The organism is Streptomyces azureus (genome assembly GCF_001270025.1).
Lineage (GTDB): Bacteria > Actinomycetota > Actinomycetes > Streptomycetales > Streptomycetaceae > Streptomyces > Streptomyces azureus.
Genome location: NZ_DF968220.1, coordinates 1 through 56764 on the forward strand (window position 1 = coordinate 1; position 56764 = coordinate 56764).

At 70.6% G+C, this 56764-nt stretch carries 50 protein-coding genes and 1 tRNA gene (1 of these 51 cut by a window edge); 28 read left to right on the plus strand and 23 right to left on the minus strand.

Annotated features, from left to right (window positions below; translation table 11 throughout):
- A partial coding sequence (locus AOQ53_RS06810) for an MFS transporter (protein ID WP_148640297.1) occupies positions 1-420 on the minus strand: 420 nt, incomplete at its 3' end.
- A 125-nt stretch (positions 421-545) separates the two neighbouring features.
- The gene (locus tag AOQ53_RS06815) at positions 546-1322 is read right to left on the minus strand and encodes an HNH endonuclease family protein (RefSeq protein ID WP_078945186.1); all 777 of its coding nucleotides are present in this window, start codon (positions 1320-1322) and stop codon (positions 546-548) included.
- 274 nt (positions 1323-1596) lie between these two features.
- Between AOQ53_RS06815 and AOQ53_RS06820 the strand changes: the two genes are divergently transcribed.
- Entirely contained in the window at positions 1597-1782 is a 186-nt protein-coding gene (locus AOQ53_RS06820) for an antitoxin (RefSeq protein WP_059415867.1), read from the plus strand.
- Between the two features lie 134 nt (positions 1783-1916).
- Here the strand turns inward: AOQ53_RS06820 and AOQ53_RS06825 are convergent, their stop codons facing one another.
- Positions 1917-2831, minus strand: a complete 915-nt coding sequence (locus tag AOQ53_RS06825; RefSeq protein ID WP_059415868.1) for an SCO6745 family protein — start codon at positions 2829-2831, stop codon at positions 1917-1919.
- Between the two features lie 156 nt (positions 2832-2987).
- On the opposite strand from AOQ53_RS06825, the gene AOQ53_RS06830 reads away from it, so the two are divergent.
- From AOQ53_RS06830 to AOQ53_RS06840, 3 genes are all read left to right on the plus strand, one after another.
- Positions 2988-3590, plus strand: a complete 603-nt coding sequence (locus AOQ53_RS06830; protein WP_059416009.1) for a TetR/AcrR family transcriptional regulator — start codon at positions 2988-2990, stop codon at positions 3588-3590.
- Positions 3591-3679: 89 nt separating this feature from the next.
- Complete coding sequence (locus AOQ53_RS06835) at positions 3680-4489, plus strand: SDR family NAD(P)-dependent oxidoreductase (protein ID WP_059415869.1); 810 nt, start codon at positions 3680-3682, stop codon at positions 4487-4489.
- A 26-nt stretch (positions 4490-4515) separates the two neighbouring features.
- The gene (locus AOQ53_RS06840) at positions 4516-4887 is read left to right on the plus strand and encodes a MerR family transcriptional regulator (RefSeq protein ID WP_059415871.1); all 372 of its coding nucleotides are present in this window, start codon (positions 4516-4518) and stop codon (positions 4885-4887) included.
- Between the two features lie 24 nt (positions 4888-4911).
- Here AOQ53_RS06840 and mfd read toward each other — a convergent pair whose 3' ends face one another.
- Entirely contained in the window at positions 4912-8445 is a 3534-nt protein-coding gene (gene mfd / locus AOQ53_RS06845) for a transcription-repair coupling factor (protein WP_059415873.1), read from the minus strand.
- Positions 8446-8739: 294 nt separating this feature from the next.
- Here mfd and AOQ53_RS06850 point away from each other — a divergent pair, with 294 nt between their 5' ends.
- The gene (locus tag AOQ53_RS06850) at positions 8740-10173 is read left to right on the plus strand and encodes a DUF2079 domain-containing protein (RefSeq protein WP_059415875.1); all 1434 of its coding nucleotides are present in this window, start codon (positions 8740-8742) and stop codon (positions 10171-10173) included.
- Between the two features lie 103 nt (positions 10174-10276).
- Here AOQ53_RS06850 and AOQ53_RS06855 read toward each other — a convergent pair whose 3' ends face one another.
- Both AOQ53_RS06855 and AOQ53_RS06860 read right to left on the minus strand, forming a co-directional pair.
- The gene (locus AOQ53_RS06855; RefSeq protein ID WP_059415876.1) at positions 10277-12856 is read right to left on the minus strand and encodes an ABC transporter permease; all 2580 of its coding nucleotides are present in this window, start codon (positions 12854-12856) and stop codon (positions 10277-10279) included.
- A complete protein-coding gene (locus tag AOQ53_RS06860) occupies positions 12853-13641 on the minus strand; it encodes an ABC transporter ATP-binding protein (RefSeq protein ID WP_059415878.1) in 789 nt (262 codons plus the stop codon). Before AOQ53_RS06860 ends, AOQ53_RS06855 begins: the two co-directional genes overlap by 4 nt.
- A 474-nt stretch (positions 13642-14115) precedes the next feature.
- Between AOQ53_RS06860 and AOQ53_RS06865 the strand changes: the two genes are divergently transcribed.
- From AOQ53_RS06865 to AOQ53_RS06880, 4 genes are all read left to right on the plus strand, one after another.
- Positions 14116-15609 carry an MFS transporter gene (locus tag AOQ53_RS06865; protein WP_059415880.1) on the plus strand — a complete coding sequence of 498 codons (1494 nt, stop codon included), beginning with the start codon at positions 14116-14118 and terminating at the stop codon, positions 15607-15609.
- 20 nt (positions 15610-15629) lie between these two features.
- Complete coding sequence (locus AOQ53_RS06870) at positions 15630-16172, plus strand: GNAT family N-acetyltransferase (RefSeq protein WP_063888869.1); 543 nt, start codon at positions 15630-15632, stop codon at positions 16170-16172.
- 159 nt (positions 16173-16331) lie between these two features.
- Positions 16332-16769: a DUF485 domain-containing protein gene (locus AOQ53_RS06875; RefSeq protein WP_059415881.1), complete on the plus strand. Its 438-nt coding sequence runs from the start codon at positions 16332-16334 to the stop codon at positions 16767-16769.
- Positions 16766-18379, plus strand: a complete 1614-nt coding sequence (locus AOQ53_RS06880) for a sodium/solute symporter (protein ID WP_059415882.1) — start codon at positions 16766-16768, stop codon at positions 18377-18379. Before AOQ53_RS06875 ends, AOQ53_RS06880 begins: the two co-directional genes overlap by 4 nt.
- Positions 18380-18532: 153 nt before the next feature.
- Here the strand turns inward: AOQ53_RS06880 and AOQ53_RS06885 are convergent, their stop codons facing one another.
- Together AOQ53_RS06885 and AOQ53_RS06890 are read right to left on the minus strand one after the other, a co-directional pair.
- Positions 18533-19420, minus strand: a complete 888-nt coding sequence (locus tag AOQ53_RS06885; RefSeq protein ID WP_059415884.1) for a coiled-coil domain-containing protein — start codon at positions 19418-19420, stop codon at positions 18533-18535.
- Positions 19421-19714: 294 nt separating this feature from the next.
- Positions 19715-22327 (minus strand): SUKH-4 family immunity protein, encoded by a 2613-nt coding sequence (locus AOQ53_RS06890; protein WP_423587481.1) that lies wholly within the window; start codon positions 22325-22327, stop codon positions 19715-19717.
- Here AOQ53_RS06890 and AOQ53_RS48350 point away from each other — a divergent pair.
- The gene (locus AOQ53_RS48350; RefSeq protein ID WP_236711620.1) at positions 22263-22619 is read left to right on the plus strand and encodes a hypothetical protein; all 357 of its coding nucleotides are present in this window, start codon (positions 22263-22265) and stop codon (positions 22617-22619) included. The genes AOQ53_RS06890 and AOQ53_RS48350 overlap by 65 nt on opposite strands.
- A 16-nt stretch (positions 22620-22635) precedes the next feature.
- On the opposite strand, the gene AOQ53_RS06895 is transcribed toward AOQ53_RS48350, so the two are convergent.
- On the minus strand, positions 22636-23640 hold the full coding sequence (locus AOQ53_RS06895) for an SMI1/KNR4 family protein (RefSeq protein WP_059415887.1): 1005 nt from the start codon (positions 23638-23640) through the stop codon (positions 22636-22638).
- Between the two features lie 377 nt (positions 23641-24017).
- On the opposite strand from AOQ53_RS06895, the gene AOQ53_RS06900 reads away from it, so the two are divergent.
- Together AOQ53_RS06900 and AOQ53_RS06905 are read left to right on the plus strand one after the other, a co-directional pair.
- Positions 24018-24593, plus strand: a complete 576-nt coding sequence (locus AOQ53_RS06900; RefSeq protein ID WP_059415889.1) for a YwqJ-related putative deaminase — start codon at positions 24018-24020, stop codon at positions 24591-24593.
- Between the two features lie 90 nt (positions 24594-24683).
- The gene (locus tag AOQ53_RS06905; protein ID WP_059415891.1) at positions 24684-25178 is read left to right on the plus strand and encodes an SUKH-3 domain-containing protein; all 495 of its coding nucleotides are present in this window, start codon (positions 24684-24686) and stop codon (positions 25176-25178) included.
- Positions 25179-25220: 42 nt separating this feature from the next.
- Here the strand turns inward: AOQ53_RS06905 and AOQ53_RS06910 are convergent, their stop codons facing one another.
- Positions 25221-26519, minus strand: coding sequence for a sensor histidine kinase (locus AOQ53_RS06910; protein ID WP_059415892.1), 1299 nt, complete (start codon positions 26517-26519; stop codon positions 25221-25223).
- Positions 26520-26686: 167 nt separating this feature from the next.
- Between AOQ53_RS06910 and AOQ53_RS06915 the strand changes: the two genes are divergently transcribed.
- The 8 genes from AOQ53_RS06915 to AOQ53_RS06950 all read left to right on the plus strand — a co-directional run bounded on the left by AOQ53_RS06915 (position 26687) and on the right by AOQ53_RS06950 (position 33157).
- A complete protein-coding gene (locus tag AOQ53_RS06915) occupies positions 26687-27559 on the plus strand; it encodes a hypothetical protein (protein WP_059415894.1) in 873 nt (290 codons plus the stop codon).
- Between the two features lie 6 nt (positions 27560-27565).
- Positions 27566-27636, plus strand: a tRNA-Gln gene (locus AOQ53_RS06920).
- A 123-nt stretch (positions 27637-27759) separates the two neighbouring features.
- Positions 27760-29205 carry a bifunctional UDP-N-acetylglucosamine diphosphorylase/glucosamine-1-phosphate N-acetyltransferase GlmU gene (gene glmU, locus AOQ53_RS06925; protein WP_078945187.1) on the plus strand — a complete coding sequence of 482 codons (1446 nt, stop codon included), beginning with the start codon at positions 27760-27762 and terminating at the stop codon, positions 29203-29205.
- Between the two features lie 135 nt (positions 29206-29340).
- On the plus strand, positions 29341-30321 hold the full coding sequence (locus AOQ53_RS06930) for a ribose-phosphate diphosphokinase (protein ID WP_059415896.1): 981 nt from the start codon (positions 29341-29343) through the stop codon (positions 30319-30321).
- 195 nt (positions 30322-30516) lie between these two features.
- Positions 30517-31110, plus strand: a complete 594-nt coding sequence (locus AOQ53_RS06935; protein WP_059415897.1) for a 50S ribosomal protein L25/general stress protein Ctc — start codon at positions 30517-30519, stop codon at positions 31108-31110.
- A 67-nt stretch (positions 31111-31177) separates the two neighbouring features.
- Complete coding sequence (gene pth, locus AOQ53_RS06940; protein ID WP_059415898.1) at positions 31178-31780, plus strand: aminoacyl-tRNA hydrolase; 603 nt, start codon at positions 31178-31180, stop codon at positions 31778-31780.
- A gap of 42 nt (positions 31781-31822) precedes the next feature.
- Positions 31823-32326, plus strand: a complete 504-nt coding sequence (locus tag AOQ53_RS06945) for a hypothetical protein (RefSeq protein WP_099054539.1) — start codon at positions 31823-31825, stop codon at positions 32324-32326.
- Positions 32327-32464: 138 nt separating this feature from the next.
- Complete coding sequence (locus AOQ53_RS06950; RefSeq protein ID WP_059415899.1) at positions 32465-33157, plus strand: LPXTG cell wall anchor domain-containing protein; 693 nt, start codon at positions 32465-32467, stop codon at positions 33155-33157.
- Positions 33158-33223: 66 nt separating this feature from the next.
- Here AOQ53_RS06950 and ppc read toward each other — a convergent pair whose 3' ends face one another.
- Positions 33224-35956, minus strand: coding sequence for a phosphoenolpyruvate carboxylase (gene ppc / locus AOQ53_RS06955; RefSeq protein ID WP_059415901.1), 2733 nt, complete (start codon positions 35954-35956; stop codon positions 33224-33226).
- Between the two features lie 293 nt (positions 35957-36249).
- Between ppc and AOQ53_RS06960 the strand changes: the two genes are divergently transcribed.
- Both AOQ53_RS06960 and AOQ53_RS06965 read left to right on the plus strand, forming a co-directional pair.
- Entirely contained in the window at positions 36250-37266 is a 1017-nt protein-coding gene (locus AOQ53_RS06960; RefSeq protein ID WP_059415903.1) for an acyl-CoA desaturase, read from the plus strand.
- Positions 37263-37940 carry a TetR/AcrR family transcriptional regulator gene (locus AOQ53_RS06965; protein ID WP_037668217.1) on the plus strand — a complete coding sequence of 226 codons (678 nt, stop codon included), beginning with the start codon at positions 37263-37265 and terminating at the stop codon, positions 37938-37940. The genes AOQ53_RS06960 and AOQ53_RS06965 overlap by 4 nt, the downstream gene beginning before the upstream one ends.
- On the opposite strand, the gene AOQ53_RS06970 is transcribed toward AOQ53_RS06965, so the two are convergent.
- Together AOQ53_RS06970 and AOQ53_RS06975 are read right to left on the minus strand one after the other, a co-directional pair.
- Positions 37937-38296, minus strand: a complete 360-nt coding sequence (locus AOQ53_RS06970) for a VOC family protein (protein ID WP_059415904.1) — start codon at positions 38294-38296, stop codon at positions 37937-37939. The two genes, AOQ53_RS06965 and AOQ53_RS06970, sit on opposite strands and share 4 nt — an antisense overlap.
- A complete protein-coding gene (locus tag AOQ53_RS06975; protein ID WP_059415905.1) occupies positions 38296-39114 on the minus strand; it encodes a trans-aconitate 2-methyltransferase in 819 nt (272 codons plus the stop codon). The genes AOQ53_RS06970 and AOQ53_RS06975 overlap by 1 nt, the downstream gene beginning before the upstream one ends.
- 149 nt (positions 39115-39263) lie before the next feature.
- Between AOQ53_RS06975 and tamR the strand changes: the two genes are divergently transcribed.
- Positions 39264-39761 carry a MarR family transcriptional regulator TamR gene (tamR, locus tag AOQ53_RS06980; RefSeq protein WP_059416014.1) on the plus strand — a complete coding sequence of 166 codons (498 nt, stop codon included), beginning with the start codon at positions 39264-39266 and terminating at the stop codon, positions 39759-39761.
- Here tamR and AOQ53_RS06985 read toward each other — a convergent pair.
- Positions 39720-40487 carry a LuxR C-terminal-related transcriptional regulator gene (locus AOQ53_RS06985; RefSeq protein ID WP_031117914.1) on the minus strand — a complete coding sequence of 256 codons (768 nt, stop codon included), beginning with the start codon at positions 40485-40487 and terminating at the stop codon, positions 39720-39722. The two genes, tamR and AOQ53_RS06985, sit on opposite strands and share 42 nt — an antisense overlap.
- Positions 40488-40792: 305 nt before the next feature.
- Here AOQ53_RS06985 and AOQ53_RS06990 point away from each other — a divergent pair, with 305 nt between their 5' ends.
- From AOQ53_RS06990 to AOQ53_RS07000, 3 genes are all read left to right on the plus strand, one after another.
- Positions 40793-41251, plus strand: coding sequence for a GNAT family N-acetyltransferase (locus tag AOQ53_RS06990; RefSeq protein WP_059415907.1), 459 nt, complete (start codon positions 40793-40795; stop codon positions 41249-41251).
- An 83-nt stretch (positions 41252-41334) separates the two neighbouring features.
- A complete protein-coding gene (locus AOQ53_RS06995) occupies positions 41335-41991 on the plus strand; it encodes a hypothetical protein (protein WP_059415908.1) in 657 nt (218 codons plus the stop codon).
- Positions 41979-43004, plus strand: a complete 1026-nt coding sequence (locus AOQ53_RS07000) for a hypothetical protein (protein WP_059415909.1) — start codon at positions 41979-41981, stop codon at positions 43002-43004. Before AOQ53_RS06995 ends, AOQ53_RS07000 begins: the two co-directional genes overlap by 13 nt.
- 62 nt (positions 43005-43066) lie before the next feature.
- Here the strand turns inward: AOQ53_RS07000 and galK are convergent, their stop codons facing one another.
- From galK to galT, 3 genes are read right to left on the minus strand one after another with little or no spacing between them, the layout of a single operon-like run.
- A complete protein-coding gene (gene galK, locus AOQ53_RS07005) occupies positions 43067-44242 on the minus strand; it encodes a galactokinase (protein WP_059415910.1) in 1176 nt (391 codons plus the stop codon).
- A 28-nt stretch (positions 44243-44270) separates the two neighbouring features.
- A complete protein-coding gene (gene galE, locus AOQ53_RS07010) occupies positions 44271-45233 on the minus strand; it encodes a UDP-glucose 4-epimerase GalE (RefSeq protein WP_059415912.1) in 963 nt (320 codons plus the stop codon).
- On the minus strand, positions 45230-46291 hold the full coding sequence (gene galT / locus AOQ53_RS07015; RefSeq protein ID WP_059415914.1) for a galactose-1-phosphate uridylyltransferase: 1062 nt from the start codon (positions 46289-46291) through the stop codon (positions 45230-45232). Before galT ends, galE begins: the two co-directional genes overlap by 4 nt.
- Positions 46292-46473: 182 nt before the next feature.
- Between galT and AOQ53_RS07020 the strand changes: the two genes are divergently transcribed.
- The gene (locus tag AOQ53_RS07020; protein ID WP_099054540.1) at positions 46474-48153 is read left to right on the plus strand and encodes a sodium:solute symporter family protein; all 1680 of its coding nucleotides are present in this window, start codon (positions 46474-46476) and stop codon (positions 48151-48153) included.
- 18 nt (positions 48154-48171) lie between these two features.
- A complete protein-coding gene (locus AOQ53_RS07025; protein ID WP_059415917.1) occupies positions 48172-48486 on the plus strand; it encodes a hypothetical protein in 315 nt (104 codons plus the stop codon).
- A gap of 371 nt (positions 48487-48857) precedes the next feature.
- Here AOQ53_RS07025 and AOQ53_RS07030 read toward each other — a convergent pair whose 3' ends face one another.
- The 6 genes from AOQ53_RS07030 to rsmA form a co-directional block, all read right to left on the minus strand.
- A complete protein-coding gene (locus tag AOQ53_RS07030) occupies positions 48858-49568 on the minus strand; it encodes a response regulator transcription factor (protein WP_078945190.1) in 711 nt (236 codons plus the stop codon).
- A 240-nt stretch (positions 49569-49808) separates the two neighbouring features.
- Positions 49809-51704: an outer membrane protein assembly factor BamB family protein gene (locus AOQ53_RS07035; protein ID WP_059415921.1), complete on the minus strand. Its 1896-nt coding sequence runs from the start codon at positions 51702-51704 to the stop codon at positions 49809-49811.
- 64 nt (positions 51705-51768) lie between these two features.
- Positions 51769-53547 carry an outer membrane protein assembly factor BamB family protein gene (locus tag AOQ53_RS07040; RefSeq protein ID WP_059415923.1) on the minus strand — a complete coding sequence of 593 codons (1779 nt, stop codon included), beginning with the start codon at positions 53545-53547 and terminating at the stop codon, positions 51769-51771.
- A 191-nt stretch (positions 53548-53738) separates the two neighbouring features.
- Positions 53739-55547, minus strand: a complete 1809-nt coding sequence (locus AOQ53_RS07045; RefSeq protein ID WP_059415925.1) for an ABC-F family ATP-binding cassette domain-containing protein — start codon at positions 55545-55547, stop codon at positions 53739-53741.
- A gap of 190 nt (positions 55548-55737) precedes the next feature.
- A complete protein-coding gene (locus AOQ53_RS07050) occupies positions 55738-56637 on the minus strand; it encodes a 4-(cytidine 5'-diphospho)-2-C-methyl-D-erythritol kinase (RefSeq protein ID WP_059415926.1) in 900 nt (299 codons plus the stop codon).
- Positions 56634-56764 carry the end of a 16S rRNA (adenine(1518)-N(6)/adenine(1519)-N(6))-dimethyltransferase RsmA gene (rsmA, locus tag AOQ53_RS07055; protein WP_059415928.1) on the minus strand. 757 nt of this gene lie beyond the right edge of the window, so the window shows 131 of its 888 coding nt (coding positions 758-888); its start codon lies off the right edge, out of view; it ends in the stop codon at positions 56634-56636. Before rsmA ends, AOQ53_RS07050 begins: the two co-directional genes overlap by 4 nt.

The following is a 56764-nucleotide window of genomic DNA, read 5'->3' on the forward strand; positions in this document are numbered from 1 at the left end:
GTTCGCGACCGTCAGCCCGGCGAACATGATCGCCACGGCCTGGGACTTCTTCTCCGGCGCGACCAGACCGCGCGCGACCAGCGAGCCGATACCGAAGAAGGAACCGTGGCACAGCGCCGCGACGATCCGCCCGAGCAGCATCACCGGGTAGTTCGGCGCGATGGCGGAGAGCAGGTTGCCGACGACGAACAACGCCACCAGGCCGACCAGGACCTGCTTGCGGGGCAGCCGTGCAGTCGCCGCGGTCAGCGCGATCGCTCCCACCGCGACACTCAGCGCGTACCCGGAGATCAACCAGCCCGCGGCCGCCTCGGACACCGCGAAACTGGACGCCACCTGCGGCAGCAGCCCGGCGATGAGGAACTCGGTCAGACCGATACCGAAGCCGCCCAGCGCCAGCGCGAGGAGTCCACTCGGCATCCGTCACTCTCCGATCGAGCCCCGGTCACTCGTCCAGTGACATCACCCGTCACCTCAGCACATCGAATAGGAGTGGGAAAGTGCTTTCTGGCCGAGCGGCAGCCGCACCGGCAGCCCGTGCCGTTTCAGTCGCCGCACTGCTCCAGCATCATCCGCTTGTCCGCCGCCGTGACGGGAAGCTCGTACTTCAGCGACACCTGGGCGAAGCGCACCGAATAGGCGCAGCGGATCCGCTTGTTCGGCGGCAACCAGGACGCCGGACCGGAGTCGCCCTTCGAGCTGTTGGTCCGCCCGTCCACCGGGACGAGGTTGAGCGGGTCGTTCGCGATGGCCTCGCGCTTGTCCTCCGTCCAGCGCGAGGCGCCCATCTGCCAGTCGTAGGACAGCGGCATGACGTGGTCTATCTGGACCTCCGTCGCGCGGGACTTGGTCCACTCGATGACCTTGCCCGTGTACGGGTCGTGCAACGTCAGTGCCATGACGACGCAGTCCGAGCCCGACCGGAAGCGAAGGTCTTCCCCGTCACGCTTCAGGAGGTCGTTGCGCGAGTCGCACCCGTTGCGGGCGAAGGGGACGTCGGCCGGAGCCGAGTCCATCCAGGCGTAGCCGAACTTGTCCCGTTCGTAGCCCGTCCTGGGCCCGCGTCCCTTCGTCTCCACCTTCTCGATGAGGGCACGGGCCCTCGCCTTGTCCTCGGTGGACGTGATCGCCGCCAGGCCCGGCTTCGTGCCGTCCGGGTTGTCCAGTGGATTCGCGGCTCGTCCGTCGCCGGCCGTAGGGACGCCGGAACCCGAGGGTCCACCGCCGTCCGCGGGCGGGGCCAGGCCTTCACAGCCGGCCAGCGCCGAACCGGCGACCATCATCGCGACAGCCAGTGCCGCCCCACCCCTCAGACGCCTCACCGTGCGCCCCTCCCCTGCTCGACTGTTCCGCCACCGCACGGGCGGTCCGTTCCTGGTCCCAGATTGACTTGTATATCCGCTCCACAGGCGGATACCGCCAGTCCGGCGGCCTTTTTGCTGTGCCGCCACTGGCCGGTCGTCGTGACAAGGCCCGGCGCAGCGTGTTCAGGGCGATCACCTGAGGGACAGGTACAGACCTCACTGGAACTAAATGGGCATACCTTGCATGTCACGCGTATCGTCTGTTTTGAGTCATCTCGGGAAGGAGTTCTGGATGGGCATCTTCGACAAGTTCAAGAGCCATGCGCGGAACAAGGGCAAGCAAGGCTCCGACACCGCGGAACAGCAGATGAACGAGAGGACCGGCGGCAAGTACGAGGACCAGGTCGACACCGGGCAGCAGCGGGTCGAGGGCTCGCTCGGTATGGACCGCGACCGCGACCGGCCCGACCAGCAGTAAGGCCTCCGAACATCAGAGGCCGTCCGCGGGGAGGCAACCAAGACGCGCCTCCTGCGGGCGGCTTCCCATTCCCTACGGCACGTGGGGGGATGCGGATGAGCCGGCGGCCCGAGCGGGCCCTCACACCCGCCCGATCAGACCTTGCCTATCCCCAACGTCGTCTCCTGGGGCAGCAGGCCCGACGCCAGAACGGCGACCCAGAAGTCGCCCAGCAGTCCGGCGAGACGGCCGACGCCATCCGGGCCGAGCAACTTCCAGGGGCCGGCGGCAAGTTGGTCGGTGTGCCGCTCCACTCGGTCACGCAGCGCGCGGCCCGCTTCCGTGGCCTCGCCGTCCGCGCCGACCAGGCCCTTGCCGGCCAGGCGGTCGCGTGCGGCAGCCCATTCCTCCGAGTTCCACCCACGGCTCTCGAAGCGCTCCACCGACGCGGCGCCTATCGCGGCGAAGGAGACGAGCGCCTCCACCGGATCCAGGCCGGCCACGAGCAGGGCCGCGAGGTGGCCGTCGCCACGGTGCTCGCGCAGGATCGTCGCCGCGTGCCACAACTGAAGGTGCGGGGCCCGCGGCCAGTCGAGCGCGGCGTTGGCCGCGGCGAGCGGGCGGCCGGCCGGGTCCGCCGCCTCGGCCGCACGCCGGGCGAGCGCGGCGGCTTCCGCCAGTGCGGGACTGTCCACCTGGTCGCCGAACAGGGCGCGGTAGGCCCGGTCGACCGCCCGCGTCCTCGCTTCGAGGACCGTGTCCGGGCTCGCGACCCTCCACGCCGGCTCGACGTACTCGGCGACCATGCGAGGACTGAAGCTGTAGAAGGCCGAGGTCACCCGCTCCGGGCCGGCCTCCCCCAACGGGGCGGCGCGGTAGGCGAAGTAGCTCGGCCAGCGCTCCCGGGTGCCGTACCCGAGGGCGGCCGCCTCCTCGAAGGCCTCCGGCGCGTAATACAGCACCGCGTGCAGGGGCTCCAGCAGGTGCCACATCTGTCGCACGCGAGTCGGCTCCACGCTGCCGTCCCACGTCACCGCGCCTCCGTCGATCTCGCCGACCTGTTCCGCCATGGCATACCTCCACGCACTCGCGTCCGGTCCCGTCGCACTTGGCCGCCGCCCCTCCCGCCGCGCCGCGTTCGGTCCAAGCACCTAACTTGACAGTGACAAGATTGCTCCGGTGGCCCCGAACTTGTCAATGCCTAGATGCGGCGTACGCTCCTGACCATGAGCTCAAGCAAGGCATCAGCGACCGAGAAGGGCCCCGGCGGCCGCTCGTACCACCACGGCGACCTGCGCCGTGCCATCCTCACCGCCGCCCTCGAAGCCATCGCGGCGGACGGTCCGTCCGGGCTGAGTCTGCGCGACCTGGCCCGCCGCGCAGGCGTCTCGCACGCCGCGCCCGCCCACCACTTCAAAGACCGCGCCGGACTGCTCACGGCGATCGCCGCCGAGGGCTTCGGGCTGCTCGCGACCACGCTCAGGGCGGCGGCGGACCTGGAGGAGGCGGGTGTGCGCTACGTACGTTTCGCGCGGGAGCATCCGGCGCACTTCCAGGTGATGTTCGCGCCCGAACTGCTGCGCACCGGCGACCTGGAACTGACCGCGGCACGCGCCCTCGCCTCGGACGCGCTGCGCGAGGCCGTCACGGCGGTGCCCCCGGAAGGCCGCGGCACGGACGCCCGACTCGCCGGCGTCGCCGCCTGGTCCCTGGCCCACGGCTTCGCCACGCTGCTGCTCAGTCACAACCTGGACGACCCGGTGGGCGACCAGGACCCGGAGGAGGTGTTCCGCAAGCTGGCGGGGATGCTCTTCCGCCACGCCGAGTAGCCGTCGCCCGCCGCCCTCGTGCCACACGGGCGTGACCTCGGCACTCGCGCTTGACCTTGACACTGACGTCAGGGTCCGAGGATCCCCGCATGGCATCCCGATTCCCGTCCCCGTCCCCGTCCCCGTATGCGAAGGCCGCGCGAGAGCCCCGGCGAGAGACCTCTCGAACCGTGCTCGTCACCGGCGCCGGTTCCGGCATCGGCCGTGCCACCGCCCACGCGTTCGCCGACGCGGGCGCACAGGTCGTGGCGGTGGGCCGCCGCGAGGCGCCCCTCGCCGAGACCGCCGCTCACGACCCGGCCCGCATCAGTCCGCTCGTCGCCGACATCACGGCCGACGACGGCCCCGAGAGCATCGCCCGTACGGCACTCGACCGGCACGGTCGCATCGACGTGCTCGTGAACAACGCGGGCATCGTCGACACCCAGTCCCTGCGCACCTACACGCGTGCCGCCGTGGAGCCCCAGCTCGCGACGAACCTCCTCGCTCCCGTCCTGCTCGTGCAGGCCGCGCTCCCGGCTCTCGAGGACAGCCGGGGCGTGATCGTGAACGTGACGACGTCCGTCGGGCAGCGCGCCTGGCCGGGCAACTCCCTGTACGCGGCCGGGAAGGCGGCCCTGGAGGTGCTCACGCGCAGTTGGGCGGTGGAGCTCGCCCCGCTGGGAATCCGGGTCGCCGCCGTGGCGCCGGGCGCGATCGACACACCGATCGGCGAGCACTCGGGCCACACCCCCGAGCAGCAGGCCGCGATCCGCGCCTGGCAGCTCGCGCACACGCCGCTCGGCCGGGTCGGACGCCCCGAGGAGGTGGCGTGGGCGATCACGCAACTGGCCTCGCCACAGGCCTCGTTCGTCACCGGCGTGGTCCTTCCGGTGGACGGCGGCGCGGTCGTGGCATGAGACTGACGCGCATGGCGGAACCACGTATGCGGATCGGTGAACTCGCCGAGGCGACCGGCACGACGCCGCGCGCCCTGCGCCACTACGAGCAGGCGGGGCTCATCACCTCCGTACGCGCCGCGAACGGCTATCGCCTGTACGACGCCGGCACGGCCGTCCGCGTCCGCAACGTCCGTCGTCTGCTGGACGTGGGCCTGACGCTCGACGACGTACGGGTGTTCCTGCCGTGCCTGGACGGCGACGTCACGGCCGGGCCCGCCTCCGAGGAGGCGCTCCGGGTCGCCGCCGGCCGTCTCGCGGTGCTGGACGCGCGCATCGCCGCGCAGGTCGCGGTCCGCGACCGGCTGGCGGCGGCACTGCGCGAGGCCACCGGGGCGCACGTACGACCGGTGGCCTGACGGGGTCTCGGCGGGCCCGGGCCGTCAGGACCCCAGCACCGACGTCAGGAACTCCCCGACCCACGCCAGCAGATCCCGCCCGACCAGCGGCTTCCCGCCGACCTTCGCGGTCTTCGGGCGCGGCACCAGCACCTGGTGCACGGCCGGCTTGATGACGACCCCGGGGTACAGCCGCTTGACCCGCAGCTCCTGCGACTCGCGCAACTCCACGGGCGCGAAGCGGACGTTGGTGCCCTGGAGCACGATCTCGCCGACGCCGCACGCCCGCGCCAGCATCCGCAGACCGGCCACGAGCAGCAGGTTCTCCACGGGTTCGGGCAGCTTGCCGTACCGGTCGACCAGTTCCTCGCGTACGGCCTTGATGTCCTCCTCCGTGTTGGCGGAGGCGATGGCGCGGTACGCCTGGAGCCTGAGCCGCTCGCCCGGCGCGTAGTCGTGCGGGACGTGCGCGTCGACGGGCAGCTCGATCTTGACCTCGAGCGGCGGCTCCTCCTCGATCTCGCCGGTCTCCAACTGGCGGCGGTAGTCGGCGACGGCCTCGCCGACCATCCGTACGTACAGGTCGAAGCCGACGCCCGCGATGTGGCCGGACTGCTCGCCGCCGAGCAGGTTGCCCGCGCCGCGGATCTCCAGGTCCTTCATCGCCACGTACATGCCGGCGCCCATCTCCGTGTGCTGGGCGATGGTCGCGAGCCGCTCGTGCGCGGTCTCGGTCAGCGGCTTCTCCGGCGGGTAGAGGAAGTACGCGTACCCGCGTTCCCGTCCCCGGCCCACGCGGCCGCGCAGCTGGTGGAGCTGGGACAGGCCGAAGGTGTCGCCGCGCTCCACGATGAGGGTGTTGGCGTTGGAGATGTCGATGCCGGATTCGACGATGGTCGTGGACACCAGCACGTCGAACTTCTTCTCCCAGAAGTCGACGACGACCTGTTCCAGCGCCTGTTCGGACATCTGGCCGTGGGCGGTGGCGATGCGCGCCTCGGGGACGATCTCGCGCAGCCGGGCGGCGGCCCGGTCGATCGACTCGACGCGGTTGTGGATGTAGAAGACCTGGCCCTCGCGCAGCAGTTCGCGGCGGATGGCGGCGCCGATCTGCCTCTCCTCGTAGGGGCCGACGAAGGTCAGCACCGGGTGCCGTTCCTCCGGAGGCGTCGTGATCGTGGACATCTCGCGGATGCCGGTCACCGCCATCTCCAGCGTCCTGGGGATCGGGGTGGCGGACATCGTCAGCACGTCGACGTTCGCGCGGAGCTTCTTCAGCTGCTCCTTGTGCTCGACGCCGAAGCGCTGCTCCTCGTCGACGATGACCAGGCCCAGGTCCTTGAACTTGGTCTCCGACGAGAACAGGCGGTGGGTGCCGATGACGATGTCCACCGAGCCCTCGCGCAGGCCCTCCAGGACCGCCTTGGCCTCGGTGTCGGTCTGGAAGCGGGACAGCGCCTTCACGCTCACGGGGAACTGCGCGTACCGCTCGCTGAACGTCCCGAAGTGCTGCTGCACCAGCAGCGTCGTGGGCACCAGGACGGCCACCTGCTTGCCGTCCTGGACGGCCTTGAAGGCGGCCCGGACCGCGATCTCGGTCTTGCCGTAGCCGACGTCGCCGCAGATCAGGCGGTCCATCGGGACCGACTTCTCCATGTCCTCCTTGACCTCGGCGATGGTGGTGAGCTGGTCGGGCGTCTCCGCGTAGGGGAAGGCGTCCTCCAGTTCGCGCTGCCAGGGGGTGTCCGCGCCGAAGGTGTGGCCGGGGGCCGCCATGCGGGCGCTGTAGAGCTTGATCAGGTCGGCCGCGATCTCCTTGACGGCCTTCTTCGCGCGGGCCTTCGTCTTCGTCCAGTCGGCGCCGCCGAGGCGGTGCAGGGTGGGGGCCTCGCCGCCGACGTACTTGGTGATCTGCTCCAGCTGGTCGGTGGGGATGTACAGGCGGTCGCCGGGCTGGCCGCGCTTGGCGGGCGCGTACTCGACGACCAGGTACTCGCGGGTGGCGCCCTGCACGGTGCGCTGCACCATCTCGATGTAGCGGCCGACGCCGTGCTGCTCGTGGACGATGTAGTCGCCCGGCTCCAGGGTGAGCGGGTCGATGGTCTTGCGGCGGCGAGCCGGCATCCGGGCGCCGTCGCGGCCCGCCGCCCGCTGGCCCGTCAGGTCCGTCTCGGTCAGTACGGCGAGTCTGAGGGCCGGGTCGACGAAGCCGTGCTCGATCGAGCCGCACGCCACGTGCACGACCGACGGGGAGATCTCGGCGAGGTCGGCGTCGAGGCGGGCCGCGATGCCCTCGCCGCCCAGCACCTCGACGGTACGGGCCGCCGGGCCGTGGGCCTCGGTGACGAACACCGCGCGCCAGCCGTCGGCGAGCCAGCCCTTGGTGTCGGCGAGGGCCTTGGCGGTGTCCCCGCGGTAGGTCTCCGGGGCGTGCATGCCGAGCTTGAGCGTGTCCGCGTCCAGCTCTTCGTCCGCGGCGAAGGGCGACACCGACCACCACATCATGTCCAGCTCGCGGGCCCGGTCCCGGACGTCGGCGATGGACCACAGGGAGGCCGCGCCGACGTCGATGGGCGCCTCGCCGCCGCCGGCGGTGGCCGCCCAGGAGGCCTGGAGGAACTCCTGCGACGTAGCCACCAGGTCCGACGCGCGCGTGCGGACCCGCTCCGGGTCGCACACGACGGCCATGGCGCCCTTGGGCAGCACGTCGAGCAGCAGCTCCATCTCGTCGACGAGGACCGGAGCGAGGGATTCCATGCCCTCTACCGCGATCCCCTCGGCGATCTTGCCGAGCAGTTCGCCGAGCTCGGGGTGCTCCTCGGCCAGGGCACGCGCACGCGCGCGGACGTCCTCGGTGAGCAGCAGCTCGCGGCACGGCGGCGCCCACAGGCCGTGCTCGGCGACTTCCAGGGAGCGCTGGTCGGCGACCTTGAAGTAGCGGATCTCCTCGACGTCGTCGCCCCAGAACTCGATGCGCAGGGGGTGTTCCTCGGTGGGCGGGAACACGTCGAGGATGCCGCCGCGGACGGCGAACTCGCCGCGCTTCTCCACGAGCTCCACGCGCGCGTACGCGGCGGCCGCGAGGGCCTCGACGATTTCGCCGAGGTCGGCGGTCTGCCCCGTCCTCAGGGAGACCGGCTCCAGGTCTCCGAGGCCCTTGACCTGCGGCTGGAGCACCGACCGCACGGGCGCCACGACGACGGAGACCGGACCGGTCTCGGGGTCGTCGGGGCGGGGGTGGGCCAGGCGGCGCAGCACGGCCAGGCGGCGGCCGACCGTGTCGCTGCGGGGGCTGAGCCGCTCATGCGGGAGCGTCTCCCAGGACGGGTACTCCACGACCCCCTCCGGCGGGAGGAGAGAGCGCAGCGCCGCGGCCAGGTCCTCCGCCTCGCGGCCGGTCGCCGTCACCGCCAGCACCGGACGGCCCGTGTCGCGGGCCAGGGCGGCGACCGCGAAGGGGCGGGCCGCCGGGGGGCCGACGAGGTCGACGTGCATGCGGTTGCCGTCTGCGGCCGCGTTGATCGCTTCCGCGAGAGCGGCGTCCTTACTTACGGCGTCGAGCAGACCGTGCAGGCTCATTCGGGGTGTTTTCCGTCCAGGGTGGGCAACACGACGGGCCCGACGCGCGTCGCGAGCCGGGGGTCTCCAGCGTACGACGGCGCGCGCCCGCGCGGCGGGGCTGTGGATGACGCCCGTTCTCGCGAGGACCGCCCGGCCGCCTTCCCCCCGTATGCAGCTGGGCAAGAGAACTGTGCAGCTGGACGAGAACGGAACCAGCCGCCCAATCTTCACAACTTCACCTCCACCCGTTGATTTCGCCACGGCATGATCGGTCCGGTCCCCCGAGCGGTACCCCCACCCGTAAGGCCCGGCATGCCTGCCCCCGCCCTCCAGGCCCCAGAGGCCCACATACCGACGCCGGTCGCTCCTTCCCGTGGCGACCGGCACCCGGATCGCGCGCGGTGGGACCCCTGGGTCCTCGCCGCCGTCCTCTTCGCCGCCTACACGGCCGTCTCCGTAGGCCGCTACCGGCACATGACGACCCTCTCCTGGGACCTGGGCATCTTCGAGCAGGCCGTGCGGGCGTACGCACATCTGCGGGCGCCGGTGTCCGACCTCAAGGGGCCGGGGTTCGACATCCTGGGTGACCACTTCAGCCCGGTGACGGCCCTGCTCGCGCCGGCGTACCGGGTGTTTCCCTCACCTGTCACGCTGCTGGTCGCCCAGGCCGCGCTCTTCGCCCTGTCCGCCGTACCCGTCACCCGCGCCGCCGCCCGGCTCCTCGGCCGTCGTCGCGGTCTGGCGCTCGGCCTCGCCTACGGGCTGTCCTGGGGCGTCCAGCGCGCTGTCGACTTCGACTTCCACGAGATCTGCTTCGCCGTCCCGCTGATCGCCTTCTCCCTGGAGGCGCTGCTCGCGGACCGCCGGCGCGCGGCCCTGTGCTGGGCGCTTCCCCTGGTGCTGGTGAAGGAGGACCTGGGGCTGACGCTGGCCGCGATCGCGCTCGTCGTCGCCTGGCGGGCGCGCGACTCGTCGCCCCGGACGGTTCCGTACGCGCTCGGTGCCGCGGCCTTCGGCATGGCGGCGACACTGCTCGTCCTCACGGTGGTCATCCCGTCGTTCAACACCTCCGGGACCTACGCCTACTGGGACAAGGTCAGCGAGTCGGTCAGCCCCGTCGACGGCCTGGGCACCAAGCTCCGCACCCTCGCCTGGCTCCTGATCCCCACCACCGGACTGCTCGCCCTGCGTTCCCCGCTGCTGCTGGTGGCCCTGCCGACGCTCGGCTGGCGCTTCCTGTCCGGCGACGAGCACTACTGGGGCACCGACTGGCACTACAGCGCGGTTCTGATGCCGGTCGTGTTCCTCGCCCTCGCCGACGCCCTCACGACCGCGCGCCACAGTCCGCGCCCGTGGCTGAGCTCGTACGCCGCCCAGCTGCCGGCCGCCGTCGCCGCCGCGGCCCTGGCGCTGACCACCTCGCTGCCGCTGGCGCAGCTCACGGAGTCCGGGATCTACCGCGAGCCCGCCGCGGTGTCCGGCGTCGAACGGCTCCTGGCGCGGATCCCCGACGGCGCCACCGTCGAGGCCAACATCGGCCCGATCAGCCGCCTGACCTCGCGCTGCCGGGTTTTCTGGCTCGGCAACACCCAGGGCGTCACTCCCGAGTACATCGCCCTGGAGAACATCGACGGCACGTACCGCGACCCCGTGGGCTACGCCGGGGATCTGCACCCCGGCGCCGCGTACGGCGTCGCGGGCAAGGCCAACGGGTACGTGGTCCTGGAGCGGCTCACGGCGAGCTGATGCCGAACGCGCGGCCCCTGCCGCAAAGGGCCCGCCCCGGAGGCGGAAACCTCCGGGGCGGGCCCGTCCTCCGCAACCCCCGTGTGCGGTGGTCCTTGCCCGGCTACTCGGTCGCGATGGCGTTCAGGACGTTCATCCGGCCCGCCCGGAACGCCGGGATGAGGGCGGCGAACAGACCCACGAACGCCGAGGCGATGAAGACGCCGGTGATCGTCGGCCAGGGGATCTCCAGGACCTCCAGACCCTCCAGGGCGAGGAGCTGCTGTGCGGTGGCGCCCCAGCCCATGCCCAGTCCGAGGCCCAGGAGGGCGCCGAAGAGGGCGATGACGACCGACTCCATGCGGATCATGCGGCGCAGCTGACGGCGGGAGAGGCCGATCGCCCGCATCAGGCCGATCTCCCGGGTGCGCTCCACCACCGACAGGGCCAGGGTGTTCACCACGCCCAGGATGGCGACGATGATCGCCAGGGCCAGCAGGCCGTAGATCATGTTGAGCAGCTGGCCGATCTGGTCCTTCAGGGCCTCCTTGTAGTCGGTCTGGTCGCGCACGGTGTACTGGGGGTAGTCGTGCAGCGCCGACTTCAGGGACTTGTAGGCGGCGTCCTGCTGACCGTCCTTGGCGCTGGCGAAGAGCAGCGAGTCCAGCGGCATCTTGTCGGCGGGGACGTACTTGGCCATCGTGGCGATGGACGTGTACATCGCGCCCGCGTCGATCACGACGTCACTGCTGGTGATCGCCCGGACCGTCAGGTCGGCCGTGGCGCCGTCCTTGAAGGCGACCTTGATCTTGGAGCCGAGGCTGATGCCGTGGTCCTTGGCGAACTTCTCGTGCACCGACATCGAGTCGGGCTTGTAGGCGTCGGGGAGCTTGCCGGCGACCGTCTCGGTGCGCAGGTCGGTCGCGTACGACGGGTCGGCCGCCGTGATCGCCGTGCCCTTGAGCGTCTTGCCGTCGGGGGTGGTGAAGTCGGCCTTGGTCCACTTGTACTCGGTGACCCGCTCCACGTCCGGCGCCGACTTCGCGGCCTTGACCGCCTGCGGGGTGATCAGCTGGCCGCTGTCGGACTGGACGATGAAGTCCGTGCCGACGGTCTTGTCGAGCTGGTCGGTGGCGGACGCCACCATGGAGGAGCCGACCACGGACAGGCACGCCACCAGCGCGAGGCCGATCATCAGCGCGGCGCCCGTCGCGCCGGTGCGGCGCGGGTTGCGCAGGGCGTTGCGCTCGGCCATGCGGCCGACGGGGCCGAACATGCGCAGCAGGAGGGCGCCGAGGACGCGGACCACACCGCCGGCGAGCAGCGGGCCGATGACGACGAAGCCGATCAGCGACAGCACCACGCCGAGGCCGAGCCACAGCGAGCCCTGCTGGGCCTTGTCGGCCTCCGCCGCCAGGTAGAGGCCGCAGACGCCGGCGCCGGTGAGGACCGTGCCGATGACGCCGCGGATCCAGCCGGCCCTGGCGTCCGCGGGGGCTCCCGCGTCGCGCAGTGCGGCCATCGGAGAGATCTTGCCGGCGCGCCGGGCGGGCAGGTAGGCGGCCAGGACGGTGACGACCACGCCGAGGACGAGGCCGACCACCGGGGTCGTCCAGGCCACCGTCAGGTCGTCGGTGGACAGCTCCATGCCCATCTGGCCCATGAGCTTCATCAGGCCGACCGCGAGGCCGACGCCGCCGGCCACGCCGAGAACCGATCCGACGACGCCGAGCAGCAGCGCCTCGGCCAGCACGGAGCGGTTGACCTGCTTGCGGGAGGAGCCGATCGCCCGCATCAGGCCGATCTCCCGGGTGCGCTGGGCGACCAGCATGGAGAAGGTGTTGATGATCAGGAAGATGCCGACGAGGAAGGCGATCCCGGCGAAGCCGAGCATCGCGTACTTCATGACGTTCATGAAGCCCGCGACATCCTTCTGGTTGGCGTCGGCGGTCTCCTTCGCGGTCTTCACCTGGACGTCGCCGCCGAGTTCGGCCGCGACGTTCTTCTTCAGCTGCGCGTCGCTAACGCCGGAGGCCGCCGTGACGTTGACGTTGGTGTAGACGTCGGTCTCGCCGACCAGGGCCTGCTGGGCGGTCTTGGTGTCGAGGTAGAAGATCGCGGCACCGGGGTTGGTGACCGTGAAGTCGGCGATGCCGGAGACCTGCGCCTTGTGGGTGCCGACCGCGCTGATCACGCCGATCTCGTCACCGAGCTTCAGGTCGTGCTTGTCGGCGGTGTCGGCGTCGACCATGATCTGGTCGGGGCTCTCGGGTGCCGCACCGGAGGTGATCTTCATGGTGCGGGCTTCGTTGGCGTTCCAGCTGCCGACGACGGTCGGGGCGCCGCTGGAGGGCGACAGGTTGTCCTTGTCGGCGTCGACGACGGTCACCGACGTCGAGAACACCGTGCCCTCGGCGGACTTGACCCCGTCGGCCTTGCGGACCTCGCCCAGCACGGAGGCCGGCATGACCGGCGGCCTGCCGTTGTCGGCGGTCGTCTCGCCGCTGTCGGAGGCGCCCTTGGCGCTCACCGTCACATCCGAGGAGGTGGCCGCGAAGAGCTTGTCGAACGTCGTGGACATGGTGTCCGTGAAGACGAGCGTCCCGCAGACGAAGCCCACCGACAGCAGGACGGCGATCGCCGACAGCGCCATGCGTCCCTTGTGCGCGACGAAGTTGCGCAGGGAGGTCTTCATGACGGTCATGACGTGCGCCCCCGGGCGTCGAAGTCCTTCATGCGGTCCAGGACGGCCTCCGCGGTCGGCTTGAACATCTCGTCGACGATGCGGCCGTCGGCGAGGTACAGCACACGGTCCGCGTAGCTGGCGGCGACCGGGTCGTGGGTGACCATCACGATGGTCTGGCCCAGCTCGTCCACGGACCGGCGCAGGAAGCCGAGGACCTCGGCGCCGGCGCGCGAGTCGAGGTTTCCGGTCGGCTCGTCCCCGAAGATGATCTCGGGCTGGGCGGCGAGCGCCCGCGCCACGGCGACGCGCTGCTGCTGGCCGCCGGACAGCTGGGTGGGCCGGTGCTTGAGGCGGTCGGCGAGCCCGACGGTCTCCACGACGCGCGTCAGCCACTGCTTGTCCGGCTTGCGGCCCGCGATGTCCATGGGCAGCGTGATGTTCTCTATGGCGTTGAGCGTCGGCAGCAGGTTGAACGCCTGGAAGATGAACCCGATCCGGTCCCGGCGCAGCTGCGTGAGCTTCTTGTCCTTCAGGCCGGTGATCTCGGTCTCGTCGAGGTAGATCTGCCCGCTGGTGACGGTGTCGAGCCCGGCGAGGCAGTGCATGAGCGTGGACTTGCCGGACCCCGAGGGGCCCATGATCGCGGTGAACTGGCCGCGTGCGATGTCCACGTCGACGTGGTCGAGGGCGACGACGCGGGTCTCACCGGTCCCGTAGGCCTTCACGACCTGCCGCGCCCGCGCGGCAACGGCCGTACGCCCTCCAGTGCCCCCGTGCCTGGGAATGGTCACAGCCGAAGTCACGGTATGTCTCCTATTTCGGTCAGCAGATGGTGAAGGCGGTCGCCTGGTCGACAGCCGCTGTACGCGAGGCCGGACGACGAACTCGTCCGACGCGTTTCAGTCTCGCGGCGGGGAGGGGTCCCGCGCTCTGGTGCTCAGCGCAGTCTTTTCCTGTGGAAAACCCCACCCCCGCCGGTGTGCAGAACCGCCCCCCGGCGGCGTAAAGCCAGGTTAAGGACCGACCCCTGCGCGTCTCGTCCTCCGTCGGTACGAACCCTCCCCAGGTCGTAGTACGGAGGTACCCCTAGGGGCAGTCCACCGAAGGGTGGAGACCGTCTCAGGGTTCGCTCCACCCGTCGGCCCGTTCAGGCTCCACCCTCCCGCTGCGTCAGGGTCAAGTGGAAAGCTGTGGGGCGGTAGGTAGGTGCAAGGGGCAGGCAAAGCGACGGCACCCGTGGCGCAGGCGTGGCCAGGGCGAGGGGGAGGAAACCCGGGGTGGGCAGCACCAGTTCCGCGGCACGTGAGACCGCAGGTCCCGCCACGACCGGCAGGCGGGGTGCCGTCGTCGCGGCGCTGATGCTCTCGATGGCGCTGGCGGCGCTCGACGCCACCATCGTCTCGACCGCGGTCCCGCAGATCGTCGGGGACCTCGGCGGTTTCTCCGTCTTCTCGTGGCTGTTCTCCGGCTATCTGCTGGCCGTGACCGTCACCCTGCCCGTCTACGGCAAGCTCTCCGACACCTTCGGCCGCAAACCGGTCCTCGTCGCGGGCTCGGTGCTCTTCCTCGTCGGCTCGCTGCTGTGCGCACTGGCCTGGAACATGGGGGCGCTCATCGCGTTCCGCATCGTGCAGGGCCTGGGCGGCGGCGCCCTCCAGGGCACCGTCCAGACACTCGCCGCCGACCTCTACCCGCTGAAGGACCGACCCAAGATCCAGTCGAAGCTGTCCACGGTGTGGGCGGTCTCGGCGGTCGCCGGTCCGGGTATCGGCGGTGTCCTCGCCGCCTATGCGGACTGGCGCTGGATCTTCCTGGTCAACCTGCCGATCGGCGCGGTCGCGTTGTGGCTGATCGTCCGTCACCTCCACGAGCCGGAGCGGGAAACCGGCACGCACGCGCGCGTGGACTGGGCCGGCGCGCTCGCGGTGTTCGCCTGCGGCGGTGTGCTGCTGACGGCCCTGGTACAGGGCGGGGTGGCGTGGTCGTGGCTGTCGGCACCCTCACTCGCCCTGTTCGGCACGGGACTTGCCCTGGTCGCGGTCGTGGTGCTGGTGGAGCGCCGGGCGGCGGAGCCGATCATCCCCGGCTGGGTGTGGCGGCGCCGTACGATCGCCGCGGTCAATCTGGCCCTGGGCGCGCTGGGTCTGCTGATGGTGGCGCCGGCGGTCTTCCTGCCCACCTACGCCCAGTCGGTACTGGGCCTCGCGCCGGTGGCCGCCGGATTCGTGCTGTCCGTATGGACGTTGAGCTGGCCGGTATCGGCGGCGCTGAGCCAGCACGTGTACCGCAGGATCGGCTTCCGCAACACGGCGATGCTGGGCATCGGCGCGGCCGCGCTGATCCTGTTCGCGTTCCCGTTCCTGCCGTACCCCGGGCAGGCCTGGCAGCCGACCCTGCTGATGCTGCTGCTCGGGGCCGCGCTGGGCCTGTTCCAGTTGCCGCTCATCGTGGGGGTGCAGTCGACGGTGGGGTGGGCGGAGCGCGGCACGACGACCGCGTCCGTGCTGTTCTGCCGCCAGACCGGCCAGACGGTCGGTGCGGCGGTCTTCGGCGCGGTCGCCAACGGGGTGCTGGCCGCCCGGCTCGGCGGCGCGAGCGACCTCGACTCGGTGACCCGGGCACTCGGCTCGGGCACGGCCCCGGAGGCGACCCGGCGGGCGATCGCCGACGCGGTGCACGCGGTCTACCTGGGCTCCTCCGGCGCGGCGGTACTGGCGTTCCTGGTGCTGCTGTTCCTCGCGCCCCGGAAATTCCCGGTGCTCAAGGACTGACGGTACGTATCCTCCCGCCCGTGCTGACCCTGGAACCGCTCCGGGCCGATCACGCGGACGCGCTGCTGGCCTTCGAGCGGGAGAACCGGGCGTACTTCGCCCGCTCGGTGCCGGACCGGGGACGCCTACTTCACGGCGGCGTCGCCGAACGCCACCGGTCGCTCCTCGCGGAGCAGCACGCGCGCGTGTGCCACTTCCATGTCGTCCTGGACGAGGGGGAACCTGGTCGGTCGTCCTGGACGAGGGGAAACCTGGTCGGCAGGGTGAACCTGGTCGACGTGACGGGCGGTTGCGCCGAACTCGCTACCGGGTGGGCGAACAGGCCGCGGGCCGGGGCGTGGCGTGGCGTGGCGAGGGCGGCCGTCGCTCAGGTGTGCCGCCTGGCCGCCACCGGCTACGGGCTGACCTCCCTCACCGCGGTCACGACCCTGGACGACCCGGCCCTCCATGACCGTCCTGGCCCGCAACGGCTTCACACGCGTCGAGGACACCACCGTGGCCGGCCGCCCCGGAGTCCGTTTCGTACGCACCTCGGACGACTCGCCGTCAGGAAACAGGGTTAATGCGGGTAACACCCGAGGTCAGCTCAGTAAGCGCGTACCGACCAATCAGTTTGCCCAAAGGCTCGCGTCGACCCGGTACCGCGAAGTAACGTGCGTGGCTCCCCCCCCACCTCCCTGCGGTCCGCCGCACCGGATCCGACCCTCGCAAGGAGCACCGGGATGTCCTACGACCCGCCGCCACCGTCCTATCCGTACCGGCCGCCGGATTCCTCCCCTTCCTACGACACCTACCCCTGGCTGCCGCAGCAGCCGCCCGAACCGGCCGGGCCGCGCCCTCAGCGCCACGCCGCACTCGGGCACCACAGCGACCTGCGGGTGCTGCGCAGCGCCTACCGCTGGCAGCGGCGCGTGGCCACGCTCACGGCGCTCGGCTACTTCGTTCTGTTCCTGATCCTGTCGGCGTTCGCACCGTCGTTCATGACGAGCACCGTCACCGACGGCCTGCCCACCGGCCTGCTGCTCGCGCTCGTCCAGGTCCCCGTGACCTGGCTGGCGATCGCCCTGTACGAGCAGACGGCCCGCCGCCGCGTCGACCCCCTCGCGGACCGGATACGCAAGCAGGCCGAACTGGACGCCAGGCGGGAGGGAACGCGGTGACCACCGAGTTCAGCGGCAACGCCCAGTCGATGTCGCTCGTGGGCTTCACGGCGGTGGCCACGATCACCCTGCTGCTGTGCGTGATGACGGGCCCGGACCGGGACGACCTCGACGAGTTCTACACCGGCTACAGCTCCCTGTCCCCCATGCGCAACGGCCTGGCGATCGCCGGCGACTACATCTCCGCCGCGACCGTCCTCGGCACGGGCGGCGTGATCGCCCTGTTCGGCTACGACGGGACCGTACTGGCCCTCAGTACGGCACTGTCGCTGATGCTGTTGATGTTCCTGCTGGCCGAACCGCTGCGCAACGCGGGCCGGTTCACCATGGGCGACGCGCTGACCCGCCGTATGCCGGGACGCGGTGTCCGTATCGCGGCCTGCGCGGTGACCCTGGCGGCGCTGGTGCCGCTGATGGTGGTGCAACTGGCGGGCACCGGGCAGTTGATGGCGTTCGTCCTCGGCTTCTCCGGCGAGTCGTTGCAGACGGGCTGCATCATCGGCGTGGGCGCGCTGATGATCAGTTACGCGGCGATCGGCGGGATGAAGGGAACCGCCCTCATCCAGATCCTGAAGATCGTGATGCTGCTCGGCTCCGGCATGGTGGTCGCGATGCTGATCCTGCACCGGTTCGACTGGGATCCGGGGGCCCTGTTCAGCGCGGCAGCCCAGAACAGCGGCGTGGGCTCGGCGTTCCTCTCGTCGGGGCTCCAGTTCGCGGGCGGCCCCAGCCCCGACCTGGACATGATCACCGCGCAGCTGACGGTGGTCCTCGGCGGTGGCGTACTGCCGCACGTCACCATGCGCATGTACACCGCCTCCAGTGCCCGGCAGGTGCGGCGTTCGATGTCCTGGGCGGTGTCGGGTGTGGCGCTGTTCGTGCTCGTCATCACGGTCGTCGGGTTCGGCGCGACGGCCCTGGTCGGGCGGGCGGTGATCGCGCAGGTGGACCCGCAGGGCAACACGGCCTATCTGCTGGGCTCCCAGGCGGCGTTCGGCCCGGACGTGTCGACGGCGGAGACGTTCCTGTTCACGACCGTCACCACGGCGGTCTTCCTCACGCTGCTCGCCTCGGTCGCCGGGATGATCCTCGCCTGCGCCAACTCCCTCGCGCACGACGTGTTCGCGGCCCGGGTGCGGGAGATGTCACCGCGCCGCGAGATGACGGTGGCCCGGATATCGGCGCTGGCGGTGGGTGCCCCGGCGATCGTCCTGGCCACGCTCGTCCAGCATCGCAGCCTGCAACCCCTGGTGACGCTGTCCTTCTGCCTGGGCGCCTCGGCCATCGCGCCCGCGCTCGTCTACAGCCTCTTCTGGCGCCGCTACACCCGAACGGGCCTGCTCAGCACCCTCATCGGCGGCTCGCTGGCCGTCCTGCTGCTGATGCCGGGCACCAACCTGGTCTCCGGCTCACCCGTCTCCGCCTTCCCCGACGCCGACTTCAACTGGTTCCCGTTCACCACCACCGGCCTGCTCTCCATACCCCTGGGCTTCGCCTGCGGCTGGCTGGGCACGATGGCTTCCGGCCGCCGCAAGTCGGACGAACAACGCCACGAGTACGAGGCGGTGGAGGCCTGGATCCTGGCGGGCGCGGTGCGCAGGGATCGCTGACGCGGAGGCTACGGCGGCGGGCGGCCCGGGGTTCCGTGCGGCAGCCGGCGGCCGGTGGGGCGCGCGGGGTCAGGTGGCAGCGGCACGAAGGCGCGCCACCCAGGCGCCGAACGTCCCATCACCCCCGCCACCCCCGCCAGCCGTACGACCCCATCACTGCGCCGCCACCCGCCCCGCCCACGCCGTCAGGCTGGTGTGTACGCGGTCGATGTGTGCCCGCGCGTCGTCCCCGCGCTCGGCGTGCTCGCGCAGCACTCGCTCCGTCTCCTGTTCGACGGACTCCGCGTGCGCGTGAGCCTGGGCGAGCAACTCCTCGGCGCGCGCGGCTGCCTCTTCCTGCCGGTGCCGGGTGGAGTCCTCGGCGTCGGCGAAGGCCTGCTCGGCCTCGGACAGCGCCCTTTCGGCCCGTGACACCGCTTCCGCGTGGCGGGCATCCAGCGCGGCCGCCCGGGCGGCGTCCTCCCGGTCCATCTCGGCCCACCGCTCGGCGTGCTCCTTGGCCTGCTCGGCCAGCATTCCGGAGGTGCGCTGCCGCATCTCCCGCAACGCGGCCAGCGCCTCGCCCCGCTGTTCCCCGGCCTCACGGCCGGCCACGGTCAGGATCTCGCCGGCCTCGGCGCGCGCCGCGAGCAGCCGCTGCCGGGCGCGTTCGTCCGCGTCGGCGCGTACGGCCTCGGCGCGCGCCTGCGCGGACTCGCGCACGCCGGCCGCGGACGCGCACGCCCCGTCCACGAGTTCCCGCGCCTCCCGCCGCGCCCCCTCCCGTACGGCCGCGGCTTCCTCCTGGCCGAGTTCGAAGAGCCGCCGTGCCCGCTCCCCGAGCGACTCGTAGGTCTGCGGGACCAGCCGCGCGACGACCTCCCGCAGCTCTTCCAGTCCCGCGTCCATGTGCCGGGCGAGCACCGTCAGCCGCGCGGCCCTCTCCCAGGCCGCGTCACGATCCTCGGAGAGGGCCTCGGCGTACTCGTCGACCTGCTCGGGACGGTAACCGCGCCCCCGCACGGCCAGAAAGCCGTGCGGAGACACCGATGCGCTGCTCATGCTGGGGCCCCTCTCCACCACGCCGACGCGCGATCGAGCACGAAATGGGATGATTTCGCGCACATCTTGGTGGATCAGACGGAAGTGTTCATAACGCGACACTCCGCACAGAGGTCACGGGCCCCCGGCCCGGCCGTACGGCCGTCAGCCCCACGTCGCGCCCGCGGGCTCCTTGACGGTCGTGTTGATGCGCCGTGCTGACGCGGTGCGTGTCAGCACGGCATGAAAGAGCCGGGCCCGGCGGCCTCACGACCGACCGGACCCGGCTCCTCAGCACACGTCAGCGGCGGCGCGTCACAGCAGTCCGTCCCACATCTGCTCCAGCAGCACCGACCACCAGCTCTCCGGCGACCCCAGCGCGGCCGGGTCGAGCGCGGCCAACTGGGCCTGGAAATCGACGGTCCAGCGCCCCGCCTGCTCCTGGGTCAGCCCGAACCTGAGCCGCCACATCCGCCCGAGCAGAGCCAGGCAGCGCGCGAACTCCGGCAGCCCGGTGTTCACGAACTGCGGCGGTACGGGCGCCCCGCCCGGCCCCGCCTCCACCGGCACGGCGACGATGTTCGCCGTCCCGTACTGCACGCAGATCGCCTTGCCGAAGTCGCTGCCCATCACCAGGTAGGAACCCGCGTCCGCGGCCGGCTGCACACCGCGCTCGGCCGCCAGCTCCGCCAGGGTCGGCACGGGCCGGCCCGGCTGCGCCTGCGCCCAGAAGAAGGGACCCATGTCCATCGGCAGGCCCGCCGCCACCAACGTGTGCGCCACGACCGGCGGCACGCCCTGCCGGGACACGGCGGCCTGCTCGAACCGGAACACCCCCGGCCCGAACGCGGCCGCCAGCTCCTGCGCGATGCCCTCCGGCGGGATCGGCGGCACCGCCTGCACCGGCGGCAACGGCGCCCGCACCGGAGCCGGACGCGCCGGGCCGTCCGCCACCTGGTGCAACTCGCCCTGGTGGGCCAGCAGTTGCTGCATGCCCTGCTGCCGGCTCGCGTGGTCCGTACCGTACGGCGCGATGCTCGTGATCCGCGCCTGCGGCCACTGCTCCCGGATCATCCGCGCGCAGTAGGCACCCGGCAGCTCACACGACTCCAGCTCGGTGTGCAGCTCCAGCACCTGGCCCGGGGGCACGTTCATGGCCCGCAACTCGTGGAAGATCTGCCACTCCGGGTGCGGCGTACCCGGCGCCGAACGCCGGATCAGCTGCTGCTCGGAACCGTCCTGCGCGCGGTAGCGCAGCACGGCCTGGTAGCCGGGGCCGACCGTCGGCTGCCCGGCGGGCTGCTGCGGATAGCCGTACGCCGGAGGCTGACCGGGGGCGGGCTGACCGGGCGGCGGCATCGCACCGGGGGGCATGGCGCCGGGCGGCACCGCACCCGGTGGCATCGCGCCGGGCGGCATCGCGCCGGGCGGCATCGGCGGCGCACCAGGCACGCCAGGAGCGCCCTGGGCGCCTGGGGCACCCGGGGCAGCGGGTGGTGCGCCGGGAGCCTGCGGCGGCGGAGGCACGCCGGGGCGGCCCGCCGGAGGCGTGGCCAGCATGGTCTCCGCGTGATGCACGGGGCCCGGGCCGCCGGGAACACCCGGGGCACCCGGCGCACCAGGCGGGTTCGGCGCACCCGGCGGCTGAGGAGCACCAGGCACGCCAGGAGGCCCCGGAGGCTGCGGTGCGCCCGGGCCCGTTCGACCGGGATCGGCCAGCATCGTGGCGGCATGGTGGACACCACCGGGGGGCGTACCACCGGGGGCGCCAGGCGGGTTCGGAGCGCCCGGAGGCTGCGGCGCACCAGGAGGACCCGGCGGCTGCTGCTGGGGAGGCAGCGGAGCACCAGGGCCCTCATTGCCCGGGCCTCCAGACCCCCCAGGGCCCCCGGAGCCCTCAGGCCCAAGCGCCGACACGAGCTGCGTAGGCACATAACCACCCGCCGGATTACCCGGCGCACCGGGCCCCGACGGCGGCGGCGTACCGCCCGGCCGCGCACCCGGCGTCCCCGGGGCACCCGGTGGAGGCGGCGTCGTCGGCCCCGCGCCCCGTCCACGACCCGGCGGCGGAGCCGCCTTGCTGGTCGCGGCGTCGGCGATGTCCCCGGCGTTCGGCGCGAGCGGCCGCTCAGGCGCACCCGGCCCGTTCGGCGGCTGCGGAACACCCGCGGGACCAGCAGGACCGGCAGAAGCAGCCGCACTGCGGGGACCAGCAGGCCCAGAAGCGGCCACGCCCCCCGCAGACCCCACAGATCCACCGTCGGCACCCTGCGGATACCCGTACGGCTGCCCGCCCGGCACAGGCGGAGGCGTGCTGCCCTGCGGCACACCACCAGGTGGCGTACCCGGCACGCCCGGCGCCGGAGCGGCACCCGCAGCCCCCGGCGGATAGTCGTAGCCCGGCCCACCAGGTGCAGCCGCACCCGCACCCGAACCGCCCTGCGCGTTCGGATCGTCGATCGCCGGTGAGACCGCCGTCGGCGGAAGCTGGCTGCCGCCCGACAGCAGCGCCGTCTTGGCCTCCGGCGTCGTCGCCGGCGTGTCACCGTCGGTCTCGCTCAGCGGCGGCGCGAAGACCGTCGCGGGCAGCGGTACGGAACGGTCGTCACCGGCATCGCCGTTGGTGTCCGTACCCGCCCAGGGCGTGGCCCCGGCAGGCGCACCCGGCGCCTGAGCTCCCCCGCCGTCACTCCCCACGGCAGCAGGCCAGGACGCACCGGAAGCGGATTCACCCCCCACCGCAGCGCCGGCAGAAGCAGAGCCCGAAGCACCAGCCGGGTCGGCAGCGGAAGCCGAAGCGGCACCCGCACCCGCACCCGCCGCCGCACCCGAGCCGGCCCCCCGCCGATCCGGAATCCCCAGCTTGTCCGCCGCGTCCTGCAACCACTCCGGCGGAGTCAGCAGGAAGGACGTCTGGTTCAGATCCACCCGGGCCGCCGGAGCCGGCGCCGGCTCCTCCGCCGTGTCCGGACGGCCGTACTCCTCCTCGTACCGGCGGATCACCTCACCCACCGGCAGCCCGGGCCACAGCGTCGCCTCGCCGCTGTCCCGCGCGATCACCAGCCGCTGCGCACCACCGTCGGAACGCGGCCCGTCCGCCCGGTCCTCGGCCCACACCACGAACCCCAGGTCGAACTCCCGCACCCGCACCTCACGATGCTGGTACGACGGCACGTCCCCGTTGATCCACTCTTCCGCGCGCTCCTGCGCCTGCGCGTAGGTCACCATCGCTGAAGTCACTCCCCCACGGCCGAGGACGACACCGCGCCCACCGGCACCACACGCGCGAACCCGCCGTCCACCATCAAGTTCGCCACCGTCTCCAACTCCGGCGGATCACCGGCCAGCCGCGACAGGAAGACATCGAAGTCGTCCCCGCACGGCAGCAGCAACCGCTCCACCCGCTCCGCCGGCGGCACCGAGGGATCCACGTCCCGCGCGTCGTCGTACGCGCAGAACCACACCGAACCGATCCGGTCGCCCTTGACCTTCACCGCCAGCAGCCCGCCCTGCACGAACGCGACCCCCAGGTAGTCCTTGGTCAGATGGTCACGCAGACACTTGTTCACGTACACCAGGTCGTTGACGGCCGCCTCGTCCCGCACGGTGAAGAACGGCTGGTCGATCAGCAGCCCCAGCTCCGCGTCCAGCGCGGCACCCACCGGCGCACAACCCCCCGCCGCCTTCAGGAACGACCGGTACGGACCCGGCAGCCGGTAGCCGAGGTCCTCCTCGACGCCCTGCACCTGCGACTCCGTCACCGCCACACCCGACTTCGGCAGCCCGAAGTGCGCCGGACGCGTCTCCTGCAACGGCCGCGTGCCCCGCTTGGCATGGTCGACGCCCGACGTCGCCACACCACCGTGGTGCCGCAGCAACGCCTTCACCTCGACCGGGACCAGCTCCAGCCGCCGCGAGCCCACCGCGTGGTGCCACGTCCAGCCGTGCGGCGTCGCCACCGCCGGCACCGTGTCCCACAACTCGTGCCCGGACGCCGACAGCGCCATGTTCGCCGACACGTAGTCCGTCAGCCGCAACTCGTCGACACCGAAACCCTCCGGCGGCTCCGCGATCTCCGCGGCCGCACGCGCGTAGGGCGAGAAGTCGGGGTAACCACGCTCGTCGACCCGTACCCCTCTCGGGTGACGGGCCGCCCGGACCGGATCCGGGAAATGCACGACCTGCCCGGCGTAGGCCGCGTTCGGCGGCGCGGCTTGCTGCCCGAGCCGACCTGTCGTCATGGCGGTTGCCCCCTGCGGCACTCTGTACGACCCGTATTGACCACCCTTGGCGCACTACGGCCCGTATCGACTGTCACGTCTGTCTGTCTCGACTTCACTGCACTTCCCTGCACCCGCCGACCCCACGGATCACCCTCCGGTTCACTGCATCGATCTCCGAACGGATCACCGCACGGCCCGCGGTGCCGACAGCCTATGCGGTACGACGACACCGGTCACCGGCACCGGTCAGCCGCCCCTCCGCTTCCGTGACCAGCCGTCACCCCACCGTGACGGCACGCCCCGGTACGGGCGTGTCACCGCTCCCCAGCTTCCGCACCAGCCACGGCATTTGGCAGTCTGTGACCCCCGGGGGATGCACGGAGGGGAATACGATCATGAACGCGACACAGACGGGACCACACACCGGCAGGTCCGCCGACCCACGAAACGGCGACCCCCGGAGCAGTGCCCCACGCACCGGCGCCCCCCGAAGCGGCGACCCCCGCATCGGCTGGAGCGCCACCGAAGCGCCCCACGCCCCCGTCCTCCACCACCGCCGCGACGGCATCCTCCCCACCGTCGCCGCCGCCCTCTCCGTCCGCGGCGCCACCCTCACCGGCACCGCCGCCCGCGGCGACACACCCCCCGCCCTGCACCCCCTCGTCCAGGACTTCCTGGACACCCTCACCAGCGCCCAGCGCGACCGCTTCACCGGCCGCTGCGCCGAGACCATCCTCATCTCCCGGCACATCACCGCCGCCGACGCCGCCCGCAGCAAACGCGCCGCACGCAAACCCATGACCAACGGCGAGGCCCGCAAAGCCCTCAAGCAGGCCAAACTCACCGCCCGCCGCATCCGCGAGGACGGCGACCCCCTCCACGGCAGCTTCGCCACCCCCTGCCGCGCCTGCACCGCGCTCAGCGCCCACTTCGGCGTCCGCATCGTCGACCCGGCGGCCACGACCGGCTGACGCCCCCCACCCCCCCCACGCACACCGAAGCCCCCTGGCACCACGGCGCGCACCACACGCCACCCATGACCTCGACGAGACGAAGGGCAGATGCACACCGACCGCACCTCCACCACCCGCTTCGCCGTACAAGTCGACGCCGCCCTGCGCGCCGCCGGCTGGCAACCCGGACGCTGGGACATCAAACAGGCCGAGATCTGGGCGGACGCCCTGCGCGACCACGCCTCACCCGCCGGCCACCGCCACACCGTCTTCCCCGCGGCCGTCGAAGCCTGGGCCGAGTTCGGCGGACTCCACATCACCCCCACCGGCCCCGGCCGCCAGGTCGCCCCCGCCACCCTCCACCTGGACCCCCTGCACGGCCTCCACATGGCCCGCACCCTCGGCGACCTCGGCCGCGCCCTCGGCACCGAGGTCTGCCCCCTCGGCGCCGAAACCGACAGCCAGGCCCTCCTCGCCATCGACACCGAAGGCCGCGTCTACACCCTCGACCACACCGGCGACTGGTACCTCGGCCCCCACATCGACCAGGCCCTGACCACCCTCATCGCCGGCACCGAACCCACACGCCTGACAACGGGCTGACCAGAACAGCCGACGACCGACGACCGGCCGGAACCCCGGGGGCTACGACGCCGGAATCACCGCCGACACCCGAAAACCCCCCGCATCCGTCGGCCCGGACACGAACACCCCGCCCAGCGCGGCAACCCGCTCCTTCATCCCCACCAGCCCGTTCCCCCCGGACGGCAACCGCGCCGACGACGCCGCCGCCTCCGGCGGCTCGTTCTCCACCTGCATCGCGATCTCCGACACCCGATGCGCCAGCCGCACATACGTCTTCGCCCCGGCCGCGTGCTTGTGGACGTTCGTCAACGCCTCCTGCACCACCCGATACGCCGTCTGCTCCACCTCCGGCGCATACGACCGGGCATCCCCCTCCACCGACAGATCGACCACCATCCCCGCGGCGGCCGACTGCCCGACCAGCTCCTCGATCTCCGCCAGACACGGCCCCTCGTCATCGGCGGCCAGCGAAGCCGCCGCCGCGGCAGCCCACCCCACCGCCGCCAACGGCACCGACGCGGCACGCTCACGCCGCTCGCCCCCGCCACTGCGCAGCACCCCGAGCATCTCCCGCAACTCGGTCAGCGCCTGCCGCCCCATGTCCCCCACGAGCGCGGCATTCCTGACGGCCTTCTCGGGATCCTTCCGCGCCACCGCCTGAAGCGCGGCGGCATGCACGACCATCAGACTCACCCGATGCGCGACGACATCGTGCATCTCCCGGGCGATCCGCGTCCGCTCCTCGTTCCGGGCCCACTCGGCCCGCTCCTCCGCCCGCTCCGCGAGCAGCTGAAGCTCCCGCTCCAGACTGTCCGCACGCTCCCGCAGACTCTCCATCAGCCGCCGCCGGGCCCCCACATACAGGCCGAGCAGCACCGGAGGCGCCGTGAAGCCGAGCGACATCGTGATGGCGGCGAAGGGCACGAACCAGTCCCCTATGTCCAGATCGCCCCGCACCATGTCCTGCCGCGTCTTCACGAACGTCACGATGAGCGTCCCCACCAGCGACATCCCCGCCAGCGAGCCGATGATCCGCCGGGGCAGCTCGGACGCCGCCAGGGTGTAGAGGCCGACGACGCCCATCAGGAAACCCATCTGGGCGGGCGTGATGGCGATCGAGACCAGCACGACGGCGATCGGCCAGCGACGCCGCACGAGCAGTACAGACCCGGCCAACAGGCCGAAAACGACCCCCGCGGCCACCGGGATCCCCGCCTCCTTGGCGAACGGAAAACCCTCCGCCCCGCACTCCAGCGCGGACACCACGGCCAGACTCACATCGAACACGGCACTACGCCGTCTGGCCCACCACCACGGCCCTCCCCGGGCCGTCACATGGTCTTCCCCCGTCGCGGTCATGCCTCCAGCCTACGGGCGCCCGCAGCCGGTTTTCCGGCGAGTTTCCCGGACTGGCCTACACCACACTCCGTGACCGTTCGGCTGCGATACGGCCCGATATCCCTCGAACTGCTGAATCGCTCACCGTTCGACCCCGGAACCCTCCATTCCGCCCGGACGGTATGCGTATGACACATGCCACTGGCAAATACGCCGACTTCGAGGGACTGCGGGAGAGGGCGGTGGCGCTGCGGCGCGCAGGGCTGAGCCGACGCCAGATCCGCGACCGGCTGCACGTCGACAACAACGACATCCTCAACCGCCTGCTGGAGGGCGAGCCGCCGCCGGTATGGACGAAGCGCCCGAACGCGAAGGACAACCTCCGCGAGCGGGCCCGGGAGCTCCGGCTCCAGGGCTGGACGTACGACCAGATCCAGGTGGAGCTGGGGTGCTCCAAGAGTTCGATCTCGCTGTGGGTACGAGATCTGCCGAAGCCGGAGCGCAAGCGGACCCGCGAGGAAGCCTCCGCCATCGCGAAAAGAGGCTGGGAAGCCACGCTCCGACTGCGCGAGGAGGAGCGCCAGCGAACCAAGCAGCAGGCCATGCAGGAAGTGAGCAGCCTGACCGACCGCGAGCTTTTCCTGATCGGCGTGGGCCTCTACTGGGCCGAGGGAGCCAAGAGCAAGCCCTACAGCCGCCGAGAGCGCATCACCTTCGTGAACAGCGATCCCGACATGATCAGCGTATTCCTGGCCTGGCTGAACCTGCTCGGCGTGGAACCCTGCACCCTCAGATTCGCAGTACAGATCCACGAGACCGCGAACGTGGCGGCTGCGGAGGCATTTTGGGCCGCCCACGTCGGCGTCGCGCCAACCGACCTCCTCAAGACAACCCTCAAGCGACACAACCCGAACACCAACCGCAAGAACACCACCGAGACCTACAACGGATGCCTCCGCGTCGACGTGAGAGACGGAGCAGACCTGTACCGTCGCATCGAAGGCTGGTGGTGCGGCATAGTAGGGGCTGCCACCGCATCCGATCTACAAAATCGGGCATAGCGGTAATCCCGGGTCGTCTAAGGGCAAGACGTCAGATTTTGGTTCTGATCATGGGGGTTCGAGTCCTCCCCCGGGAGCACACTCTCGGTTCGGGTCCTGGCTGATGAAACTGCGGTCAGGCCCCACACCCCCACCCCCCACAAAACCCCCCGGTATCCTGCGGATGTCACCCCACCCCATCCACAGCCGAAGGGCATCCCGTGAGCGCCAACCGCCCGGCAGCCGTCGTCGTTCTCGCAGCGGGTGAGGGCACCCGTATGAAGTCGGCCACACCCAAGGTCCTGCACGAGATCTGCGGCCGCAGTCTCGTGGGACACGTGCTCGCCGCCGCGGGCGAGCTGCACCCCGAGAACCTGGTCGTCGTGGTCGGCCACGCCCGTGAGAAGGTCACCGCCCATCTCGGCGAGATCGCCCCGGCCGTCCGCACGGCGGTACAGGCGGAGCAGAACGGCACGGGGCACGCCGTGCGGATGGGTCTGGAAGCGCTCGGCGGGTCCGTCGACGGGACGGTCGTCGTCGTGTGCGGGGACACTCCCCTGCTCACCGGCGAGACGCTGCGGGCCCTCGCCGCCACCCACACGGAAGACGGCAACGCGGTCACCGTGCTGACCGCCGAGGTGCCGGACGCGACGGGCTACGGCCGGATCGTGCGGGACGACTCGGGTGCGGTGACGGCGATCGTGGAGCACAAGGACGCCACCGACGCCCAGCGGTCGATCCGGGAGATCAACTCGGGGGTGTTCGCGTTCGACGGGCAGTTGCTCGCCGACGCGCTGAAGAAGGTGCGGACCGACAACAGTCAGGGCGAGGAGTACCTGACCGACGTGCTCGGGATCCTGCGCGAGGCCGGGCATCGGGTCGGGGCGTCCGTGGCGGGCGACCACCGGGAGATCGCCGGCATCAACAACCGCGTGCAGCTCTCGGAGGCCCGCCGCATCCTCAACGACCGGCTGCTCACCGAGGCCATGCTGTCCGGTGTCACGGTCATCGATCCGGCGACCACCTGGGTCGATGTGACGGTCACGTTCGAGCAGGACGCGGTCGTGCACCCGGGCACGCAGCTGCACGGGTCGACGCACCTCGGCGAGGGCGCGGAGGTCGGGCCCAACTGCCGGCTGACCGACACCCTGGTGGGTGCCGGCGCGCGCGTGGACAACACGGTGGCGGTGGGCGCGGAGGTGGGCGCGGAGGCGAGCGTCGGGCCGTTCGCGTATCTGCGTCCGGGGACCCGGCTGGGTGCCAAGGGCAAGATCGGGACGTACGTCGAGACGAAGAACGCCTCCATCGGGGAGGGTACGAAGGTGCCTCATCTCTCCTATGTCGGTGACGCGACGATCGGTGATCACACGAACATCGGTGCCGCGAGCGTGTTCGTGAACTACGACGGTCAGGACAAGCACCACACGACCGTCGGTTCTCATTGCCGTACGGGCTCGGACAACATGTTTGTGGCGCCTGTCACGGTCGGGGACGGCGCGTACACCGCCGCCGGGTCCGTGATCACCAAGGATGTGCCGCCCGGTTCGCTGGCCGTGGCCCGTGGTCAGCAGCGGAATATCGAGGGTTGGGTGGCTCGGAAGCGTCCGGGGAGCGCGGCCGCGAAGGCGGCCGAGGCGGCTTCCCGGGGGTCGGCCGAGGAGGGCTGACCGGAAACCGGTGCCTCAAACACGGCGTACGGTGATAAGTGCATGCCCGCACCCCCACCAGCTGAGACGGCCTCTCGCAAGCCGGCTGAGAGGTCTCTCGACACCCAGCTGCGACACCTCTGAGGAGACAGTGCTGTGACCGGGATCAAGACGACCGGCGAGAAGAAGTTGATGTTCTTCTCCGGCCGCGCCCACCCCGAGCTTGCCGAGGAGGTCGCCCAGCAGTTGGGTGTCGGGGTTGTCCCGACGAAGGCCTTCGACTTCGCGAACGGGGAGATCTATGTGCGCTATCAGGAGTCGGCACGTGGTGCCGACTGTTTCCTGATCCAGAGCCACACGGCTCCGATCAACAAGTGGATCATGGAGCAGTTGATCATGATCGACGCGCTGAAGCGTGCGTCGGCCCGCTCCATCACCGTCATCGTGCCGTTCTACGGTTACGCGCGGCAGGACAAGAAGCACCGGGGACGTGAACCGATTTCGGCGCGTCTGATCGCGGACATGATGAAGACCGCGGGTGCGGACCGGCTGCTGACCGTGGATCTGCACACGGACCAGATCCAGGGCTTCTTCGACGGTCCGGTGGACCACCTGTTCGCCCTGCCGCTGCTGGCGGACTACGTGGGCCGGAAGGTGGACCGGAACAAGCTGACGGTCGTGTCTCCGGACGCGGGCCGGGTGCGGGTCGCCGACCGCTGGTGCGACCGGCTGGGTGCGCCGCTGGCGATCGTGCACAAGCGCCGGGACAAGGACGTCGCGAACCAGGTCACCGTCCACGAGGTCGTGGGTGAGGTGAAGGGGCGCGTGTGTGTCCTGGTGGACGACATGATCGACACGGGCGGGACGATCTGTGCCGCCGCGGACGCGCTGTTCGCGCATGGTGCGGAGGACGTCATCGTGACGGCGACGCACGGTGTGCTGTCGGGTCCCGCGGCGGATCGGCTGAAGAACTCGCGGGTGAGTGAGTTCGTGTTCACGAACACGCTGCCGACGCCGGGTGAGCTGAGCGGGGACCTGGACAAGATCTCGGTGCTGTCGATCGCGCCGACGATCGCGAACGCGGTGCGTGAGGTGTTCGAGGACGGTTCGGTGACGAGCCTGTTCGACGACCAGTAGGAGTCCCTGGTCGGGCTTGTGTAGATCGTTTTGGGTGCGGCCTCCCTCGCCGAGTAGACTGCTGAAGTTGCTCGGCGAGGGAGGCCGTACCGCTTCTTCTGGAGGCTTGTACGGCGGTCCGTTATCGACGCGCTCTTCGTAGCAGGCCGTTCGTGGCCGGGTGACCACGTCCGTTTCTGACTTCGAGGAGTGAGTATGTCCGAGGTGAAGATCTCCGCCGCGACGCGCACCGAGTTCGGCAAGGGTGCCGCGCGCCGTATCCGTCGTGAAGACAAGGTTCCGGGTGTCCTGTACGGGCACGGTTCGGACCCGCTGCACCTGACCCTGCCGGGTCACGACCTGCAGATGGCGCTGCGTACGGCGAACGTGCTGATCGCGCTGGACATCGACGGCAAGACCAACGAGCTGGCGATTCCGAAGGCCGTGCAGCGTGACCCGCTGAAGGGTTTCCTGGAGCACGTGGACCTGCAGCTGGTCACGCGTGGCGAGCAGGTCAACGTCGAGATCTACGTCCACACCGAGGGTGAGCTGGCCCCGGGCGGCAACCTGCTGGAGCACGTGCTGAACGCGCTGCCGGTGGTGGCCGAGGCGACCCACATCCCGGAGTCCGTGACCGTCTCCGTCGAGGGTCTGACGGCCGGTGACTCCATCCTGGCCAAGGACATCCCGCTGCCGAAGGGCACGACGCTGGACGTCGAGGAGGACACCGTCGTCCTGCAGGTTCTGGCCGCGCAGGCCGAGGAGCCCTCCGAGGGCGAGGAAGAGGGCTCAGAGGCCGCCGAGGCCTGATCCCTCGTCGTCGTTTCGTCGGCCGCTGTTCCCGTGCGGAGCAGCGGCCGACGCGTATGAAGGAGACATGGACGTGACGACCGATGCCGCCGTGCCCTGGCTGATCGTGGGACTGGGCAATCCGGGGCCGGAGTACGCGGGTAACCGGCACAACGTGGGCTTCATGGTGGCCGATCTGCTGGCGGAGCGGATCGGGGGGAGGTTCAAGCGGGCCGGGAAGGCGCAGGCGCAGGTCGTCGAGGGCCGGATCGGGCCGCCGGGGCCGATGAGCCGGCGGGTGGTTCTGGCGAAGCCGATGTCGTACATGAATCTGTCGGGCGGGCCGGTGAACGCGCTGCGGGATTTCTACAAGGTGCCGGTGGCCCATGTGGTGGCGATTCATGATGAGTTGGACATCGATTATGGGATGCTGCGGCTGAAGCTGGGTGGCGGGGACAACGGGCACAACGGGCTGAAGTCGATGACGAAGGCGTTCGGGGCGGACTATCACCGGGTGCGGTTCGGGATCGGCCGGCCGCCGGGTCGGATGCCGGTGGCGGATTTCGTGCTGAGGGATTTCTCGTCGGCGGAGCGCAAGGAGCTGGACTACTTCGTGGACCGGGCGGCGGACGCGGTGGAGTGTCTGGTGATCGAGGGGCTGGAGCGGGCGCAGAGTACGTACAACTCCTGACTTGTCACCCTCGGGAGTTGACCGGCCGTGCGGATATGGCCAATGATCCCGGCCATGCCTGCCTCTGCTGCCGTCACTCACGAGAGCGCCCATGCCGTGTTGCGGTTCGGGCGGTTCGCGGCGATGGGTGCGGTCGCGGTGCTGATCCTGATCGCGGGTGTGTGGGCGTCGTGGGGTACGGCGCAGCACGTGATGCTGACGAAGGGCCGGGAGCGCGGCACGGTCGAGGTGACGCGGTGTGGGCAGGACACGTGTACGGGGCGGTACTCGCCGTTGTCTGAGGGGTGGCGACCCCGCTCGAGGGTGGTCCTGGAGAAGTCGGTCGCGGTGCAGAAGGGCCGGACCTACACGGTGGTCTTGAAGCCCGGCAGTGATGACGCGGTGCGCTCGGGCCCGGCCGGGGTGCTGTACGCGTGGATTCCGCTGGGTGGTGCGCTGTTGCTGGCGTCGGTCGTGGTGGCGGGCGGTCTGCTGCGTACGCGGGCGGCGTGGGTGATGGCGTTGTCGGGGGTGGCGTTGCTGACGGCCGCTTTCGTGACTGTCTGAGGGGTTCTGGCGTTCTTCCCTTCTGTGGAGGGGAGGAGCGTTGTGTGTTCGTGATTGACGGGCCCTCGGGCGAGGCTGGAAGCTGAGCCGCCCCCTCCACATCTTCCCGGTCACTTCTCGAAGATGGATGACTTCTCGATGCGAACTCTTTCGCGCGCCGGTGCTGTCGCCGCCGCGGCTTGCGTGGTTTTCCTGCTCGCTCCGGCCGCTCAGGCGTCCCCTCCCGGTGACAACGGCACGGTCAAGATCCACGATGCTTCGACGGGCGAGGAGCTGCGCCGCAACGAGCCGCACGTGTGCACGTTCTACCTGGACGCTTTCGGTTTCGACGGGGGCCAGGAGGTCGACTGGCGCATCGACGCGATCCCCCCGAGCGAGAACAGGGGGGAGACGGTGAAGTCCGGCGCGCTGACGCTGGACGCGGAGGGTCACGGCCGTACGGAGGACCTGTCGCTGCCCGACGGGCACTACAAGCTGTTCTGGAACTTCGACGGCGAGAAGGGTGCCGCCAAGCACAAGGTGTTCTGGACGGACTGCGAGGACGGGCAGGAGCCCGGCGGTTCGACGCCGTCCGGGGCGGCTTCCCCGTCGCCCTCGTCCGGGGCGTCCGAGGCGCCGTCGGCCGGGCCGGGATCGTCGGGGTCCCCGAGTTCGGCGGCCGACGGGGGTGTGCCGGCGTCCTCGTCGCCGTCGCCTCAGGGCGGTGCCGACGGTGACCTCGCCGAGACGGGCAACGGAGCGCCGGTGGGCCTGCTGTCCGGTGTGGCGGCGGCGCTGGTCGCGGGTGGCGGGTTCCTGGTGTTCCGTCGCCGGAAGTTCGGCCGCGGCTGACGTGGAACGCGACCGTGCCCCCGAGCCCGTGCGGGCTCGGGGGCACGGTCGTGTCCGGGCAGCGGTTCAGCCGGTGTTACGCAGGCCCGCTGCCACGCCGTTGACGGTGAGGAGCAGGGCGCGGGCGAGGAGCGGGTCGGGCTGTTCGCCGGCGGCGGCCGCGTCGCGCTGCCGCTTGAGCAGGGCGACCTGGAGGTAGGAGATGGGGTCGAGGTAGGCGTCGCGGATGGCGAAGGTCTGCTTCAGGACGGGTTCGGCGTCGAGGAGTTCCTGTTCGCCGGTGACCCGCAGTACCTCGGCGACGGTCAGTTCGTGTTCGGCCTTGATGGTGTCGAAGACGTGCTTGAGCTCGTCGGGGACGAGGGTGTCGACGTAGTGCTGGGCGATCCGCAGGTCGGTCTTGGCCAGGGTCATCTCGACGTTGGAGATGAAGTTGCGGAAGAAGTGCCACTGCCCGTACATCTCGTCGAGCACGGTGTCGAGGCCGGCTTCGCGCAGTGCCTTGAGGCCGGAGCCGACGCCGAACCAGCCGGGGACGATCTGCCGGGACTGGGTCCAGCCGAACACCCACGGGATGGCGCGCAGGCCGTCGAGCGAGACGCCGGAGCCGGGGCGGCGGGAGGGCCGGGAGCCCAGGTGCAGGTCGGCGAGCTGGTCCACTGGCGTCGACGCGAGGAAGTACGTCGGCAGGTCCGGGTCCTCCACCAGCCTGCGGTAGGCGGCGTGGGCGGCGTCGGAGACGACGTCCATCGCGGCGTCCCAGCGGGCGAGGGCCTCGGTGGACTGGCGGGGTGCGGTGTGCAGGGCGGAGGCCTGGAGGGTGGCCGCGACGGTGAGTTCGAGGTTCTCCCGGGCGAGGGACGGGATGAGGTACTTGTCGGAGATGACCTCGCCCTGCTCGGTCACCTTGATCTCGCCCTCCAGGGTGCCCCAGGGCTGGGCGAGGATGGCGTCGTGGGTGGGGCCGCCGCCGCGGCCGACGGTGCCGCCGCGGCCGTGGAAGAGGCGCAGGCGGACGCCGTAGCGGTGGGCGACGTCGCGCAGGCGGCGCTGGGCGCGGTGGATCTCCCACTGGCTGGTGGTGATGCCGCCGAACTTGGAGGAGTCGGAGTAGCCGAGCATGACCTCCTGGACGTCGCCCCGCAGCGCGACGAGGCGCCGGTAGGACGGGTCGGAGAGCATGTCCTCGAGGATCGTGTCGGCGGCCTTGAGCTCGTCGGTGGTCTCCAGCAGCGGCACGATGCCGATCTTGGCCCAGCCGGCGTGCAGGTCGATCAGGCCGGCTTCGCGGGCGAGGACGGCGGCGGCGAAGACGTCGTCGGCGCCCTGGCACATGGAGATGATGTACGACTCGATGACCTCGGGTCCGAAGACCTCCAGGGCGCGCTTGACGGTCTGGAAGACGCCGAGGGTCTTCTCGCCGGGGGCGTCCACGGGTGCCGGGGTGGGTGCGAGGGGGCGGCGGGAGCGCAGTTCCTTGGCGAGCAGCTTGGTGCGGTAGTCGCGGGGCATGTCCGCGTATCGCCAGGACTCCTCGCCGAGCCGGTCGAACAGCTGACCGAGGGCGTGGTGGTGGGCGTCCGCGTGTTCGCGTACGTCCATGGTGGCGAGCTGGAGGCCGAAGGCGGCGAGGGTGCGGATGGTGCGGGCGAGGCGGCCGTCGGCGAAGAGGCCTCCGCGGTGCTCGCGCAGGGAGGTCTGGATGATCCGCAGGTCGCTGATCAGCTCGCTGGTGCCGAGGTAGTCGCGGCCCGGCACGTGCGCGGTGCCCTTGGCGAGGCGCTGCTTGGTGTTCTCCAGCTTCTGCCGGATGCAGGTGGCCTTGAGCCGGTAGGGCTCCTCGGCGTTGAGGCGCTTGTAGCGGGGGCTGATCTCGGGGAGGTTCTCCAGGTCGGCCTGGAGGGAGCTCAGCAGTTCCTCGGTGGCGCCGGCGTAGCGGATGGAGTTGGACAGGAAGCCGCGCAGCTCGTCGATCGTGTCCAGCGCGTCGTTGATGCCGTGTTCGTGCTGGAGGATGAGGACGTCCCAGGTGACCTGGGGGGTGACGTTGGGGTTGCCGTCGCGGTCGCCGCCGATCCAGGTGCCGAAGGTCAGGGGGCGGGTGTCGTCGGGGAGCTTGACGCCGGCGCGCTCCAGCTCGGCGGTGAGGTCCTCCAGGACGTCGCCGACGGCGCCCGCGTGCAGTTCGTCGAGGTAGTAGATGGCGTTGCGGGCCTCGTCGGCGGGCTCGGGGCGGACGACGCGCAGTTCGTCGGTCTGCCAGACGAGGTCGATGTTCTCGGCCAGGCGGATGTCGAGGCGGCGGCGGTCCGACTCGATGACCGGGGTCTCCAGGAGCGCGGCGACGCGCCGGAGCTTGTTCAGGACCGACCGGCGCGCGGCCTCGGTCGGGTGGGCTGTGAACACGGGGCGGACGTTGAGGTTGCGGACCGTCTCGCGCAGGTGCTCGGGGTCGGCGTCCTTGAGCCGGTCGGCCGTACGGGCGAGCAGTCCGCCCTCGGCGGCGCGCCGGGCGCGCAGTTCGCGGCCGCGGTGGACCTGCTCGGTGACGTTGGCCAGGTGGAAGTAGGTGGAGAAGGCGCGGACCAGCTTGGCCGCGGTGTCGAGTTCGGTGCCGCGCAGCAGCTCGGCGGCGGCCTCGCCGTCCTCACGGGTGAGGCGGCGGACCTTCTCGACGAGTTCCAGGAGCTCAGGACCTTCCTGCCGGACGAGGGTCTCCCCGAGGAGGTCACCCAGTCGGCGGATGTCGGCCCGCAGCTCACTGCTCGTCGTCGTGGTCTGGTCGTCGGCACTGCTCACAGGTGCGGCTCCTTGCAGTGTTGAAGCTCGTCTGGGAGGGGTACCCGGACGGCGTCTCGCGCGGCGGGTGCCGCATACGGATCGGACATCCGGGAGGAAAACAGAGCGGACCGCGCTGTCCGACCGACTCCAGGATAGGTGTCGGCCGGGACGCGCAGGCTCTTGGGCTCTTGCCGCCGGGCGACGCGCTGCCATACTTACGAAGCCGTAGGTTACGGAACCGTAGGAAGCACTGCGGAGTTCCCGTGCTCCGGCACCCTCTTCACCATCCACATACCCCCCAGGGGACGCGTATGACCAGTAGTTCCGACGTGATCGAGAACGCCGCGAAGGCGTCCGGTCAGGCCACCGATCAAGCCCCCGCCGCCACGCTGGGCGGCGAGCAGAAGCGGTCCATCGAGCAGATCGCCCTCCTCCTCTTCATCACCGTCCCGTTCCTCGCGCTGCTGGCGGCCGTGCCGCTGGCCTGGGGCTGGGGGGTGAGCTGGCTGGACCTCGGTCTGCTGGTGTTCTTCTACTACCTGGGGTGCCACGGCATCACGATCGGTTTCCACCGTCACTTCACCCACGGTTCCTTCAAGGCCAAGCGGCCGCTGAAGATCGCGCTGGCGATCGCCGGATCCATGGCGGTCGAGGGTCCGCTGGTCCGCTGGGTGGCCGATCACCGCAAGCACCACAAGTTCTCCGACGCGGAGGGCGACCCGCACTCGCCGTGGCGGTTCGGCGAGACGCTCCCGGCCCTGATGAAGGGCCTGTGGTGGGCGCACATCGGATGGATGTTCGACGAGGAGCAGACATCGCAGGAGAAGTACGCCCCGGACCTGATCAAGGACAAGACGCTCCGCGCGATCTCCCGCCAGTTCGTCCTGTGGACGGTCGTGTCCCTGGCCCTGCCGGCGCTGATCGGCGGGCTGGTCACGATGTCCTGGTGGGGCGCGTTCACGGCGTTCTTCTGGGGATCGCTCGTCCGGGTGGCCCTGCTGCACCACGTGACGTGGTCGATCAACTCGATCTGCCACGCGGTGGGCAAGCGCCCCTTCAAGTCGCGTGACCGCTCGGGCAACGTGTGGTGGCTGGCGATCCTGTCCTGCGGCGAGTCCTGGCACAACCTGCACCACGCCGACCCCACCTCCGCGCGGCACGGTGTGATGCGCGGCCAGCTGGACTCCTCCGCCCGGCTGATCCGCTGGTTCGAGATGCTCGGCTGGGCCTACGACGTGCGCTGGCCGTCACGCTCGCGTATCGATTCGCGCCGTAACACCGGGGAAGGCGGCTCCCCGCGCGGGAAGGAGCCCGTCAAGGCGGCATGATGGTCGCTGTGGCGACCGACTCGAGCAGCACCCCCAGCAACGACAAGCCGCGGCGAGTGCGTCGCACCCGGATGACCGGTGCCGAGCGTCGCCAGCAGCTGCTGGAGATCGGTCGCACGCTCTTCGCCGCGAAGGGTTTCGAGGGCACGTCGGTGGAGGAGATCGCGGCGAAGGCCGGGGTCTCCAAGCCGGTGGTGTACGAGCACTTCGGCGGCAAGGAAGGGCTGTACGCGGTGGTCGTGGACCGCGAGATGCGGCGCCTGCTGGACATGGTGACCAGCTCTCTCACGGCCGGTCACCCCCGCGAACTGTGCGAGCAGGCCGCCTTCGCCCTGCTGGACTACATCGAGGAGTACACGGACGGTTTCCGCATCCTGGTCCGTGACTCCCCCATCCCCCAGTCGACGGGTTCCTTCGCCTCGCTCATCTCGGACATCGCCACCCAGGTGGAGGACATCCTGGGCCGCGAGTTCAAGAGCCGCGGCTTCGACCCCAAGCTGGCCCCGCTGTACGCCCAGGCCCTGGTCGGCATGGTCGCCCTGACCGGCCAGTGGTGGCTGGACGTACGCAAGCCGAAGAAGGCCGAGGTGGCCGCGCACCTGGTGAACCTGGCGTGGCACGGACTGGACGGGCTGGAGGCGAAGCCGCACCTGATAGGGCGCCGAAAGGCCTAGAGCGGTTCGAGGAACTCCAGGCGGTTGCCGACGGGGTCCTGGGAGTAGAAGCGCTTGTGTCCCGGCAGGGCGGAGTCCCAGGTGACGGGCGCCCCGTGGGCTTCCAGCCGGGCGGCGTACGCGTCGATGCCCGTCACCCGCAGCCCGGGACGGGCCTTCTTCGCCGCTCGGAAGTCCTCCTCGGTCCCCAGGCGCAGTTGCACGGCACCGGCCTGGAACCAGCATCCGCCCCGCCGGGCGAGCGGAGGCGGCTTCGGCGTCTCGGTCATGCCGAGGACATCGGCGCAGTAGGCCCGCAGCCGCTCCTCGCTTCCGGGCGGGGCGGCGAGCTGGACGTGGTCGAGGGCGACGATCATCAACGCTCCTTCCGGGCCACCGCGAACACCCGGCGGAACGGGAACGGCGTGCCGTGCGGCCCCGCCGGATAGGCCTCGCGCAGGGCGGTCCGGTACTCGGCGAGGAAGCCGTCCCGCGCCTCGGGGTCATCGGCGAGGGCGGTCAGCACGGGCCGCAGGCCGGTCCCCTTCACCCAGTCGAGCACGGGGTCCTCCCCCTGGAGCAGATGGATGTACGTCGTCTCCCACACGTCGGCGGTGCAGCCGAGCGAGGTGAGCCGCTCCAGGTAGGCCTCGGGGCCGAGGACTGCGTCGGCGTGGCGCAGGGTGCCCGCGAGCCGGTCGCGCCGGCGCGGTGCGTGCGCGAGTTCGCGCATGAGGCGGTGGCTGGGAGCGTCGAAGTTCCCGGGCACCTGGAAGGCGAAGGTCCCGGCGGGTTTCAGCGCGGCCACCCAGTCGGCGAACCGGTCTGCGTGCCCCGGCACCCACTGGAGTGTGGCGTTGCTGATGATGAGGTCGCAGGGCTCGCTCGGCGTCCACGTACGGACGTCGGCGTGGGCGAAGTCGAGACGGCCGCCGCCCGGGGCGGGACCCTCGTGATCGACATGGGCCTTGTCGAGCATCGCGGGCGAGTTGTCGTAGCCGGTGATCCGGGCGGTGGGCCAGCGGGCGGCGAGCAGCGCGGTGACATTGCCGGGGCCGCATCCGAGGTCGGCGATGCGGGGAGGGTCGCCGGGGAGGTCGGGGACGCGGGCCAGAAGGTCCGTGAAGGGGCGGGCGCGGTGCCCGGCGTGGCGGAGGTACTGGGCGGGGTCCCAGGCGGGGGCGGCCGCGGGCATGGGTCCTCCTGGTGTCCTGATGGGGTCCTGGTGGTTTCCTGGTGGTGACGGCAAGGAGCGCACACTCAGCGTGACACCCCATTTATCTCGACGTCAAGAAAATGGACATCAAGAGACTCTACGTCGACACAACCACTACACTGATCGCCATGGAGGACGAGGTCGACCGGCTGGTCGCAGCATGGCGCCGGGAGCGCCCGGACCTCGACGTCGAACCGCTCGAGGTGCTCAGCCGCGTGAGCAGACTGGCCCGGCATCTGGACCGCGCACGCCGGCTGGCCTTCTCGGAGCACGGCCTGGAGCCGTGGGAGTTCGACGTCCTGACGGCGCTGCGCCGCGCGGGCACGCCGTACCAGCTCTCGCCGGGACAACTCCTCACCCAGACCCTGGTCACGTCGGGCACGATGACGAACCGCATCGACCGCCTGGCGAAGAAGGGCCTGGTGGAACGCCTCCCCGACCCCAGCGACCGCCGCGGCGTCCTGGTCCGGCTGACGGACGAGGGCCGGGACCGCGCGGACCAGGCCCTGGCGGGCCTGCTGGACCAGGAGCGCGCGATCCTCGCGGAGCTCACCCGGGCCCAGCGCGGCGAACTGGCGGGGCTGCTACGCCAGCTGACCGCCCCGTTCGACAACATCCCCGGCTAGGTCGACGGGCCCGACTCCGGCCCGCCGGGCGAGGGCGACGGCGGCGAGCGTGGAATGCACGCCCAGCTTGCCCAGCACGTTCTGCATGTGCGTACGCACCGTGTGCGGCGACAGATACAGGCGCTCGGCGACGGCCTTGCGCCCCAGCCCCGCCACCATGCACCGCAGCACTTCCCTCTCACGCGGAGTGAGGGACTCCACCAGCCGCTCACTCTCGGTGCGGTGCTTGCGGGCGGCGGTCAGCTCGCGCAGGACGCCGGTCAGCAGGGCGGGCGGCAGATGCGTCTCGTCCCGCAGCACGCCCCGGATGACGGTGAGCAGCCGGGACAGCGAGCAGTCCTTGGCGACCCACCCGGAGGCCCCGGCCTGGAGGGCCAGCGCGGCCCGGCGCGGGTCGTCCTTCTCTGCGAGCACGACGATCCGTACGTTCGGCTGCGCGGACCGCACCCCCGTGACGAGGGAGATCCCGTCGACGAGCCCGTCCTCGTTGCCCTCCTGCACGGGTACGGCCGGGCGGGCGCCCGGCACCTTGCCGCCCAGATCGGCGTCGACGAGCAGCACGTCGAACCGCCGCCCCTCGGCGACCGCCCGCTCCAGACTGCGCAGCGCGGCCGGGCCGCTGCCGGCCGCGGAGACGTCGACATCGGGCTCGGCGGCAAGGGCCGCCGCGAGTGACTCGGCGAAGATGCGATGGTCGTCGACGACCAGGACTCGGATGCGAACCACGTAACCCCCTTCCCCAAGCTCCCGAAGAGCAGGGGATACCCCATCGTCGGAAGACGCCACCGCGCGGGTACGACGCCGGGGTGTCCGGGTCTGCTGCATCTGTCCGTCCGTCCTCGCAGCAGCCTGGCCGGGTCGCCGCAGCCGCACGGCCGCCGCCGTGCAGAAACCGCTACCCCCACCCCGGGCGTCGTACCCGGCTGTCTCGCCCCCTGATCGGCACCGGCCCCCACCGGTGCTGTTCATCAGAGTACGGCCGGGGGCCCGGAGCGGAAGGTTATTTGCAGAACTGACTGTCCTACGCGTTTATGGTGTGCCGCATGTTCCGTCTTGAGACAGAAGTCGACAAGGCCCGACGTGATCTGCTCCGCACACGCCTGCGGGAAACGAACACAGCCGCCTCTGAGGTGCTGCGCGCCCTGCGCGGAACGCCCGGCGAGCGGGACGTCCCGTTGCACGTGTGGGCTGTGAACGACACGGACGACGACCTCGCGGGCGGCCTCGTCGGCTACACCTGGGCGACCTGGCTCCACGTCACCTACCTGTGGGTCGACGAACGCCACCGCGGGGCGGGCCTCGGGGCCGGGTTGCTTCGGGAAGCGGAACGGATCGCGTCCGAGAAGCGCGGGTGCCGCGCGGCCCGCCTGGAGACGTGGGACTTCCAGGCGCCGCGCTTCTACGAGAAGCAGGGGTACGAGGTGGTGTGCGTGGTGCCGGATTACCCGCCGGGGATCACGGAGTACCTGCTGACGAAGCGGCTGGGCTGAAGACCTAGTTGCCGTCGCGGCTCGGCCCACCGATAGCGTTGGTTCGCTTGAGTTATCCCCCCACGTCATCAACGGGAGACACAGTGAACCGCCCCGCTCGGCTCGTGACAGCCGCGCTCACCGCATCCGCGGCCCTGCTGCTGACCGCCTGCGGCTCGGGGGGAGGTGACGGGGCGTCGTCCGACAAGATCGCCGGTGCGGATTCGGCCGATACGCCCTCGGCTTCGCCGTCGGTGTCCGCGACGGCTGACGGGATCGATCGGCCTGAGATCAAGCTGCCATCGGACATGAAGCTGGTCTTCGAGGGCCAGCAGACGGGCGACGCCGTCAAGGACGCGATCCTGGCGGACAACGAGCGGTCCGTCAGCACCGTGTGGCAGGCCGTGGCGTACGGCAATCTCAAGAAGTCGGGTATGGGCTTCTACTACACGGACGCCGCGCTGAGAGGTGTCTATAACTACGCAAAGAACAACAACGCCAACAAGACCAGTTGGGCGGGCACCCTGCGCTACTTCGACCGCCAGGTGACGGTGTTCGACAAGACGTCAGCGGCTCTGACGTATTGCGTGGACGAGAGCAAGGCGAACGTCAAGGACCTCAAGACGGACAAGGTGAAAGTGACCGAGACCTCGCCTGACAGCTACGTGTACTACAACACCGGCGTCAAGAAGAACGAACAGGGCGTCTGGCAGATCTGGAAGCTTCACGAGGACCGCGGCTCCACGAGGTGCCAGCCGTGACGCGACGCGTTGCACTCGCTGTGCTGACGGCCACGACGTTCTTCCTCGGGGTGGACACGGCCGTCGCTGGAGGGATTGGCACCAATGGTGCCCAGAGCGATGAGACGTCAGGTGACTCTTCAGGACGGGTGCTGGATTCGCGCGTGACTTTCAAGGTCGAGGGCAGAACCCCCTCGAAGGGCAGCGGCACGATCACGTCCGCCTCCGTGGACTGGGAACCACCGGCCTGCTGGTACGAGCCCTACTGGAAGGCCAAGGACTTCAAGACCTACACCGAGGCCAACTGGTCGATGTACGAGTCTGTCGGCGGCGACCCCGCGGGTATCGCGGACGACAAGGCGCGTTACAAGGGAGGCCACCCCTACAAGAACTTCAACGTCGACAAGAACGACGAGGGCATGTGGTGGGTGGCCGCCACGAATCCGAAGATGAAGGACGACCCCGCCGCGAACGACTGCAAGCGCAAGCCCTTCTGGGTGGACAACGGCGACAACCCCGACGTCCCCCAGGCCATCGACACCGAGACCCTCGCCGGTCTTGCGCACCAGCGGACCGTCGTGCCGCCGACCAAGGTCTCCCTCGCACCGAACGGCAAGTCGACGGTGAACGCTCCCACCTGGGTCTGGCTGGACAAGGGCACCTTCAAGCCGGTCTCCGTCACGGCGAGTCTGCCCGGTACCGGGCTGTGGGCGACCACGACCGCCAAGCCGGTGAGCCTGCACATCGATCCGGGGACGGAGGACGCGGAGAGCCTTCCGGCGTCCGGCGAGTGCGTGATCAACGACGACGGGTCGATCGGAGAGCCGTACGCCAGGGGCAAGGCGGAGCTGACGCCTCCGTGCGGGGTGCGGTACCTGCGGTCGTCGGGAGACGGCACCTACGGGCTCAAGGCGACTCTCACCTGGGAGATCACCTGGGAAGGCGCGGGCGGAACGGGCGGTGACCTCCCCGACGGCACGTTCGCCACCACCACCGAGGTGCCGGTTCAGGAGATTCAGTCCGTCAACCGCTGAGGCCGCGCGGAATGCTCGGGCGCCCTCCCCGAGGAGAGGGCGCCCGGCTTTCTGCCTGGGTGTCAGCGGAGGCGGCGGGCCCCTGCTGAGGGGACCGCCTCGAAGACTCGGGGGGACGTGAAGCCCGCCGACGAGAAGGCTTCCGTGACCGCCTTGGTGATCGCGTCCACGTCGGTCTCCTCCGCGAGGACGATCGCCGAGCCGCCGAAGCCGCCGCCGGTCATGCGGGCGCCGAGGGCGCCGGAGGACAGGGCCGTGTCGACGACCAGGTCCAGTTCGGGGCAGGAGATGCGGAAGTCGTCGCGCAGGGACGCGTGGCCCTCGACCAGGATCGGGCCGATCCCGCGCGTGTCACCCGACTCCAGCAAGGACACCACCCGTTCGACGCGCTCGTTCTCCGTGACGATGTGGCGGACCAGGCGGCGGACCTCCTCCTCGTCGCCGAGGCGGGCCAGGGCCGCGTCCAGTTCCGCGTACGGCACGTCCCGCAGGGCGTCGACACCGAGCAGCGCGGCGCCCTTCTCGCAGCCCGCGCGGCGCTTGCCGTACTCGCCCTCGCTGTGGGAGTGCTTGACCTGGGTGTCGACCACGAGCAGGCGCATGCCCTCGGCCCCCAGGTCGAAGGGGATCTGGCGCTGGGAGAGGTCGCGGGTGTCGAGGAAGAGGGCGTGGCCCGCCTCGCAGCACGCGGACGCCGTCTGGTCCATGATGCCGACCGGGGCGCCCACGTAGACGTTCTCCGCTCGCTGGCACAGGCGGGCCAGTTGCCAGCCGCGGAGGTCGAGGGAGAACAGGTCGTTCAGGGCCAGCGCCACGACCACTTCCAGCGCCGCCGAGGACGACAGGCCCGCGCCCGACGGGACTGTGGATGCCAGGTGGATGTCCGCGCCCGTCACCGCGTGGCCGGCCTCGCGCAGGGCCCATACCACGCCCGCCGGGTACGCCGTCCAGTTCTTGTCCGACTCGGGGGACAGGTCGTCCAGGCGGAGTTCGGTCACCCCGCCTTCGACGTCCGCCGAGTGGAGACGGAGCACGCCGTCCGCACGGCGGGAGACCGCCGCCACCGCCTTGTGCGGCAGGGCGAACGGCATGACGAAGCCGTCGTTGTAGTCGGTGTGCTCGCCGATGAGGTTGACGCGGCCCGGCGCCGCCCAGACGCCGTCCGGCTCGGCGCCGTACAGCTCCGTGAACCGTTCGGCGACCGCTCCGGCGACCGTGTCGGCAACAGCCTCGCTCATGCCTGACCCCTGACCCTTCGTTCCGGTTCTAGTTGCCGCGCCGCTGCGCGAAGTCCCACGCGTCCGCGACGATTCCGTCGAGGTCCGCCCGGGACGGGTTCCAGCCCAGCTTCTCGCGGGCCGTGGCGGCCGATGCCACCAGGACCGCAGGGTCGCCGCCCCGACGGGGGGCCACGACCTCGGGGATCGGGTGGCCCGTCACCCGGCGGACCGTCTCGATGACCTCGCGGACGGAGAAGCCGTTGCCGTTGCCGAGGTTGCAGATGAGGTGCTCGCCGGGGGCAGCGGCCTTCAGGGCCAGCAGGTGGGCCTCGGCCAGGTCCGCGACGTGGATGTAGTCGCGCACGCAGGTGCCGTCCGGCGTCGGGTAGTCGTCGCCGAAGACGGAGATCGCGTCGCGCTTGCCCTGCGCCACCTGGAGGACGAGCGGGATCAGGTGGGACTCGGGGTCGTGGCGCTCGCCGTGCTCGCCGTACGCGCCCGCCACGTTGAAGTACCGCAGCGACACCGCGCCCAGTCCGTGGGCCGCCGCTTCGCCGGTGATCATGTGGTCGACGGCGAGCTTCGAGGCGCCGTACGGGTTGGTCGGGGAAGTCGGCGCCGACTCGACGATCGGGACCTGCTCCGGCTCGCCGTACGTCGCCGCCGTCGAGGAGAAGACGAGCTTGCGCACGCCCGCCTCGCGCATCGCCGCCAGCAGGGCCATGGTGCCGCCGACGTTGTTGTCCCAGTACTTCTCCGGCTTCACGACCGACTCGCCGACCTGCGAGAACGCGGCGAAGTGCAGGACACCGTCGAACGAGGAGTCCAGCCACTTGGCGGCGTCGCGGATGTCGCCCTCGACGAACGACGCCCCGGCGGGGACGCCCTCGCGGAATCCGGTCGAGAGGTTGTCGAGGACGACGACCTCGTGACCGGCTTCCAGCAGGTGCTGGGCGACCACGCTGCCGACGTAACCCGCGCCGCCCGTCACCAGGTACTTCCCGCTCATGAACTCGCTACCTCTCGCAGTCGCTCGGCCGCGCGCTCCGGCGGCACGTCGTTGATGAACACGTTCATGCCGGACTCGGAACCCGCGAGAAACTTCAGCTTGCCGGAAGTGCGGCGGATGGTGAAAAGCTCGAGGTGAAGCGCGAAGTCCTCACGCACGACCCCGTCGAACTCCTCCAGCGCGCCGAACGGGGCCTGGTGCCAGGCCGCGATGTACGGGGTCGGAGGCTCGCCCTCACCGAAGATCCGGTCGAAGCGCCTCAAGAGTTCCAGGTAAACCTTGGGGAACTCTGTGCGCGCGGCCTCGTCGAGCCCGAGCAGGTCGGGCACGCGGCGCTTGGGGTAGAGGTGGACCTCGTACGGCCAGTGCGCCGCGTACGGCACGAAGGCCACCCAGTGTTCACCCTCCAGGACGACCCGCTCTTCGGCGAGTTCACGCTCCAGGACGGCGTCGAAGAGGTTCTCCCCGCCCGTCATCTCCTTGTGGGCCGCGACGGAGCGGAGCATCAGGGCGGTGCGCGGGGTGGTGAAGGGGTAGGCGTAGATCTGCCCGTGCGGGTGCTGGAGGGTCACGCCGATCTCGGCCCCACGGTTCTCGAAGCAGAACACCTGCTCGACGGAGGGGAGATGCGACAGCTCGGACGTACGGTCCGTCCAGGCCTCCAGCACCAGGCCGGCCTGCTCCTCACTGAGGTCGGCGAAGGCCGCGTTGTGGTCGGAGGTGAAGCAGACGACCTCACACCGGCCCGAGTCGCCGGCCAGCGAGGGGAAGCGGTTCTCGAAGACGACGACGTCGTAGGACGAGTCCGGGATCTCGCTCAGCCGGTCGCCCTCGGAGGGGCACAGGGGGCATTCGTCGGCCGGCGGATGGTAGGTGCGGCCCTGGCGGTGCGAGGCGACGGCGACGGAGTCGCCGAGCAGGGGGTCGCGGCGGATCTCGGACGTGGTGACGGTGCGGTCCAGCGGGCGGCGGTCGGCCGCGTCCCGCACGCTGTCGTCACGCAGGTCGTAGTAGATGAGCTCGCGACCGTCGGCCAGCCGGGTCGAGGTCTTCTTCACGCCGCACTCCTCATCCTTCAAACATAACCCAACACACCAAAACACGGCTCTCCCCAATTGTCAACATCACAATCAAACAAAGAGCATCACGAAACGTGTTCAATCACTGAAGACGGAGGCGTAGATTCCGCGAGGTATCGGTTCACGCAACGAAGCGAGGGCTCATGCATCCCCCCACAGACATGCATCCCCCCACGAACCTGGCAGCCGAGCTGCGACTCCCCACGAACTGGCTCGACTACACGATCCTCGGCATCTACTTCGTCGTCGTCCTCGGCATCGGCTTCGCCGCCCGCCGCTCGGTGAAGACCAGCCTCGACTTCTTCCTCTCCGGCCGTTCCCTGCCCGCCTGGGTCACCGGCCTCGCGTTCATCGCCGCCAACCTGGGCGCCACCGAGATCCTCGGCATGGCCGCCAACAGCGCGCAGTACGGCGTCTACACCACGCACTGGTACTGGATCGGGGCCATCCCGGCCATGGTCTTCCTCGGCCTGGTGATGATGCCCTTCTACTACGGCTCCAAGGTCCGCTCGGTGCCGGAGTTCCTGCTGCTGCGCTTCGACAAGGCGGCGCACCTGCTCAGCTCCGGCCTCTTCGCCTGCGCCGCCATCCTCATCGCCGGCGTCAACCTCTACGCCCTGGCCATCGTCGTCGAGGCGCTGCTGGGCTGGCCGCAGTGGGTGGCGATCGTGGTCGCCGGCTTCTTCGTCCTGGCCTACATCACCCTCGGCGGCCTGTCCTCGGCGATCTACAACGAGGTCCTCCAGTTCTTCGTCATCCTCGCCGCGCTCATCCCCATCTCGGTCCTCGGCCTGAAGAAGGTGGGCGGCTGGGACGGCCTGTCCGACTCCCTCACGCAGAGCCGCGGCGCCGACTTCATGACGTCCTGGGGCGGCACGGGCATCGGCAACGACAACCCGCTGGGCGCGAACTGGCTGACGATCGTCCTCGGCCTGGGCTTCGTCCTCTCCTTCGGCTACTGGACCACGAACTTCGCCGAGGTGCAGCGCGCCCTGTCCGCGAAGAACCTCTCGGCGGCCCAGCGGACGCCGCTGATCGCCGCGTTCCCGAAGATCTTCATCGTGTTCCTGGTGATGATCCCGGGTCTGGTCGCCGCGGTGCTGGTTCCCAAGATCGGTACCGCCGGCTCCGACCTCCAGTACAACGACGCGATTCCCTACCTGATGGAGCAGCTCCTGCCGAACGGCGTGCTGGGCATCGCCGTGACGGGTCTCCTCGCGGCCTTCATGGCGGGCATGGCGGCGAACGTGTCGTCGTTCAACACGGTGTTCACCACGGACATCTGGGCGAAGTACGTGGTGAAGGGCCGGGAGGACGAGTACTACGTGCGCTTCGGCCGCCTGATCACCGCGATCGGTGTCCTGGCCTCCATCGGCACGGCGTTCCTGGCGTCGTCGTTCTCCAACATCATGAGCTACCTCCAGACGCTGTTCTCCTTCTTCAACGTGCCGATGTTCGTGGTCTTCATCATCGGCATGTTCTGGAAGCGGGCGTCCATGAAGTCGGGCTTCTGGGGCCTGATCGCGGGCACGACGGCGGCGATGGTGAACTACTTCTGGATCTACAAGCAGGGCATCATCGGTATCCCCTCCGACCAGGGGGCGAACTTCGTCTCGGCGATCGCGGGGTTCGTCGCGGGTGCGGTCGTCATGGTGGCGGTGTCGCTCTTCACCGCGCCGAAGCCGGCCGACGAACTCCGGGGGCTGGTCTACGGCACGACCTCGCCCGGCGTGGCGGAGCCGCCGGCGCCCGGGGACGAGGCCTGGTATCGCAAGCCGGCGTTGCTGGGCTGGGGCGCGGTGATTCTGGCCGCCGCCTGCTACATCCCGTTCTCGTTCTGACCGAGGGAGGATTGACAGATGTCCGAGTTCTACTCCGAGAAGGACGTGCAGCGGGAAGTCACCGAGCTGCAGGGCAAGTCGGCGACGGCCGCACGGCTGTTCGACATCCGGCGGATCATCGGTGGGCTGTTCGTGGTCTACGGGGTCATCGTCACGATCGCGGGGTTCACGGCGTCCGACGCCGACATCGACAAGGCGGAGGGCGTCAACATCAACCTGTGGACTGGACTGGGGATGCTCGCGCTGGGGGTGTTCTTCCTGGTCTGGCTGAAGCTGCGGCCTGTGGCACCTCCGCCGCCGGATGTCGTGCCGGGGGATGAAGCGAGGGAGTGAGGGCGGGCGCCCGATCGCGTGACTCGACGCCGATGTCTGTGCGGCGGTGAGGGCGACGCTCAGGCGTTACTGCTGAACGCACCGGTGACAATCTCGGCCCAGACGGTCAGGCCCTCGCCGCTCTGCCGGGTGCCCCGACGGGCGGCGAGGGCGCCGGGAAGTTGCGCTCGCTCCTCCGCACGGCGGGTCGGCGGCCTCGACCGCCTCGGCGATCCGGCGCTCACACCGGTTTCATCCGCGGAGACCTCTCCCAGAGTCCTGTGCCGTAACGTACGGGGCTGGGGTTTCCTGCAGAACATGCTGGTTCAGCAACTCCTGTTCGCCGTGTACGAACCGGCATACACAGACGTCGTAACAGCACACCCAGCCGGTCAGGCCTCCGGCCCCGTCCCCGGGTCCGGCGTCACCGTCCGCTGTAGTGACCCTGCGCGGTCCAGCAAGCCCGTCCTCGCCGCCAGCGCCGTGGCCTCCAGGCGGGATCCGACACCCAGTTTCATCAGCACCCGCTGGACGTGCGTGCGGGCCGTCGACGGGGCGATGCCCATGCCCGCCGCGATCAGGCGGGTGTCCTCGCCGTCCGCGACGCGGACCAGGACCTCGACCTCCCGGGGCGTGAGCATCGACAGCAACCGCTGGCCCTCGTCGTCCGGTTGGGCCGCCGGGTTGAGCAACTCGCTGAACGCACCTTGGAGCAGTTGCGGCGCCACCGCCGCCTCCCCCGCCCGGGCCTTCATGATCGCCCGCTCGACACCCTCTATGCGCTCGTCGTGACGCACGTACCCCGACGCCCCCGCGGCGAAGGCGGCAGCGATGCCGCGCGGGTTGGGCACCGGTCCCAGGACCAGGACCGCCACCTGCGGACGCTCCCGCTTGATCCGCACCACCGGGTCGAAGATCCCCGGCTCCGCCGGCGTCGCCGTCCCCAGCAGGCACACCTCAGGCGCCCGCGTGATCACCAGCTCCGCCGCTCCCGCGGCCGGCGCCGCCGCGGCCAGCACCCGGTGCCCCCGCAGCTTCAACGCCGAGGCCAGCGCCTCGGCCAGCAGTCGGTGGTCGTCGACCACCATCAGCCGCACTCCCATCGAGCAACCCCCCAGTCACCCCGGTCCCCCCAGATGGAAGCCCCCCGGCTCCCCCGCCTTCATGCCCCCGGAAGCTACACGCTTGTTCGACGTTGCGCTCCCCCTACCCGCGAGAATCGCCCCGGATCGCCGAAATTCCTCTCATTCGAGGTTGACCGAGCCAAACGCGAACGGTCCCGCCCCTGAACAGGGACGGGACCGTACCGGCATCCAGTCGATCACCAAGCGGCCATCGATCGATCAGCTCGTACCGAAGCCGACCGCCAGGTACTCCTTCTCGCTCGTGCTGCCGCTCCGCTTGCTGGCGTACACCTTGGACATGAACAGGTGCCCGTCGCCGTACAGCAGCTCGGAGTACTCCGGCGACATGCCGGCCTCCACGTCGCGCACCGAGTCCGTCGCCGGGTTCTCCAGCAGCTTCGTCTGCTTGAAGCTGCCCCCGTCGATGCTCACGATCTGCCCGCCCTTGTCGTAGGGCGGCCGCTTGTACGCGATCAGGCTGCCGCCGTCCATGCGCAGCGGCGAGATCGTGTAGCCGTCGCCCGCGTCGGCCCGCTGCCCGGTCTGCTTGCCGGTGGAGAGGTCGAAGGCGACGATCTCGTTGGTCTGGCTGTACTCGCCGCTGCCGTCGTGCTCCTCGGTCGGCAGGTACAGCCGGTCGTTGCCGACGGCCAGCTTGTTGCAGTACTCGATGCGCGTGACGCCCTCGCAGCGAGCCGCGAACTGCTCGCCCGGCGCGGAGATGCGCGTGCGCAGCTTGCCGGTCTTGTTGTCGATGGAGAAGAAGTCGGAGATGCCGCTGCCGTCGCCCGCGGAGTCGCCGACGTCGGCGGCCACGACGAGCGGGTTGGTCGACACGACGCTCGCGTATTCGATGCCCTGGGTCATCTTGTACTCCGAGATCACCTTCCCGGACTTCGGGTCGATGGTCTGGATGTGCAGCTGCCGCTGCCCGTACGTGCCGCACTTGCGCACCGCGACCAGCTTCTCGCCGCCGCCGTACCCGGCGTCGTAGCAGGAGTCGGTCGGCTTCGGGCTCCACAGGAGCTTGCCCGAGACGTCGAAGGCGCCGCCACCGCTGGAGCTGCCGACGGCGACGGTGTCGCCGCTGATCGTGACGTTGTCGAAACTGATCAGCTGGTCACCGGTCTTGAGGGTCTTGGTCCACAGCTTCTTGCCGGCGTCGAGATCGATCAGGGCGATCTGACTGCACCCGTGCGACGGGTCGGCCTTGGTCGGCATCGCCGGCTGGTAGAGGATCGCCGTCTTGTTGTCGTCGGTGACGTGGCGGCTGGCCTGGCAGACCGGGCCGTCCAGCGGGATCGTCCACTGCTTGCCGCCCTTGTCGCGGTCGTAGCCGACGATCTCGGCGACGCCGCTCTTGGCGTATGTCTTGTCGGTGAGCCACGAACCGGAGACGACGACCGTGCTGTCGTTCTTCACCTCGGGCATCGGGACCTGGAAGAGGACCTTGGCGCTGGGGTCCGCCGGGGCCTTCTCCTTGCCGCCGGGGGTGGTGCCGCCGTTGCCGCCGTTGTTGTCGTCCGTGCCGCCGGTGCCGCCGCCGGAGCTTGCGGTGTCGTCCTTCTTGCCGTCGTCCTTGGACGAGGAGTACCAGACGCCGCCGCCGACGATCAGGGCGATCGCCACGACCGCGGCGATGATGATGGCCAGCTGCGCGTTGAACTTCCGGCCCCCGCCCGGCTGTCCGGGCTGCGGCTGGAGCGGCATGGTCGGCTGCGGATAGCCGTAACCGGGCTGCCCGTACCCCGGCTGGCCCGGCTGGCCGTACGGCGGCTGCCCGTACGCCCCCGGCTGCTGGCCGGGATAGCCGTAGCCGGGCGGAACCTGCGGAGCCTGCGGCGGCTGGGGCGCCTGCGGAGCCCCCTGCGGATAGCCGTACCCGGGCTGCGGCTGCTGCGCGGGCGGCGGGGGCGGCGTCTGCGGGGCCTGCGGGGCCTGCGGGGCCTGCGGGGCCTGCGGGGCCTGCGGGGCCTGCGGATAGCCGTATCCCGGCTGCGGGGTCTTGTCGAGGTTCGGCCCACCCGCGGGCGGGCCCTGCGGGGGCTGGTCCGGGGGCGGCCCGAAGCCTCCCCCGGGCGGGGGCTGTTGGGGCGGCGGAGGCGGCTGGGTCATGGCGTGAGTACCTCGGGGAAGGGGACGGACGACGAAGGAGAAGGCGGATCCGAAGAGGGAAGAGTCACTTGCCGTAGGCGAGCATCAACTTCTCCTTCGTGTCGTCGTTTCCGCTCAGCCGCGTGGTCGAGATGTAGAAGCGCCCGTCGACCCAGTCGGTGTCCTTGGAGAAGAAGCCGTTCTCGATGTCCGCGGCGGCCTGCGGGTTCTGGAGCAGCTTGACCGGCTTGTGGCTGCTGCCGCCGGTCGGGATGGACACGATCTGGCCGCCCGCGTCGTACGACGGCTGCACATAGGCGATGAGCTTGCCGCCCTCGACCTTCATCGGCAGCATCGACTCGTCGGCCGGGGACTTCACCCGCCACTTCTCCTTGCCGTCGGCGAGGTTGACCGCGACGATCTCGTTGGCGCCGGTGGTCGCCTCCGTCGGGAGGTAGAGCGTGGTGTCGTCGACGGCGACTCCCTGGCAGCCCTGGAGGTCGCGTTCGAGGATGGCCCAGCCGCACTCGGGGGCGAAGTCCTCGTCGAAGCCGACCTGCGAGCGGAACTTGCCGCCGGAGGTGAAGGTGGAGATGTTCCAGGCCTTCTTGTCCTTGTTGGTGCTGTAGACGACCAGCGGGCTGACCGAGTAGGTGCGCGCGACCCGCCAGCCCTTGTCGAACGGCTGGGTCCAGCGGACCTTGCCGGTCTTCGGGTCGAGCTCCTGCACCTCGTCGTGCTCCTTGTCGGTGCCGGCACCGCAGGAGGCTACGGCGATCAGCTTCTCGCCGCCGGCGAACGCGGAGGGGAAGCAGGCGCTGCCGTAGCGCTTGTGGTCGAAGAGCTTGTCGCCGTTGGTGACGTCGTAGGCCGTGCCGGACTGGGAGCGGCCCACCATCAGCGTCTTGCCGGTGATGGACAGTTCGACGGAGAGCGTGGAGTCGAACAGGGCACCGTCGCCCACCTCCCCCTTCCAGCCCTTCTCGCCCGTGTTGAGGTCGACCTCCTGGAGCTGATTGCACTTGGCACGGTCGCTGCTGCCGCTCATGTACGCGACGACGATCTTGTCGTCGGACGTCTTCTGCGGGGTGGTCGCGCAGATCTTCTGCGGGAAGGTGATCGCGTCCCAGGCCGGCTTGCCGTCACCGACGTTGTAGGCGAAGAGCTGCTTGTACGCGGCCTTCACCGCCGCCTTGTCGGTGATCCACATGCCGGGGGCGTCGGCGCCGGAACCGGGGGCGTCGGGCGCCTCCTTGTACCAGAGGACCTTCGCCTCGCCTGCCTGGCGGCCCTCGTTGAGGTTCTCCGGGTCCTCGCCGCCGTCGCCGCTGCCGTCACCGGGGTTGGCCGGGGCGGAGGCGCCGGGCTTGCCGTCGTCGGTGGGCTGGGCGATCGGCTTCTTCTTGCCCTTGCCGTCGTCGCTGCCGGTGACCGCCCACACGGAGGCGCCGACCACGAGCAGTGCGGCCACGGCGGCACCGATGATGATGGCCGGCTTGCCCTTGAAGGGGCTGCGCGAACCGCCCCCGGGCGGGGTGCCGGGTGCGCCGGGGTACTGCGGCTGCTGCGGGTAGCCGTAGCCGGGCTGGCCGTAGCCGGGCTGGCCGTACGGACCCGGCTGCTGCGGCTGGCCGTAGGGCCCGGAGTTGTACGGTCCGGGCTGCCCGTACGGCCCGGGCTGCTGCGGGGGCTGCTGGGGATAGCCGTATCCAGGCTGCGGCGGCCCCTGCGGGGGCGGTGGCGTCTGGGGCGGCCCCTGGGGCGGTGGCGGGGTCTGCGGTGCTCCGAAGCCACCGCCCTGCGGCGGCTGGTTCTGCGGTGCTCCGAAGCCACCGTGCGGTGGCTGACTGGGCGGCTGAGTCATCAGCGGCTCCCCCGTTCGATCACTGATTTTTAGCCACGCCCTGAGGTACGCGATGGGCTCAGAGTCGCTTCATGAAGTTCTAAGACGGCTCTTTCTATCACCCGGTTCCGACAGCACACCGGGCCGTGTCATCCCTGTTCCCAAGGGAGGACCGGCCCGTGATGCCGTCGTTATGCGCCTTCACGCACCCTTCACGCGTCCTCGGCGAGTTCCAGCCAGCGCATCTCCAGCTCCTCGCGCTGACCGGCCAACTCACGCAGCTCGGCGTCCAGTTCCGCCACCTTCGAGAAGTCCGTGGCGTTTTCGGCGATCCGGGCGTGCAGCTTGGTCTCCTTCTCGGAGACCTTGTCGAGCTGCCGCTCGATCTTCTGGAGTTCCTTCTTGGCGGCGCGCTGGTCGGCGGCGCTCTTCTCCGGGGCCGCGGTCCGCGGTGCCGCGGCGGGCGTCGAGGCGGCCGCGGCCTCCTCCATGCGCTGCCGTCGCTCCAGGTACTCGTCGATGCCGCGCGGCAGCATCCGCAGGGTGCCGTCGCCGAGCAGCGCGAACACCCGGTCGGTGGTGCGCTCGATGAAGAACCGGTCGTGGGAGATGACGATCATCGAGCCGGGCCAGCCGTCGAGCACGTCCTCCAGCTGCGTCAGCGTCTCGATGTCGAGGTCGTTGGTGGGCTCGTCGAGGAAGAGGACGTTGGGCTCGTCCATGAGCAGCCGCAACAGCTGGAGCCGCCGCCGCTCACCGCCGGAGAGGTCCCCGACCGGCGTCCACTGCTTCTCCTTGGTGAAGCCGAACGTCTCGCACAGCTGTCCGGCGGTCATCTCCCGCCCCTTGCCCAGGTCGACGCGCTCGCGCACCTGCTGCACGGCTTCCAGCACGCGCGTGGCCGGGTCGAGTTCGGCGACCTCCTGCGAGAGGTAGGCCAGCTTGACGGTCTTGCCGACGCGGATGCGCCCGCCCACCGGCTGGGCCTCGCCGTCGGTCCGGGCCGCCTCGGCCATGGCCCGCAGCAGGGACGTCTTACCGGCGCCGTTGACGCCGACGAGACCGATCCGGTCCCCCGGTCCGAGCTGCCAGGTGGCGTGCTTGAGGAGGACCTTGGGGCCCGCCTGGACGGTGATGTCCTCCAGGTCGAACACGGTCTTGCCGAGCCGCGTGGACGCGAACCGCATCAGTTCGCTGCTGTCCCGGGGCGGCGGTACGTCCTTGATGAGCTCGTTGGCGGCCTCGACGCGGAAGCGCGGCTTGGACGTACGGGCCGGTGCGCCGCGCCGCAGCCAGGCCAGCTCCTTGCGGACGAGGTTCTGCCGCTTGACCTCTTCGGTGGCGGCGATGCGCTCGCGCTCGGCACGGGCGAAGACGTAGTCGGAGTAGCCGCCCTCGTACTCGTAGACGTCACCGCGCTGGACGTCCCACATGCGCGTGCACACCTGGTCCAGGAACCAGCGGTCGTGGGTGACGCAGACGAGCGCGGACCGGCGGTTCTGGAGGTGCCGGGCGAGCCAGGCGATGCCCTCGACGTCGAGGTGGTTGGTGGGCTCGTCCAGGACGAGCAGGTCCTGCTCCTCGATGAGCAGCTTGGCGAGCGCGATGCGCCGCCGCTCACCGCCGGACAGCGGCCCGATGACGGTGTCGAGCCCCTTGGGGAACCCCGGCAGGTCGAGTCCGCCGAACAGGCCGGTCAGGACGTCCCTGACCTTGGCGACGCCCGCCCACTCGTGGTCGGCCATGTCGCCGATGACCTCGTGGCGGACGGTGGCCTCGGGGTCGAGGGAGTCGTGCTGCGTGAGCACGCCGATGCGCAGACCGCCGGAGTGCGTGACGCGCCCGGTGTCGGCCTCCTCCAGCCTGGCGAGCATCCGGATCAGCGTGGTCTTGCCGTCGCCGTTGCGGCCGACGACGCCGATGCGTTCCCCTTCGGAGACGCCGAGGGAAACGCCGTCGAGCAGGGCGCGGGTGCCGTACACCTTGCTGACGTTCTCGACATTGACCAGGTTGACGGCCATTTCTCTCCTGACGAGGGGGGTGGATCGACCCTCCAGGGTAGTCGGGCGGCGGGGTGCTCCGGCCGGGGTGTTCAGGAGTGCTCGGCGGCTTCCCGGCGGCGCCACTCGTACCGCCACGTCGCCACGCCCTCCCCCATGGTCGAGAACAACCGGGGGAGCCTAAGTGCCGGGAACCGGCCGCCGCACGGGATCAACGCCCGGCGACCGTCGCCCCGGGTGCCGGGCCCGACGCCGTGCGCACGGTCCGGCACGTGCCGGACGCCACCAGCGCCTGCGCCACCGCGGCCGCCGACTCCGGACCGCGCACGAGGAACGCCGTGGTCGGGCCCGAGCCGGAGACCAGGGCGGCGAGGGCACCGGCGGCGCGGCCCGTGGCCAGGGTGCCGGCGAGTTCCGGGAAGAGCGAGAGGGCGGCCGGCTGGAGGTCGTTGGAGACGGCGGCGGCGAGCGCGTCCGGGTCGCCCTTCGCCAGGGCGGCGAGGAGTTCCTGGGAGGCGACGGGCTCGGGGATGTCCGTGCCCTCGCCGAGCCGGTCGAACTCCCGGAAGACGGCCGGGGTGGACAGGCCGCGGCCGGCCATCGCGAACACCCAGTGGAAGGTGCCGCCGACCTCCAGGGGCGTCAGCTGCTCGCCCCGCCCGATGCCCAGCGCGGCCCCGCCGACCAGGCTGAACGGCACGTCGCTGCCCAATTCGGCGCAGATGCCGAGCAGTTCGTCCCGGGAGGCGCCGGTCCCCCACAGTGCGTCGCAGGCGACCAGCGCGCCGGCGCCGTCCGCGCTGCCGCCCGCCATGCCGCCGGCGACGGGGATGTCCTTGGCGATGTGGATGTGGACGCCGGGCGTCCGGCCGTGCCGCTCGGCTAGCGCTTCGGCCGCCCGTGCGGCCAGGTTCGTACGGTCCAGGGGGACCTGGTCGGCGTCCGGGCCCTCGCAGGTGACGCGGAGCTCGTCGGCCGGGGTGACGGTGACCTCGTCGTAGAGGCCGACCGCGAGGAAGACGTTGGCCAGGGGGTGGAAGCCGTCGGGGCGGGCTGGGCCGACCGCCAGCTGGACGTTGACCTTGGCGGGGACCCGGACCGTCACGCTCACGCGGACTCCTCCTCCTGCTGCTGGTTCTGCTTGTGCTCGGCGATCCGCGCGAACTCCTCCACGGTCAGCGACTCGCCCCGCGCCTGCGGTGAGACCCCGGCGGCGACGAGGGCCGCCTCCGCGGCGG

Bases quoted from the DNA above. Each gene is read 5' to 3' on its own strand.
- AOQ53_RS06935 (WP_059415897.1), top strand. From the start codon at position 30,517: ATGTCCGAGGTGAAGATCTCCGCCGCGACGCGCACCGAGTTCGGCAAG.
- AOQ53_RS06835 (WP_059415869.1), top strand. From the start codon at position 3,680: ATGGCATCCCGATTCCCGTCCCCGTCCCCGTCCCCGTATGCGAAGGCC.
- AOQ53_RS06960 (WP_059415903.1), top strand. From the start codon at position 36,250: ATGACCAGTAGTTCCGACGTGATCGAGAACGCCGCGAAGGCGTCCGGT.
- tamR (WP_059416014.1), top strand. From the start codon at position 39,264: ATGGAGGACGAGGTCGACCGGCTGGTCGCAGCATGGCGCCGGGAGCGC.
- AOQ53_RS06950 (WP_059415899.1), top strand. From the start codon at position 32,465: ATGCGAACTCTTTCGCGCGCCGGTGCTGTCGCCGCCGCGGCTTGCGTG.
- AOQ53_RS06875 (WP_059415881.1), top strand. From the start codon at position 16,332: ATGTCCTACGACCCGCCGCCACCGTCCTATCCGTACCGGCCGCCGGAT.
- AOQ53_RS06905 (WP_059415891.1), top strand. From the start codon at position 24,684: ATGCACACCGACCGCACCTCCACCACCCGCTTCGCCGTACAAGTCGAC.
- galE (WP_059415912.1), bottom strand. From the start codon at position 45,233: ATGAGCGGGAAGTACCTGGTGACGGGCGGCGCGGGTTACGTCGGCAGC.
- AOQ53_RS06820 (WP_059415867.1), top strand. From the start codon at position 1,597: ATGGGCATCTTCGACAAGTTCAAGAGCCATGCGCGGAACAAGGGCAAG.
- AOQ53_RS07035 (WP_059415921.1), bottom strand. From the start codon at position 51,704: ATGACCCAGCCGCCTCCGCCGCCCCAACAGCCCCCGCCCGGGGGAGGC.
- AOQ53_RS06850 (WP_059415875.1), top strand. From the start codon at position 8,740: ATGCCTGCCCCCGCCCTCCAGGCCCCAGAGGCCCACATACCGACGCCG.
- AOQ53_RS06945 (WP_099054539.1), top strand. From the start codon at position 31,823: ATGATCCCGGCCATGCCTGCCTCTGCTGCCGTCACTCACGAGAGCGCC.
- AOQ53_RS06990 (WP_059415907.1), top strand. From the start codon at position 40,793: ATGGTGTGCCGCATGTTCCGTCTTGAGACAGAAGTCGACAAGGCCCGA.
- AOQ53_RS06895 (WP_059415887.1), bottom strand. From the start codon at position 23,640: ATGACGACAGGTCGGCTCGGGCAGCAAGCCGCGCCGCCGAACGCGGCC.
- mfd (WP_059415873.1), bottom strand. From the start codon at position 8,445: ATGAGCCTGCACGGTCTGCTCGACGCCGTAAGTAAGGACGCCGCTCTC.
- AOQ53_RS06855 (WP_059415876.1), bottom strand. From the start codon at position 12,856: ATGACCGTCATGAAGACCTCCCTGCGCAACTTCGTCGCGCACAAGGGA.
- AOQ53_RS07040 (WP_059415923.1), bottom strand. From the start codon at position 53,547: ATGACTCAGCCGCCCAGTCAGCCACCGCACGGTGGCTTCGGAGCACCG.
- AOQ53_RS06975 (WP_059415905.1), bottom strand. From the start codon at position 39,114: ATGCCCGCGGCCGCCCCCGCCTGGGACCCCGCCCAGTACCTCCGCCAC.
- AOQ53_RS06970 (WP_059415904.1), bottom strand. From the start codon at position 38,296: ATGATCGTCGCCCTCGACCACGTCCAGCTCGCCGCCCCGCCCGGAAGC.
- AOQ53_RS06825 (WP_059415868.1), bottom strand. From the start codon at position 2,831: ATGGCGGAACAGGTCGGCGAGATCGACGGAGGCGCGGTGACGTGGGAC.
- AOQ53_RS06915 (WP_059415894.1), top strand. From the start codon at position 26,687: ATGACACATGCCACTGGCAAATACGCCGACTTCGAGGGACTGCGGGAG.
- AOQ53_RS07030 (WP_078945190.1), bottom strand. From the start codon at position 49,568: ATGGGAGTGCGGCTGATGGTGGTCGACGACCACCGACTGCTGGCCGAG.
- AOQ53_RS06965 (WP_037668217.1), top strand. From the start codon at position 37,263: ATGATGGTCGCTGTGGCGACCGACTCGAGCAGCACCCCCAGCAACGAC.
- AOQ53_RS07045 (WP_059415925.1), bottom strand. From the start codon at position 55,547: ATGGCCGTCAACCTGGTCAATGTCGAGAACGTCAGCAAGGTGTACGGC.
- AOQ53_RS06840 (WP_059415871.1), top strand. From the start codon at position 4,516: ATGCGGATCGGTGAACTCGCCGAGGCGACCGGCACGACGCCGCGCGCC.
- AOQ53_RS07020 (WP_099054540.1), top strand. From the start codon at position 46,474: ATGCATCCCCCCACGAACCTGGCAGCCGAGCTGCGACTCCCCACGAAC.
- AOQ53_RS06910 (WP_059415892.1), bottom strand. From the start codon at position 26,519: ATGACCGCGACGGGGGAAGACCATGTGACGGCCCGGGGAGGGCCGTGG.
- AOQ53_RS06830 (WP_059416009.1), top strand. From the start codon at position 2,988: ATGAGCTCAAGCAAGGCATCAGCGACCGAGAAGGGCCCCGGCGGCCGC.
- pth (WP_059415898.1), top strand. From the start codon at position 31,178: ATGGACGTGACGACCGATGCCGCCGTGCCCTGGCTGATCGTGGGACTG.
- AOQ53_RS07025 (WP_059415917.1), top strand. From the start codon at position 48,172: ATGTCCGAGTTCTACTCCGAGAAGGACGTGCAGCGGGAAGTCACCGAG.
- AOQ53_RS06900 (WP_059415889.1), top strand. From the start codon at position 24,018: ATGAACGCGACACAGACGGGACCACACACCGGCAGGTCCGCCGACCCA.
- galK (WP_059415910.1), bottom strand. From the start codon at position 44,242: ATGAGCGAGGCTGTTGCCGACACGGTCGCCGGAGCGGTCGCCGAACGG.
- AOQ53_RS06885 (WP_059415884.1), bottom strand. From the start codon at position 19,420: ATGAGCAGCGCATCGGTGTCTCCGCACGGCTTTCTGGCCGTGCGGGGG.